Origin of the sequence: Paracoccus onubensis (assembly GCF_003591515.1) — a bacterium.
Taxonomy (GTDB): Bacteria; Pseudomonadota; Alphaproteobacteria; order Rhodobacterales; family Rhodobacteraceae; genus Paracoccus; species Paracoccus onubensis.
Genome location: NZ_QZCG01000007.1, coordinates 229,967 through 272,503, shown reverse-complemented (window position 1 = coordinate 272,503; position 42,537 = coordinate 229,967). Strand labels below are relative to the sequence as shown.

The following is a 42,537-nucleotide window of genomic DNA, read 5'->3' as shown; positions in this document are numbered from 1 at the left end:
ATAGAGCCGTCCAATTGGACGCCCATTTTGCCGTCTCTCTCCAAATCCAAAACCTCCGCCGCACATGTGCGTGGAGAATGAAGGCATCAACTCAAAAATGGCAGGAGGGGATCGGCGTCGCGCTTACACTCTGCAGTGCGGGACCATCGGATGGCCAGTGGGTTGATCAGCTCCTTCTGATTGGGCCAATTTGACAGTATCGCATGACCAGCCCAAGGTCTATTGGAGCAATGATTTCAGAAGATTTTTTCCACGCGAGCGCGCCACAGTCCCGCGGCAGTACAAGGTTGGTTGTTGCAGAACCATGAAGTTCCCGAAGAGGCGGCGCTGCCCAGTAAATTGATCCAGTAACCAGAATTCCAACTCTGATGGTGAGCTCGGGACAAGATCCTGAAACATTGCGAGAACCAATGAATGACATGGGCTGTCAGGATAGGATGTTATTCAGCTGCAGTCCGTTGTTCCACATCCGTCCAATGCTTGTTGATCGGCAACTTCCGGGCGCGGCGCTCGATATCGGCCAGCGTCACGGGCATGTAGTCCCAGACATCGACACCGGCATTGACGGCATTACGCGATCCGAACCAGTTGTTGTGGACATGCCCAAAGATCTGGAGTGCGCCCTTGCGTGCCCCGCTCCATGTGATCATCGGGTAATGGCACAGGACGTTGCACTTTCCATTGTCTTCGACCTCGGTCAGTTGCGAAACTGAATCCCAGGGCAAGAGCTGTGACAGTTCGCCGTCATGATTGCCGACGACAAGATGCTTCTCCGCTCCCGGGAGTTGGCCGAATATCATCTCGAGCCAGTTCATATCTTTCGCCGCGGGCCCGAAGGCGAAATCGCCGACGATCCAGAGTGTGTCCTCGGGTTTCACCACCTTCCACATATTCTCGATCAATGCGGAATCCATATGACTGGCCGAACGAAACGGACGGCCACTGAATGGGATGATGTTTTCATGGCCGAAATGCGTGTCAGCAGTGTACCAGATGGCCATTCCTGTCTCTCATTTTTTTTCCGTCACAACTTCATAGCTGTTCGGGTTTCGAAACAGTACCCGTCCGAAATCTTGAAAGCCCAAGCTATCCGCCCCGACATTGCCGCACTGGCAATAGGCCATGCCGATGATGGCGCCCTTCGGCGTTGGGGAATCCCGATGCCAACTCTCAGCGATTGTGTTACAGTGTAGACATCTTACACGAAACGGGCCGAGCGCCCTGTCTTTCGCGGAGCGCAAAGTTCCCTTTCCTGTGTCGTCGTCATCGACCCTCCCCATGTCGCCTTGTCCTCTGAATGTTTTGTCAAATATTCGAATTCTTCCGTCGACATCATGACAAATCGCGACTTCTCAACGTCCAGGTGGCTAACCATCGGACGATACCTTAGTTACCCAAGTCGTTATGGAACCGAAATGAGCAACATTTTCCCCAAGCGTTGCTACAACGAAATACGGGGGCGCCAACGCCGGATAATCGATTTCGGTAACACGCGCTTCCCGCTACTGCGCCATTTCTGAAGATAAGATTGCGAAACCACCCATTTTCGCTTGCCGCGAGTGGGCAGACTATCAGGTTGGGGCATCAAGGAGGCCCCTCCCGGGTCTGCAGGAAGATCCTCCTTTACCTTCGCAACGAAGTTTATGGCGTCTTGGGTCGGAATAAAGGCCTCAATGGTTTTCTGTCCGTGGGCCGTATCAGCTTTCTCCTCTCGAACTTCGATCAGGCCATGGATTAAGAGTAGCTCGGCGCTGTCCAGCGGAATGTAATCGAAATCTACTGCGACCATTGTCAGAAGGCCGAGCACGTTGTCGGCTTCATCCGGATTGGCTTGAGTCTGCAATTGCATTCCGGGGGCCTAAAGGTTCATATCGGAAGGCTCGACGTTTTCCCCTGAAATCTGCTCAAGGATTTGTCGATCCGTTTCCTCCAAATCTTGCCGTGCCAGTTCGAAATCAACGAGACTGAAGCGAATGGTCGATTGACCTGCCTCGGTTTCGTAGCTCGCCGTGAAAACGGCGGAACATTCAGGCGGTGCCACTCGCCGTCGTTCGGAATCAAACGCATAGCCTTGGTAGGACAGGCGTGCGCATGGCTCTTCCTCTTGGAGGCCAAGTTGGCCGGATGGTGTCCAAACATATTTGACCATCCGACCACCAAGCGCATCGGTGCCACTCCAGCTGGGTGGACCATACAACTCTTCGAGCTGGGCAGCCAATGCGGCCGGATCAGGCAACTCGGCGTTAGGCTTTCGCATGGTGCGCCAGATACCTACGATACGCCCTTCGAGCACCGGTGTCGCATTTCTCAGAGTCATTTGTTCGTAGGGTTCATTTCCCATCCGAGTGCGCAAGCCGATACCTGCAGTGTTGTAGCCAATGGTTATATCCGCTTCGAAGCGCAGCCCCTCGGGCGAGGTGACGACCTGCTGGATAATCTTGGGATTGAGCGATCCACCCAAATGCTCTTCGAGCTCCGGCACGATTTCTGTCGCGATCTGGCCGGGCTGGAGATCGAGGATTTTATAGGGGTAAGGGCGTGGCTCAGGCGCAGATAGCGGAGTCAGTTCGTCAGCGAAAGCCGTAGTTACCAGCTGGCTGAAAATCAAAGCATGGACGAATAGATTGCGCATAGAGAACCTCGCGATGAATTCTGGTAAGTTCACGTACGGCGACAAGGGGTCGATTGTATGTGAACTTACTCTACAATTTACGAATGTATCTTAAAACAGGTAGAGCCAAAAGCGTCAATGCTCAATAGCATTGCCTGTGAAAACGACACCGAAGAGCCCACTTCGAGACATTCTTGCGCGCAACATGCGACTCCTGCGCGCCGAGCGCGGCTGGTCGCAGGAGCGACTCGCGGCGGAGGCGGGACTGAACAGAACCTATCTAAGCGCAGTGGAGCGGTCCGAACAAAACATGTCAGTTGACAACCTCTATCGTGTAGCAGTTGGCTTCGGTATTGACGCTGCTGATTTGCTACGAGAGCAAGGATAATAAATTGGCTTCGGTGGGTGAGCCGACGTGGAGGAGCGCAGCATCCCTATTCTGACCATCTCTTCGTCCTTCGAGGCCGACGGTCACGCACGGACAATCAATCCGGACCGATCAGATGGGGCAGGTCAGTTCGAACCTTGGGACAAATGCGCATACAGTTCGTCAGCTTGGAATCAACGCGCGCTCCACTCTTGCGTATAACCAAGGACGGTTCGAAAGTACTGGGCGGAGTGACAGATGCAACTCACCATTCTAAGTCGATCCGCTTTCGCACCTCTTCATCGATCTCAGGGCTATCATAGTCGAAAATGCCGCAAGCATCCAATTTGGATTTTGTTACGCGGCTATTTCCCAAACGTTGAAGAGCAATTGGTATTTGGAAAATCTTACGTGATCCAATATCAGATACTGACATCACGCGGCCATGCAGGAAATCGAATGTCGGAATAGTCTCAGGATAGAATATCATCATAATGAAACGGGTTTCCGGCGCTGCATTCAGAAAATAAATACGACCACCACAATACGAGACAAAATAAGTTTGCCTGCGGATATAGCGCCCGCCAAGAAATTGGTGTTCAGACGTTCGATAAACCTCGAGCGTTGTTGCGAAAGTGAGTCCGTCTCGTTGATACACCTGCGTCAAGGCACGAATAACCTTGTGCGGCATCGCGGCCATTGTGCTTATCCGATAGTACAATCCACAATAGGGCGCCAGTTGATTGTCCGTCGTCAGAACATTATGCTCAGATGGTTGCGTAAATTAGCGGAGTATAGGCCTCGTCATTGGGTTAATGTTAGGCGGCGAGCTTGCGGTGTTGCAAGCGCCGGTGTTGGATGGTCCTTCGCTTGATCCTTTCGCGTTGTTTGATGATGGTGTCGGCCTTGCCAAAGTAGGCGTCGGCGGGTGTCACGTTGTTCAGGCTCTCATGGTATCGCCGGTGATTGTAGTGTTCGACGAAGGCCTCGATTTGGGCTTCGAGATCGCCCGGCAGGAAGTAGTTTTCCAGCAAGATGCGATTTTTGAGAGTCTGGTGCCAGCGCTCGATCTTGCCCTGGGTCTGGGGATGCAATGGAGCGCCGCGCACATGGCTCATGCCTTGCGCCTCGATCCATTCAGCCAGTTCGCCGGCGATATAGCTCGGACCATTATCGCTGAGCAACCGAGGCTTGTGGCGCGCATGGGCCTGATCACAGCCTGAAGCACAGAGCGCCAGTTCCAGCGTATCGGTCACATCCTCGGCACGCATGGTGGTGCAGAGTTTCCAGGAGATGATGTAGCGAGAGTAATCGTCGAGCACGGTCGACAGATACACCCAGCCCCAACCGATGATCTTGAAATAGGTGAAATCGGTTTGCCACATCTCGTTGGGGCGGCTGGTCTTGCGTTTGAACTCATCAGCTGCTTTGACCACCACGAAGGCTGGACTGGTGATGAGGTCGTGGGCCTTGAGGAGCCGGTAAACGCTGGCTTCGGACACGAAGTAGCGCTTTTCGTCGGTGAACCGCACTGCCAACTCTCGGGGGGACAGCTCGGACTGCTCCAGCGCCATCTCGATGATCTGGTCATGGATCGCAGTGGGGATTCGGTTCCAGACCCGGCCTGGCGCGGATGGACGGTCCTCCAGCGCTTCAGGGCCGCCTGCCAGATATAGATCATACCAGCGGTAAAAGGTTCGGCGTGCGATGCCCAACTGCTCCAGCGTGCGCTTTGTCGGCAGGTGGGATTGCTCGACGATCCGGATAATCTCGAGCTTCTCAGCTGCGGGATACCTCATTCGTCGACCTCCCCATCCGCGATCATGCTTTTTTTAAGCAGCCGGTTTTCCAGCGTCAGATCGGCGACGCATTCCTTCAGGTCATGTGCCTCACGGCGCAAGCCCTTCACCTCGTCGGTGGTTGCTGCCCGGACCGTGTCACCAGCCAGCCGACGCTTGCCGGCCTCCATGAACTCCTTCGACCAAGTGTAATACAGGCTTTGGGCGATTCCTTCGCGGCGGCATAGCTCCGCAATGCTGTCATCGCCACGTAAGCCTTCCAGCACGATCCGGTTTCGCGGGTTCTCTCGAACCAGTGGCGTTCACCCGCTCAATGTCCTCCGCGGAAAAGTGGCGCCGCGTCTTGCGGCGGATATCTTTCACCACCTGTTCGGCGGGGGCTTTGGAGGGTGATTTCGATTTTGAGGATTTGGGTCTCATCTGCGTTCCTTCGTCACTCCGACGAGACCCAAATCCTCCTTAAATCACAACCTCAAATCTGTGCCATGGGTGCTGACGGCCAACAGACAACAACTTCTTCATCAGTTCTCCACGTGCCATAGAGCCTCTCCGTTTTTCTTCAAACCTTAGCGAAACATGGCAACAGGCGCTACTGATTATGATGCTTGTTTTGAATCTAGACCAGCTTCAAAAGCAGGATCGGGCAAAAAAGCTCATTTTCCGCAAAGCAGACGTAACATCACGAAAATGTTACTTTTTGGATTCTGGACATTCTCGACCCAAAAAGAATGGCAACGGCTAAATCTGAGCATTGCCAATGTACCCCCAACAATAAATACGAAACGCTCACTGAGGGGAAAGGAAACAGCTCAACTCATTGCATTTTATATAGAAACTTACGATATCGCAGCTTGACAACACAAATGATAGCAATGACTGCAATCACACTAGATATGCTATCATCTGTCAGATTGCAGCTATCTGATTGCATTTAATCCAGTAGACAGACTCAATTTATATCATTTAATAACAAGTGATTATGAGATTTAGAGCCGGCACCCGCCCTCGCACAACCCAATATGTTGAATTCTGATTCGGTTAGTGAGATTGCTGAGGTGCGAATCAGTGGAGACCCCAAATGTGGCAAGTCGCAAATCGACACGAACTCTTGAAGGCTCGTCTGCATGAGCGTGGATCGTCGTTTGCTGTGGTCGCGCGAGAACTAGGCGTGCACCCGTCGGCTGTGACTCATGTCGCAAAGCAGAAGCACAAATCTGCTCGAATCATGTCTGCGCTGGCGCGGCACGCTGGCGTCGAAATACACGATTTATTGCCGCCCAATGAAGTAACCGAATCATCCACTGATGTTTGAACAGGAGAACAGCATGTCAGCATAAACGAGAAAAGCTCGGGAGTTCCACCACCCGAGCCCTTCCGTGAGGATCAGTGACCCACAATACCTACTGTCATTGATCCTCTCTTTTAACGTCCATGTCAACATAAAACGCGGGTCGTGAAGCGCCTGCGCATGGAAGAATTTATCTAGGAGAGGCACAATGGATGCCAATCAATGCGCGGAGAAAATCTCCGGCGTTACCCTACCCCTCATGTCTCGCGCGACGCGCAAAGTCGCGATGCGCTCCCGGTTCAGCTGCCGAGGTTGGACCTGGATCACGCGGAAATCCGATGGACGCAGGATTCGTGTCCAGTTCGAGAGCCTGCTGGAACTGCTGACGATCCAGATGACTGCCACGCTAGCCAATTTCGTCGATCTGATCGAGCAGCCCTTCGAAGTTCCATTCGTCGATGCCATGGGCAAATCTGGAAAACACCATGTCGACATGCTGGCCATACTCGAGGATGGTAGAAAGCTGGCCATCGCCGTGAAGCCAGCCGAAAGGGTTACTGCGAAGTTCCGGGAAACCCTAGCGGCCGTGAAACGACATCTTCCGGATGAGTTGGCCGACGATCTGATCCTCATCACCGATCAGGATTTCACGCGCGCTCAAGCTCAAAATGCCCTGCGATACGTCGAGTTCAGCAAACATCTCGACCGAGAAGCAGACAACGCACTTGAGCGTGTACTCGGGTCAATCCATGGCATCATTAAAATGAATGATCTGGCCCGCCTGACCGGACTGGCTGGGCGCGGCTATCGCGCCGCCTTCCGTGCCGCCTTTCACGGCCAATTGCAGGTTATAAGCGAGGGCATCATCAGCCAAAATTCGCTGGTGAAAGCGAGGGCAGCATGACTTTTCACTCCATGCCGACCTCCCGTCCGATCATGCGATCCCTGCAACCAGGTTCGACCGTCAAGATCGACGAAATCGCCTATTCGCCGGAGGCAACAGATTATCGCGGAACTATACTACGGCGCCTCGACCTGCCTGAAACCGTGGAACATTTCAGTTGGGAGGATATCGCGCTTCTCCGTCAGCACGGCCGCTGGCGGTACGCCCCACCCCCAGCAGTCGGTACAGGCATATCGACATATCCTCCTGATCTGACGCTACAAACACCGAAAGCTCGTGCGAAAATCACATTCACGGGACGTGTGCTCTGCGCCCTCCATGAATTGGAGGCCAAGGGAGAACTGACATTCACCGATAAAGGGCTTGAGGAAGCCCTCGCCAAGATACTGCCGAGTCTCGCCGAAGCGTTCACAAATCAGCAGTTTCCCGGACGCCACCCGAGATTTGGGGATTACGTTACCCTTCCCTTGGCGCCATCCACCCGCTCGATACGCCGCGTTTATCGAAAGTTTGTTCGCGCAAATTTCGATCTGCGTGTTCTCATGCACAATAAGCTGCCTGGCAAAGCCAGCAGCCACTTCGAACCCGAGGTCGAGGAGTTGCTGCAACAGGGAATCCGGGAGTTCGGGAAAGAGGGTGGCAGCAATGTCAGGACCGTGGCCGATAACACTCGGAAAATGATCAAACGAGTTAGCAAGGCTCGACTCGAGAAAGGGCTGTCAGCGCTGACAATCCCATGCCTGCGTACCATCGAACGGCGCATCGCCGGGTTAGACCAGTTCGAAATGACGGCCTTACGAGAGGGTGTCGACGCGGCGCGGAAAAAATTTTCGTGCAGCGGGCTCGGCATTCGGGAAATGGCGCAGTTTCCGGGAGAGCGTATAGAGATAGATGAGTGGTGGGTCGATCTATGGACTTATTTCTCTCGCCTAGGCCTGATGAAGGCACTCCCACCAGAAATGCGCGCGAGAATTCCCAAAGGTCGAAGATATCTTTACGCAATCATTGATTGTGCCACCCGCTGCATCTTGGCGCTTCTCGTGGTGGAACGGCCGAGCGCCGAGGCTGCCATGAAGGCCCTCCGCATGGCGTCGGTCGACAAGACCGACTATGCGCGGGCTATTGGCGCACGAAGCAGTTGGTCTTTCTGTTCAGGTTTCTCTATCGTTTGTGCAGATACAGGATCAGCGTTTGTTTCCGGCGATTTCATGGCGGGGGTCAACAGTATCGGCGCCACGATGCTGTTCCCGCCCGTCGCGATCCCGGAACTTCGGGCTCACGAAGAGAGATTCTTCGGCAACCTCAGCCAGAACCTGACGCCCTATCTTTCCGGGCGAACGTTCCCAAATCCCGTAGCACGGGGCGACTATCCGACCGAGGACCGGGCGGCGCTGGATGACGAAGACCTGGCGCGCATCCTGTCGCTCTATGTTATTGATTACTATCACAATCGCCCGCATCGCGGTCTCAATGGCCAGTCGCCGGCTAATCGCTGGCGCGAACTCGAGGACCAGTTCGCGGTGACGGAACCTGCCGATATCCACACTTTGCGAGCAGCTTTGGGTGTCGAATTCACGCGCACGCCCTCGAAAAAAGGTATCGAGTTGTTTTCGCATCATTATTCTTGCAATGCACTTCGCCAACTCTGGTCCCAGGGCCGAAAGGCACCGGTTCGCGTCAAGGCTGATCCAGCCGATATCGGTGCAATCTCCATCGAGATCAACGGCCGATGGGAGACCGCGGAGGCCGTCTCCGCGACGCCACTCTACGGTGTTTCGCTCAGCGAGTGGACCGAAAAGTTCCGAGCGATCATGCAGCATTATGCCCACCAGGCAGAGCTGACAGAGCCGATCCGGACACAGGCGATCGAGGAAATCTGCGCCATGGATAAAGCTTCCCGCATACGCGCTGGCGTCCTGCCGGGAGAGCCGTCCTATAAGCAGATCAAGGCTATCCAGGCAAATTTATTCAATGGCACCAGCTTCAGAACTGGACCCGCGATCATGGAAACCCCCGCCGAGGGGTTCTTCGGACACCGGATCACACTTCCGGAAGTAGACGCAACTCCGGCAGCGGAGTCCACAAAATGCACAGCATCGGATGCTGAGACATACACCGAGATCAACACCGAAAACGATGCCAGTGAATGGGGATTTGACGATGAGTAACAAGATCGCCGCAACGGCCGCCACAGGCGTAGACGATATTGATCGCGCCCTTGCGCAACTCCGAGCGCGTTTTTTCGCACATCGCTATTATCGGAAACTACAAGAGAGCTTCACGACATTGCTGAATCATCGACGCGCCGATCTGGAGATCGGAAGCCAGAACGAGGCGCACGGGATCGCGGTCATCGGTGATTCAGGATCCGGCAAGACGACGGCTGTAAGGCGGCTATTCGCGACGCACCCGGATCTGCAAACCTTGCAGCCGGGGGTCGAGAAAGCCGAAGCGGTCAGTCTCAGCCTGCCGTCACCGGCCAGCGTCAAATTCGTGGGTCTGGCCTGCCTGAATGTGCTAGGCTATCCCCTTCGCCGGGACCGGACGTCTGCCGTCATCTGGGATCTGGTCCACAATAACCTGCAACTCAGGCAAACACTCGTCCTACATTTCGACGAAGCCCAGGACTTTTATATCAATCAGAATACCCGCGAAATGCAGGCAATGATAAACACGCTCAAAGCGTTGACGCAGAATCCCAAATGGCCGGTTAGCATCATTCTGAGCGGCATGCCGCAGCTTCGAGACTTGATCAACATGGACACGCAACTGACTCGGCGGTTCACGCCCGTTCATTTTTCAAAACTTGACCCAGCATTGGACGCATTACCGATCATGAAGATGGTAGCTGGCTACGCTAAAACAACCGATCTCGACATCGCGCCCGATCTGAAAGACAAAGCATTCATCCGACGGTTGGTCCATGCTGCGGCCGGAGAATTTGGGCTGACTGTCGAGTTGCTTCTATCTGCTGTTGAAAATGCTCTGCGTAACGGCAAGCAGAAGCTGGATCACACATGTTTTGTTCAGGCATTCGCCCGACGGTCTGGTTGCATGCCGGATTTCAACCCCTTCCTTCGCGAGGACTATACCTCAATCAACGCGCGTCTGCTTCTGCTGGGTCAAATTCCGGACGATGAAGACCCGGAACCCAAAAAGAAGGGCCGCAAGCGATGACCAATCTCGCTCTCTCATTGGCACCACAGCCGTCTGAGCCGGCAATCGGCGTCGCTTCACGTATTGCCATGAAGCTTGGCATCTCCAACGTGTCAGACTGCTTACTCGACTTAGGAATCAACTGGCCTCTCTTTCGTCGGGGGCGACCAACAGAAATCGAACAATTCGCCGATATCATTGACGCGGATGGGGCCATCCTGTTGCACGAATCCTTTGCGCCTCGCCCGGAAGGTCGGTTCAGCTTTCGTGGTCATCTTTTGGATCGCCCGATGGTAAATCGGTGCGAAATACGTCTCTGTCCGCTTTGTGTCCTGGAAGACCATGATCGCGGTGGTACTCTTGAACGATACTGCAGGGCCCATTGGCAGTTGAATCAGCTTCGGACCTGCCCACATCATAGCGTGCCGATCATGACACTACCGAGCCCTCCTGCGCCGCACTATGCGCTGGATTTTGCGCGGATTGTTGAAAGAAACTTCGAAATCATCCAGCAGGCGGCGGCTACCACGGTCGTCCGATCGCACCGTTTCGAATCCTGGCTATTGCATCGCCTGGCGTATCAGAGGCCGAGACATTGGTTTGATGAGTTGGAGGTCAGCGTGGTCACCCAGCTCTGCGAAAAGGCTGGCACCGCATTGTGTTTCGGTGCGGCGGCAGCGCCTCGTCAACTCGACAGCGAGCAGCTGGCCACTGCTACAGAGGTCGCGTTTCAGCGTCTTGCGGCAACAAACGCACGGCTCGAACCTCTAATCAGAGAGATATGGGAAGCCTGTCCGTCCCAGCGGCCCGGCTACTACACTGCCTTCGGGAATCTCTGGCGTTGGTTGGACAAGGCCAAAGGCGATCATCGATACAAACGGGTTTTGCAGGAGATGGCTGATTTCGTTTTTACCCATCAGTCGATTCCTGCGGGGACAAGTCTGCTAGGGCAGATCTGCAAAGAGCGTCGATACCATTCCGTGAAAAGTGCAGCTGCCGCCTATGGGTTAAACACGTCTCGCACGGATCGTTTGCTCAAGACGTTGATCAAAGACGGCCAGGGCCTCGGCGTCGAGGCCATTGACCCGCTGCTCTCCAGGATCACGTCCTGCCTCCCCAGGGTAAAGGCGGCGAAGCGGATGGGGGTTTCTCCAGACATGTTCGATCGGCTCAAACATATCGGTCGCCTGCTTCCGGCGTTCAGCGGTGAGAACGTGGCGGATCTGTTTGACATTAAGGAGCTTGATCACCTACGGCACACGATATTTAGTCACGCACAAATTGTGCATCAACGGCCACCGAATTGCTCTCGTATCACCGCTGCCGCTGGCATCGTTTCCGTCCCATGTGAAGAAATTCTGGCAATGGTTGCCGAAGGCAAGATCGCATTCGTCGGGCAAGAAGCGGGCAATCATCGGATGTGCGATCTTTATGTCAATCGCGACGAGCTCCGCGATCTCGTGCACGGCCCCGAAGAACCCATCCCCCCAAACCAACTGACCATCGATCAAACCAGACGAGTGCTTCACCTCAACACCCAAACAATCGCGTGGCTCATACGCCAAGGATATTTGCCAACTCGCCGATACTGGAACGAGCGCCGACGGCGGCATAGCAGGTTGATCGCAAAGGCTGATGTCAATGCCTTTGCAAACCGATACGTTTCACTCGGCGCTCTTGCAGCCGAAGCTCGCATCCAGGCCAACCATGTTGCACGCAGGCTGGAACGAAAAGGGATCATTCCGATTGATTTCCCGCCGAACCTCAACAAGATTTTCCTGCGGGAGGTGGTGCGCCCGTCCGAGCATGTGGGAAGGCTGGTGCTCCCATCTTCACACAAATGAACTAAAACTTAGGTCGTATAGAGATGAGTGAAAATTACTGGAACGCCTTGGAGACTGGTGCGCAATCGCTCCGAAAAATCATTGATGAACTTTGGAAAATTTGGCGTTGGTTCGGTATCGGTGTTCTTGGCCTTCGAGCCTATGACGCCACCGATTCTACCCAGGCGCTTATTTTTGGTATTGGCGTGACCGCGATTGGTGTGGCTGCACTCGCGAGCTGGATATTTGGCGGTATAGTTCCAGGTGTGACCAAGAAGGGTCGGACATCGGGAATGATAATAGGTGTCGCGCTCGGATTTGGCATATTCGTCATATCAATTTACTTAGCCGTCCAATTGTGGACCATGGTAGCCATACTAGCGCTGCCTGTTTTTCCATCGCAGTAACCTGCGACCGTCAAATTTCAAAACCGCATTGGCACCGCTTCACCGGCGGTGCCTTTTTATATGCAGTCAGACATTGTAACCCGTCAAAAATGGACAAAAATATTGTCGCCAATGGCCAAAATGGTGTCACTAAAAAGGTGCGCTGTTGAATGATTACAATGGCTTATCAACTCGCCAATGGACAACTTATGTGTCACCTAACAGAGGCTTAGGCAAAACTGCCTGAGCCTTTTTCTTTGCGTGGCTACCACGGGTCTACCACGAAGAACGCAACCAAACGAAGCAGGAAAACAGGGTGCCGCACATGACCGGGAAGCTGTAAAAAGCGATGCAACCGTTGTTACCTTGTTACTACATAGATATATCTTTGTTTTTATTATACATTTCCTTCTGAACCTAATTACAAAAAGGTAACAAGCGCCTCTTCCCGCATCACCATCAAGATACTGATATTATTTATAAATATTTCCTATCTGCTATAAAGCGAAGGAAATCGGATCTAAACGCACTCGGAAAACGCCCGATTTTCAGAAATCCGCGCCGCTCAGTCTGTCACGTTGAAGACGGTATCCGCCCAACAAAGTGGTGGAGAAGATGCAAGCGGCAGGTTTCCCGAAATTCCGCATGCATGACCATACGCAGCTATGGAAACAGCTCGATGCGAAAAACCCGGGCAAGGGTTCCGGGTGCATCGGTGACTATGGGAATTGGGTTTGGTTCGATCGTTGGATCGATCAGATGCGCCAGCACTGCGAAGCTGAAGGTGAGAAATTTCGTTAATGTCCGACATTCATGTCAGTCGGCTATCCTTTACTTGGTTTCAACGGCTTCGGGCAAGAACTCCACAGGGGAGTTCCGGCTGCTGGCATTTTTCGCAGGGAATAGCGCGCGCCCCGGGTTTAATCCAAAGTAATGGCTGCGATAATCTGACCCGGGATTTCCTGTCCCCCAAGATCCTCCTGCACCAGGATGACATGCCTGGTATCTTTAGGATTGCTTCTTTCGGGTTGCTTCTCCTGGCGTATATTCAGCCGAAGCGGCGTTCTGCCGTCCCAGTCGGCAAGCTTGTCAATCGACAGAACTACATTGACATAATTCATGCTGCGCCCGCGATTCTCGCCGGCCTTGATCTCGACGGTCCGGCTGGGAACATAGCTGACCAGCAGAACATCAACCGGATTCGCCAGTTCCGACAGCGGCACGATCTCGATACTGTCGCCCTGTTGCGTGGTTTCGCGGTTCAGGCTGACGAGCGCCGGTGTAACCCGATGCGCGTCGATCAGCCCGGCAAGCTGCGCCGGACCGGGCGCGACGGCGGTATCCTGTCCATCAATGATGAGTTGCGGCGTGTAGACCGAACGTTCGCCTGCGGCACGGGCATATGCCTCTTGCCGGCTGGTGAATTCGGGGCTCGCGAAACTGTCTTCCCAGCCAAGATAGTCCCAGTAATCCACGTGCAGCGACAATGGCAGCACGCCCGGGTCATCCGCCAATGCGCTCAGCATATTGTCGGCGGCGGGGCAAGAGGAACAGCCTTGCGACGTGAACAGTTCAACGACGATTGGCGATGTCGAGGGATTGAAATTGTCCAGAGGCGGCGGGGGCGCATCTCCGCTGGCGAAACTGTTGAACCCTGCCGATTCGGGCATTTCATATTGCCTGTCGGATGATGGCGCGGACCGGCCCGGATCAGTCGGCGCCGTGATCAGCGGCGCCTCCGGGTCATCGGGCACGGTCGGTTGCTGGGCGGACAGGGGCAGTACACCTATCGTCCCGGCAAACAGGACGGCCAGAAACATTCTGCTGGTGCCTATGCGCATCTTCGGGTCCGCTTGATCAGATCTCATCTCCATGCATAGACCCATGTGGCGGCCAACACCAAATCAATGCTTTGTTAGCCCAGTCACCTGATTATGGACAAGTGCATGCTTCAGGGCTATTGAGCAAGCCGTCAGATTATGGCATGCCATTGCATACAATTGAGGTGCATTACCCTTGCAGAACCTTTTTGCTTCAGGCAAAGCAGGGTGAGACTCATGCCCGACCCATCCATTTCGCAGACAGGGAGGCCCTGATGCCCATCCAGACCGGAACCGATACCTCCAAGACCCGCCGCAAGCTGAAAGCTGGCGGGAAAGAGGTTTCCTATTACTCCATTACAGCCGCGTCCGACGCCGGACTTGGCGATTTTTCCAAACTTCCGGCATCGCTCAGGGTGGTGCTGGAGAACATGCTCCGGTTCGAAGATGGCGGGCGCACCGTCAGTCAGGACGATATCCGGGCCTTTGCCGAATGGGCCGCAAAGGGTGGTCAGAACCCGCGAGAGATCGCCTATCGCCCTGCCCGTGTGCTGATGCAGGATTTCACCGGTGTTCCGGCGGTTGTCGACCTTGCCGCGATGCGCGACGGCATCAAGGCGCTTGGCGGTGATGCGCAGAAAATCAATCCGCTGAACCCGGTCGATCTGGTCATTGACCACTCGGTCATGATCGATGAATTCGGCACCCCCCGCGCTTTCCAGTTCAATGTCGAACGCGAATACGAACGCAATATCGAACGATATCAGTTCCTGAAATGGGGTCAGAAGGCGTTTCAGAACTTCCGCGTGGTCCCACCCGGAACCGGCATCTGCCATCAGGTAAATCTTGAGTATCTGGCGCAGACCGTCTGGACCGATACCGACCAGAACGACGAAGAAGTCGCCTATCCCGATACTCTGGTCGGCACCGACTCTCATACGACCATGGTCAACGGCCTTGCCGTGCTGGGCTGGGGCGTCGGCGGGATCGAGGCCGAAGCGGCGATGCTGGGGCAACCGATCTCGATGCTGATCCCGGAGGTCGTGGGCTTCAAGATCACCGGTTCCCTGCGCGAAGGCGTTACGGCAACCGACCTTGTGCTGAAAGTCGTGCAGATGCTGCGCGAACATGGCGTAGTCGGCAAATTCGTGGAATTCTATGGCGACGGATTGGACAATATGCCCCTGCCCGACCGCGCCACCATCGCCAATATGGCACCGGAATACGGCGCGACCTGTGGCTTCTTCCCGATTGACGATGAAACCCTGCGTTACCTGCGCCAGACCGGCCGCGACGAGGATCGTATTGCGCTGGTCGAAGCATATGCCAAGGAGAACGGCTTCTGGCGCGGCAAGGATTACGATCCGGTCTATTCCTCGACGCTGGAACTTGATCAGGGCGATGTCGTGCCCGCGATCTCGGGGCCGAAGCGCCCGCAAGACCATGTTCCGCTGACCGCTTCCGCTTCTGCGTTCCGCAAATATATCTGCGACACCCGCAAATTGCCCGAACCCACCGGTACCGCCACCGGCAGATGGAATGCCGAAGGTGGCGCACCCACCCCCAACGATCTGCCGGGCCATCACGATGGCTATAAGGACGGCACGGTAGAGGGTGAGGATTACAGGCTTCACGACGGTTCAATCGTGATCGCGTCGATCACCTCCTGCACCAATACATCGAACCCCTATGTGCTCATGGCCGCCGGACTGGTTGCCCGTAAGGCGCGGGAATTGGGACTGAACCGGAAGCCCTGGGTGAAAACCTCGCTGGCGCCGGGTTCGCAGGTCGTTCAGGAATATCTTGAGGCCGCCGGGCTGCAAGAGGATCTGGATGCCATCGGCTTCAACCTTGTCGGATTCGGCTGCACCACCTGCATCGGCAATTCGGGCCCGCTTCAGCCGGAAATCTCGAAATCGATCAACGACAACGATCTTGTCGCCGTCTCGGTCTTGTCCGGTAACCGCAATTTCGAGGGCCGGATTTCGCCGGATGTGCGCGCCAACTATCTGGCCTCGCCGCCGCTGGTCGTGGCCTATGCGCTTGCAGGAGACATGAATATCGACCTGACGACGGAACCGCTTGGCACGTCGAAAGACGGCAACCCGGTTTATCTGAAAGACATCTGGCCGACCACGAAAGAGGTTGCCGAACTGGTCGAGTCCATCGTTACCCGTGAGATGTTCCAGGAAAAATATGCCGATGTCTTCAAGGGCGATGAACGGTGGCAGGCTGTCGAAGTCACCGACAGCGAAACTTACGACTGGCCGCCGACATCGACCTATATCCAGAACCCGCCCTATTTCCAGGGCATGTCGAAAGATCCCGGAACCATCAGCAATATCAGTGGCGCCCGCATCCTCGCGCTGCTGGGTGACATGATCACCACCGACCACATCTCGCCCGCCGGCTCCTTCAAGCCTGATACGCCGGCCGGGAAATACCTGACCGAACGTCAGGTTCCCGCACGGGAATTCAACTCCTATGGCTCGCGCCGCGGCAATCACGAGGTGATGATGCGCGGCACATTTGCCAATATCCGCATCAGGAACGAGATGCTGGATGGCGTCGAAGGCGGCTATTCCAAGGGGCCGGACGGTCAGCAGGCCGCAATTTACGACGCTGCCATGAGCTATGCCGAACAAGGCACTCCGCTGGTGGTGATCGGTGGCGCGGAATATGGCGCCGGTTCATCGCGTGACTGGGCTGCCAAGGGCACCAATCTGCTGGGCGTGACAGCCGTGATCGCGGAAAGCTTCGAGCGTATTCACCGTTCGAATCTGGTCGGAATGGGCGTCGTTCCATTCGAATTCACCAATGGCGACACCCGCAAGACGCTGAAACTGACCGGCGACGAAACGGTGACGATCACCGGGTTGGAAGGTGATTTCAAACCTCTGTCACTGGTTCCGGCAACGATCACCTATGCCGACGGCACCACGAAAGAGATCCAGCTCAAGGCTCGCGTGGATACCGAGGTCGAGATCGAATATCTCAAGAATGGTGGCGTGCTGCATTACGTGCTGCGCAATCTCGCCGCGTCCTGACCTGCCGGAAATTTGTAATGGCGGCCTCCGATACAGATATCGGAGGCCGCTTTTTCTTGTGGTAAACCACAATTGTTACCCCGCTCACTTCCATGTGATCCTTGTGGCGCAAATGGGAAGAGGGGAAGAAAATGATCCAACAGCGCAACCTGTCGATACTGGTCCGGTCGCTCGCAATGGGGAGCGCGTTGGCCGGCGGCGTTTCTATCGCACAGGCCGAGGAACGCGATGAGTTCTTCTGGCTGGGAGAAATCAACAAGGCCAGCATAATCATCAACAGTAATGAAGGTCTGCTGCCGAAAGAGGACACGCCCGGAATAGCCAGCGCGTTGCAAGAGGTCATCGACGCGGGCAATCAACCCGATGGAGAACGCCCCAGCGCGGTCATCAAATTCGAGCCGCTCTGGATCGAGGCGGGCGGGCTCGAGGTCACACTGGTTCACGCCGGACGCTCCAGTCAGGACATGCACGCCACTTACCGCGCGGCGATTCAGCGCGACAAGTTGCTGGAACTCGCGGATCAGTTAAACAAGACGTCCGCCACGATAATCGGGCTTGCGGCCGAGCACAAAGACACCATCGTTCCGAATTACACCAATGGCGTCGCGGCGCAGCCCAACAGTTTTGCGCATTACCTTCTGGGACATGCCGCCGGGCTTGACCGCGATGCCCAGCGCATCCGTGAAGCCTATGCACGAATCGACCGCTCGGCTATGGGCACAACGGTTCTGAATGGCACAAGCTGGCCTTTGAACCGGCAGCGCATGGCGGATTATCTGGGCTTTGCCGCATTGGTGGACAACGCCTATGACGCCTCGCAGATTTCGTCGATGGACCAGCCGGTCGAGGTGGCGCAGATCGTCACCTCCATCGCGCTTCATACCGGCAATTTCATTGAAGACATAATGACGCAATATGCCCAGACGCGCCCGTGGATCCTGCTCGAGGAAGGCGACGGGAATACCTATGTTTCCTCCGCAATGCCGCAGAAACGGAATCCGGGCCTGCTGAACGGTACCCGCAGCGCGGCCTCGCGGACGATTGCCCTCGCGACCGGACCGGTCTTTCAGACCCATAATCTGACGCCCGGGATGCCCGATCCCAAGGAGGTGGAAGACAATTCCGAAATCGTCGATGCCGCAATCGCCACGCTGGGGGAGTTCGAAAAGGTACTGAACGCATTGGTCATCAATTCCGAGCGGGCGCTGGAAGAGGTGAACAGCGACTGGACAGCCTCGCAGGAGGTTGCCGATATCCTGATGCGGGAACATGGCCTGCCCTTCCGCGAAGGCCATCATGTCGCCTCGGAAATCGTCACCCATGCCCGGAACGAGGGCATCGGCCCGTTGGATTTTCCTTATAGCGACGCGCAACGCATCTATGCGGAAACGGTCAAGGACACGGATTATCCACAGGAACTCCCCCTGAGCGAAGAAGAATTCCGCGCTGCACTGGACCCTGTCGCGATCATTGGGAACCGCGCGACCATAGGCGGACCACAGCCCAGCGAGATCGAACGGATGCTCAAGGACGCGCAAGACCGCATCGCCGCACAGGATACATGGATTGCGGACAGGCGCGGACATATCGACGCCGCACTTGCGAAACTGGATCAGGAATTCTCGGCCCTGCTCTCCAAGTGATCCAGGGATGCCGGCGGGAAATGCCGCCGGTTCCCCCTTGGGATTGCTGCAAAAACGCATATATTAGCGCCAACCCGGCCCGCAATCGCGGGCCAAATGCAATTTCAAGGATCTGTCATGAACACAATCAACCAGATCGCCTGGGACGACACCGTTCTGCCCTTCCAGTTCGACCGCTCGGATATCCGCGGCCGCATTGCGCGACTGGACGGCGTGCTGGATCATATCCTGTCGCGCCACAATTACCCGGCACAGGTCAGTACCCTTGTCGCGGAACTGGCCTTGCTTGCAGCCCTGATAGGCCCGACGATCAAGCTGCGCTGGAAGCTAAGCCTGCAGGTGCGCGGCAACGGCGCGGTCCGAACGATCGCGGCAGATTACTATGCCCCCGAAGGTGAGGACGAATCCGCCCGGATCCGCGCCTGGGCGAGTTTCGACGAAGACAGACTGGATGACGGCCCGGCATTCGGACAGATCGGCGACGGATATTTCGCGATCCTGATCCATCAGGGACAGGATATGCAGCCCTATCAGGGCATCACCCCCCTGACCGGAGGATCGCTTTCGGCCTGCGCGCAAACCTATTTCGCCCAGTCCGAACAATTGCCCTCGCGGTTTTCACTGGCCTATGGGCGCTCGCAGCTTTCCGGTCAGCCCGAGCATTGGCGCGCCGGAGGCATCATGCTGCAAACCTTGCCGACGCAACCGATGGAGGAATCCGACGGCGGGAGCGGTGAACAAGGGCTGATCGAGGCGGCAGATATTCTGCAAGGCGAAGAATCCGAGGATTGGAACCGGGCCAACTTGCTTCTGGATACGGTCGAGCAACTGGAACTCATCGGTCCCAATGTCGGGCCCACCGATCTGCTGTTGCGGCTGTTCCACGAAGAAACCCCGCGCGTCTACGATCCTCAGCGGATCGAATTCGGCTGTTCCTGTACAGCCGACAGGGTTCGCGACACATTGGCAATCTATTCGGCCAAGGATATCGCCCATATGACCACCAAAGAGGGCATCGTGACCGCCGATTGTCAGTTTTGCGGCGCACATTACGAACTGGACCCGAACAGCCTTGGTTTTGAGGCCACGGTCGATGCCAATGGTGATCCGATCGACCCCGGAAGCGATGGAACCGGCACGTGAAGCCCAACTGGTCAGAAGAACTGCTGCACAGGGCTTTGACAGGAAATGCAAAGCCAAGTTCGGATTACGAACTGAACGATGTCACGCCTCCGGACGTGCCTTTGCGGCCTGCCGGCGTGCTGGCAGCGTTTCACGAGGATGACGGGCGGCTGGTGCTGACCAAGCGGGCATCGGGGCTGCGTCACCATCCCGGACAGATCGCCTTGCCGGGCGGCAAAGTCGATCCGGGCGACCGCGACGAGATTGCCGCCGCCTTGCGCGAGGCGCAGGAAGAAGTCGGTCTTGACCCGGCACAAGTTGATCTGCTGGGTACCCTGCCCTCTCACCGGACCGTGACGGGTTTTTCCGTGACTCCGGTCCTGGGGATCATCCGTGGCACGTTCACCCCCATCGCCGAGCCGGGCGAAGTCGAAGAGGTGTTCACTCTTCCCTTCGCGCATATCAGCGATCCGACCAGCTACCGCGTCGAGCAACGCCGCTGGCGGGAAGGGTGGCGCAGTTATCCCATAGCGCCCTATGGCCCCTATTACCTGTGGGGGGCGACGGCACGTATCCTGCTGGGATTGGCCAGAAGGCTGCAATCATGACCCGTCTTCCCGCGGATATCCTGAGCGATCCGACGCTGCTCGCGGTTCTGGATGCGATCGAGGCGCGGGGAAATCGTGCCTATCTGGTGGGCGGAGCAGTGCGCAACGCGCTGCTTGGCCAGCCGGTTGACGATATCGATATCGCCACGGATGCCCTGCCCGATCAGGTCGCGCAATTGGCGGCCGATGCGGGGCTGAAACCGGTCCCGACGGGCATCGAGCATGGTACGATTACGGTCATTGCGGATGGGCTGGGCTTCGAGGTCACGACATTCCGCCGCGATATCGAAACCGACGGGCGTCATGCGGTCGTGACATTCTCGGATAGTCTGGAAGAAGATGCCCGTCGCCGCGATTTCACCATGAACGCGCTTTATGCCGACCGGGATGGACATGTCATCGATCCGGTTGGCGGATTGCCGGATCTGACCGCGAAAAGGCTGCGTTTTGTCGGCCAAGCCGAGCAGCGAATTCAAGAGGATTATCTGCGAATTCTGCGATTCTTTCGCTTTCTTGCATGGTACGGAGAAGAGGCCTCGCCCGAAGCGGTTGCCGCCTGCGCCGCACTGAAACACGGACTGGCGCGTATCGCCCGCGAACGTATCGGCAGCGAAATCAGGAAACTGCTGGCAGCGCCCGATCCCGTCGCGTCAATCAGGCTGATGAAGCAGACCGGCGTGCTTGATCAGATCCTGGTTGATGCACAGCCGGACGCCATTGCCGCTCTGGTCGAAATTGAAACGCGCGAACGGGTTCCGCCATCCTGGCCCCGCCGCCTTGCCGCGCTGAGCAATGGCAGGGAGTGCAGCGCCGAATTGCGGTTATCGAAGGATGAGATGCGGGCACAGGAAGCATTGGCGCGGGCTTTGGGCGCGGATTGGACGCCGGAGGAGGCGGGATATCGTCTTGGCGTATCTGCCGCGACGGATTACATTCTTCTGGTCGGAGCAAAAGGAGTGAAACTGCCCGCCGACTGGCAGGATCAGCTTATCCGCGCCTCGAAGGCGAAACTTCCGATCAGTGCCCGTGATCTGCAACCGAAACTTGAAGGCCCCGCATTGGGACGCGCATTGCAGGCCGCCGAGACCCGGTGGATCGCCAGCGGCTTCGCCCTGACCAAATCCGAACTGGTCGCGGCAGCATTGAGTGCAGGAGCAGGCGAATGAAACCGTATTACCGTCTTGGTCAGTTGATCGATGCCTTCAAGCCCGCCGATGGCCCGCCTCCGCAGCGCCTGCTTGCCTTTTTCGGCTGGTGCCTTGCAGGCGCATGGCCGGGACTGGCGCTGGCGGCGGTAGCCTCGGCGCTTGCGGGGGTGGCAGATGTTTTCGCAGCGGTCCTGCTGGGCTGGGTGATCGACGCGGTCGCCATCGGCAACCCTGCCTCGCTCTGGAGCGATAACGGCCTGCTGATCGTGGCGTTCCTTGGTTTCTACCTGCTGTTGAGGCCGATGATTTTCGGCATATCCTCGGCGAGTTCTGGCGTGGTCGTCGGGCCCAATGTCCTGCCGCTTGTCCTGTCGCGGCTGCACCGCTGGACGATGGGGCATTCCGTCACCTTCTTCGATAACGATTTCGCAGGCAGGCTGGCGCAAAAACAGATGCAGACGGCGCGTGCCGTGACCGATGTCACTGTCGAACTGATCAATGCGGTGACATTCGGGCTGGCCACGGTCCTGGGCTCGGCCGTGTTCCTGATTTCGGTCGATGGCTGGGGGGCGGTGACGCTGATTATCTGGCTAGGGGCCTATCTCGGGCTGATCCGGTTCTTTCTGCCCCGCATCCGCTCGAAATCCAGCGCTCGGGCATCCGCCCGGGCAATGATCACCGGTCAGGTCGTGGATACGATCACCAATATCAAGACCGTCAAATTATTCGCGCATGACGAATACGAAGATCGTGCTGCATTAGGTGCAATGTCGGGATTTCGCGAGCGTGCGCTGGATTTCGGCGTCGTCAGCAGTTCATTTCGCGTTTCGCTGATGTTCATCGCCGGACTTTTACCGGTGATCCTGATCGGCGGCTCCATCATCCTGTGGCGGCAGGGACTGGCCACACCGGGCGATATCGCCGCAGCGGGCGCCATTGCCATGAGGCTTAGCCAGATGACCGGCTGGATCAGTATGGCAATGATGGGAATCTGGGGCAGTATCGGCGAGGTCGAGGATGGGATGCACACGCTTTCGTCTCCGCACGGCCTGACAGACGATCCCGAGGCCTTACCCAAAGTTCTGACCGAAGGCAGGATCGAGTTCCGCGATGTCAGTTTTTCCTATGGGCGCGGATCGGGTGGATTGCAGGGGATCAACCTGCATATCGCGCCGGGCGAAAAGGTTGGGATTGTCGGCGCATCAGGCGCGGGAAAATCGACCCTGGTCGCGCTTTTGCTCCGGCTGTACGATGTCGAGTCCGGCAGTATCCGCATCGACTCGACCGACCTGCGGAAAATCACCCAGGAAAGCCTGCGCCGTCAGATCGGCATGGTTACGCAGGAAACCGCAATGTTCAACCGGTCGGCGCGCGACAATATCCTTTATGGCCGCCCCGATGCGACACAGGCGGAAGTCGAGGCCGCAGCCCGTGCCGCAGAGGCGCATGATTTCATCCTTGAACTTCAGGACCATGCCGGGCGGAAAGGATACGATGCCCATCTGGGCGAACGCGGCGTCAAACTTTCCGGCGGGCAGCGTCAGCGGATCGCCATCGCCCGCGCCTTTCTGAAAGATGCGCCCATACTGGTTCTGGACGAAGCCACAAGCGCCCTGGACAGCGAGATCGAAGCACAGATTCAGGAGGCACTGGTCCGCGCCATGCATGGCAAGACCGTTCTCGCGATCGCTCACAGGCTTTCGACCATTGCCGAGCTTGACCGGATCGTCGTTCTGGATGCCGGACAGATCATCGAGCAAGGCACGCATGAACAGCTTCTGGCAAATTCCGGCCTTTATGCACTCTATTGGAACCGGCAGTCAGGCGGTTTTCTGGGCACTGAAGAGGCCGCCGAATGAGCCTTTGGCATATCGACCGGCTTGGCCATCGCGGCGATGGCATCGCAATAAGCGAAGGTCGACGTGCTCTTGCCGCCCTGACCCTGCCCGGCGAAGATGTCGAGGGGGACGCGCGGGACGGCCGGATCGTCTCTCCGCGCATCCTGACACCCTCACCCGATCGCGTGAAGCCCGCTTGCCGGCATTATCGTTCCTGCGGTGGTTGCTTGCTCATGCATGCGTCGGAAGAGTTCACCTCCCGCTGGAAAACCGGCATCGTCGAAGCCGCATTGACAGCACAAGGGCTTGAGGCGCCGGTTAAACTGACGCATGTCTCGCCACCACGATCACGACGTCGGGCGGTTCTGTCCGGACGCAGGACAAGAAAAGGGGCGCTGCTTGGCTTTCATGCGCGCGCATCCGGTGTCATCGTCGATCTGCAGGAATGTCAGGTTCTGCATCCCGCCATCATGCAGGCATTGCCCATCCTGCGCCGGATCGTCACGGCAGGCGCCTCGCGCTCGGCAGAGCTTGGCATGACCGTCATTCACGGACCCGAAGGGTTGGATGTCGCCATCGCCGGCGGCAAGCCACTGGATTCCGTGCTGTTTCATCATCTTGCGCAGCTTGGCGAAGCCGGGGATTTGGCAAGGCTCGACTGGGATGGTCAAGCCATCACACGCCGTCCTCCTGCCCTGCCCATAGGGCGTAGCCGGCTGATCCCGCCACCCGGCGCGTTCCTTCAGGCGACAGCGGAAGCGGAAGCCGCTCTTCTCGCCGCGGTATGCAGGATGACAGCGGGTGCCCGGAAGATCGTCGATCTGTTCGCAGGCTGCGGAACCTTCACCTTGCCGCTGGCCGAGACCGCGCAGGTTCATGCGGTCGAGGGCCTAGCGGCACCGCTTGAGGCATTGGATGCCGCCTGGCGAAGCGCCAAGGGGTTGCAGCGGGTCACTACCGAGATTCGCGATCTCGCCCGTCGCCCGCTTCAGGCCGGTGAGTTGCGCGGATTTGACGCGATTGTGATCGATCCGCCACGCAATGGAGCCGAAGCCCAGGCCCGGGAAATCGCGAATTCGGGGGTTTCCAGAATTGCCTTCATCGCCTGTGATCCGGTGAATTTCGCAAGGGATGCGAAAATTTTAACTTCCGGCGGCTATATCTTGTCCAGGGTCGAGGTCGTCGATCAGTTCCGCTGGTCGCCTCATGTCGAAACGGTGGCCGAGTTTCAACTTCGCTAGTCAAATCACCTCCGAGTATGATATTAAGTTCATATAAAACATAAAAGAATCCAGAGGCAGTGATGTATCGAGCAACCCGTCGCACAGTTGCGCTATCTGTGCTGGCTTTCATGGCAGCATGTGGCAAGCCAAAAAGCAGATTCAAAACCTATTCCGGTCCGCCGGTTACACAGATCGTCGTGAACAAGGGAAAGCGCAGGCTTTACCTGTTAAGCGGTACAACCGTTCTCAAGGCCTATGATGTCGGGTTGGGCTTCGCCCCTGTGGGCACCAAGCAGTTCGAGGGTGACGGCAAGACGCCGGAAGGCCTCTATTTCATTGACCGCTTCAACCCGCGGAGCCGCTATCACCTGTCGGTCGGCGTCTCCTATCCGCGGCCGGAGCAGGTTGCATTAGCTGAAAGTCTGGGCAGAAAAGCCGGCGGTGACATTTTCATTCACGGTTGGGGTCCCGAGGGCCGGCAACTCGCCGATCAGAAGCAAGATTGGACAGCCGGCTGTATTGCCGTGAATGACGAAGAGATCGAAGAGATCTTCGCAATGGTCACGACCGGCGTTCCGATCATCATCAATCCCTGACATCATCGTCGGGTTCTCGGCAACGGAATACCAATGCCCCGGCAGAACGACCGGGGCATTCTGATTGCTGTACCGGTGATCAGTTTCCACCGGTCAGCAGAGTCCACCAGATCTTGCCCGAGGTTTCCTGATACCACGCGATCCCCAATTGGACCGCATCAGGATGCATGATCACGTCGCGGGTGTCGCGCGTGGCCATCCACGCATTCAAGGTCTGAATATCGTTCTCGTAGGTTTCCGAGATATTTTCGCCGATCAGATTTCCCTGAAAGCCCTGTCGCCGCGCACGCTCCAGTGGCGAAGAACCATCCGATCCCCAATGCCATGCCCGGTTCTGGGCCGACATGTCACGCGAATGCGCCAATGCCGCCGCATTCAGTTGCGGGTCGAGCGTCATCGGGCTTAACGAAACATTGGCCCGTAAAGTGTTGATCTGCTGCAACACTCGATTGGGAATTTCCGCCTCTTCACGCGCATCAATCTTATAGGCAACAGGCATCGGTTGCCCGTCCGGACCAAGCTGCGGCGCCAAGCGCGGCTGACAGGCAGCCAGCGCAATTAGCGCAACTATTGGAATTAACTTGATATTTTTCATTTATGCTGTCCCTTGTCTGCTCTGGGTCCAAGATCTACCGAATGGCCGGGCTTGGTTCAAACGCAAGAATCCGTGAACGCGGCGGGTAAACTGCATGGGAATTATCGCATCTGTTTGATTTGGCAGAAATCTGCCGGAGCGTTATATACTCGATCACCAGTTTGGGCAAAGTAGTAACGAGATCGCCGAAAAGAGCGGTCAGAGGAACGAGGATATTTGCTGATGAGCAGTACAGCCTTAAACCGCCGGGCTTTTCTTGGTTCGGCCGCCGCGATTGGAGTCGCCGGTCTGGCATTGCCGGGCCGCGCCCAGGAATTCGACCCGAATACCGGTCAGCCGAGTTATGACGCGGCAAACGGTGCCACCCCCGATGCCGGTATGGTTCAATACGACAACGAAGGAGACCAGCGGCACAATATCTCAAGCTTCCGCACTCAGGACTGGCGTCCGTATTTCACCAACCTGACCAATGGTGCGATCCTGTGTGACATCACCTCGCGCGCGGTGCATTTCTGGTCCGAGGATGGCAACACCTACCGCGTTTACCCGTCATCGATTCCGGTCAGCAAGGATCTGACGCGGCTGGGCAGGACAGAGATCATCAAAAAGGTCGAGGGACCGTCCTGGGCACCGACACCTGCCATGAAGAAAAGCAATCCCGCATGGCCCGACTTCGTGCCGCCGGGACCAGACAACCCGCTTGGCACCCACGCCCTGTGGCTAAGCTGGCAATATTATCGAATCCACGGCACCCACGACACCCGTAAGATCGGGCGCAAATCGTCGAATGGCTGCATCGGGCTGTATAACGAACATATCAAGGAATTGTTCGGCTTTGCCAATATCGGCACACAGGTTCTGCTGATCTGACGCAAGCAGCCAACGAATACCATGCGGGGGCCGACCGGCTCCCGTTTCGGTTTTCAGACCCAGCCGGCAATATTTTCACGAATGACGTTCATCATCACATCGATATGTTCCGGATCGGCATTAAGGCAGGGAATATATGTGAAACGCTCACCGCCCGCATGTTCGAATGCCTCGCGGATTTCGCCTTGGATTTCCTCAAGCGTTTCTATGCAATCCGAAGCGAAGGCGGGTGAGATGACCGCAATATCCCGGTATCCCTGCCGCGCCAGATCGGCGACATGCTCGACGGTATAGGGGCGCAGCCATTCCTCGCGTCCGAAGACCGACTGAAAGCTGGTATCGATGATACCGTCTTCCCATCCCAGCCGCTCCTGCAACAGTCGGGAGGTTTTCTGACACTGACAGTAATAAGGATCGCCCTGCATCAGGTAGCGCCGGGGCATACCGTGATAGGAAGCAACCAGCTTGACCGGCTTTTGCCCGTCAAGCGCCCGCTCGACCGACGCCGCAAGCGCGCCGATATAATCCGGCCGGTCGAAATAGGGCTCGCAGGTGCGGACCGCAGGTTGCCGCCTCTGTTCCATCAGGGCGCGGAAAAGCTGGTCATTCGCCGTGGCAGATGTCGCGCCTGCATATTGCGGATAAAGCGGCAGAAATACGATCCGGCGACAACCGGCTTCCACCATACCCCCGACAACCTCCTGCGTTGAAGGATTGCCATAGCGCATGCAGAATTCGACCATCACATCGTTGCCCCATTCCGCGACCGCCCGGGCCCGCAGCGCCTCGGTCTGGTCACGGGTGATCGTCATCAACGGGCTTTCGTCCTTTTCCTCGTTCCAGATGGTTTTGTAATTCGCGCCGGAACTGAACGGACGTCTGGTCAGAATGATGCCTTGCAGGATCGGTTGCCATTTCCAGCGCGGCAGATCGATCACCCGGCTATCCGAAAGAAATTCGTTCAGATATCGCCGCATCGACCAGTAATCATACCCGTCCGGCGTTCCAAGATTGGCGATCAGAATTCCCGTCTTTGCCGGAGGAATCCGGGGATGATCGGCGGGCGAATCTGCTGGCGTCATGAGTTTTTCCTGATCTCGTCAAGTGCATCTGCAAGGCTTTTCTGCGCCGAACCGGGGCGCAAGGGTTTCTGCTGGGTTTCGGATGGCGCCCATCCGGTCAGAAAAACCAGATCGAAGCTTGCTTGTATACGGGTCGGATCGTCGCGGTCCGGGAAGCTTTCGGCATAAATCGCCGCTGCCCGCGCAAAGATCTCGCGTCTTGTCGGCCGTCTGAGCCTGTTGGTCATCGCATTGGACTCGCCCATGTCCCGCAAATCACGGGCGAGATGAACAAGATCACGATAACTCGCACGTTGCCCGACAAGGTCGGCCACCGGAAGCGCCAGCCCGGCCCGCGACAACAATGCGCCCAGATCGCGGATCTCACCCATTGGAAGAACACGCGGAGAAAGCCCGCCCGTCACCTCGGTTTCGGCGGCAGCCATGACGGCTCGAAGCTCATGCAGGGTTTGGCCCCCGAAGCAAACAGCGATAAACAGCCCGTCTTTTACAAGCGCCCGCGCAGATTGCACGATCTGCCCGACCGGATCGTCAGCCCAATGTAGGGACATGGCATGAATGATCAGATCATGGCTGTCAGGGGTGAGATTCAACACCGGATCGTCAGGGATCACGCGGAAATGCGGGAACGCGGCTGACCAGAATTCAGGAAAGCCCGTCACGATCGCGGGCCTTTGAAACGTTCGGTTAATCTCACCCATCCTATCCTTCAGTTCCGCTGCAGCGATTCGATGCAGCAGATCGACATGTCCCCTGCCTGCCGCTCGCCTGCGTTGCCGCAGCAGGGCGTCGCGGTCGGTCAGGGTTGGCTGCTGGACGACGGGATTGGGTCTTGGACTGTTCATGGATAGTATAGATAGGCTTCTTCATCGGCCGGTAAAAGCCGTGTTGGGCCTATTATATCCGGCGCAATGCCCCGCTTGTGGCCGAATCGTCGAAAACAGCCTGGATTCCCGGGCGCATGCCGCGCTTTGCCCGGAATGCTGGCAGGACGCACATTTCATCGCCGATCCCGCCTGCCTGAAATGTGGCGCACCATTGCCCGAAAACAATCAGGAAGACGCGACGGAATGTCTTTGCGACGATTGCCTGCGCATTGTCCGCCCCTGGCATCGGGGCCGGGCCGCGCTGGTCTATTCCGGCACCGGACGCATATTGCTGCTTGCCCTGAAACATCGGGATCGCCCGGATCTTGCACCGGTACTTGGCGCATGGTTATCCGAGGCCGCACGCCCCATCATCACGCCGGACATGATCGTCGCGCCGGTGCCTCTGCATTTTCGCCGCCTGTTCAAGCGCCGCTATAATCAATCCGCATTGCTTGCCCGCCACCTGGCCGCATTACAAGGATTGTCTGTCATTCCCGATCTGCTTCTGCGCAAACGCCACACACCGATGCAGGACCACCGCAATATTCCCGATCGTTTCGCCAATATTGCCAATGCGATAACGGTCAATCCTCGATGGATATCTAATCTCGCCGGGCGGCGGGTGCTGCTGATCGACGATGTGATGACCTCGGGCGCGACGCTTGCCGCCGCTGCCGAAGCGCTGCATGACGCGGGTTCCGGCACGATCTCCGTTGCGTCTCTGGCACGCGCGCTTAAGGATGATTAAATGAGTAGAATTACTCGGAAAGGGATAAAGCATGACCGATCTGGCCAAGATTGAGATCTATACCACCAGAACCTGCCCCTATTGCATTGCGGCCAAATCACTGCTTCAGCGCAAGGGTGCCTCGTTCACGGAAATCGACGTCGGCGCACAGCCCGAATTGCGCAGCGAGATGACGCAACGCGCCATGGGTCGCCGCACCGTCCCGCAGATCTTCATCGACGGCAGGCATATCGGCGGCAGCGACGAATTGCATGCGCTGGAACGTGACGGAAAACTTGATCCTCTGCTTGCCGGGTCAGTGGCATGACTGCCGATGTCCTGAAGGTTGCGATGCTGCAACTGACATCAGGCGACGATCCCTATGCCAATCTTGCCGAGACGATTCCACTTCTGCGCAAGGCCGCTGCCGGAGGGGCGGAGTTGGTGCTGACCCCCGAAGTCACCAATCTTCTGTCGCCCGACCGCGCGAGACAGACGGAAATGCTGAAACCGGAATCCGAGGATCCGACCCTGGCGGCCCTGCGGACCGAAGCGCGAGCGGCCGGGATCTGGCTGCTGATCGGCTCGCTGGCATTGAAAGGCGACAATCCGGAAGATGAGCGCTTTGCCAATCGCAGCTTTCTGATCGACCCCGAGGGCGAGATCACGGCGCGCTATGACAAGCTGCACATGTTCGATGTCACCATTTCCGAAACCGAGCGATACCGCGAAAGCGCTGCCTATCGGCCCGGTGATCGTGCCGTCCTGGCGCAGGCTGCCGGGCAACCGCTTGGCATGACGATCTGTTATGATCTGCGGTTTCCCGAATTGTATCTGCGTCTTGCGCAGGCCGGCGCACGGCTTATCACGGTTCCTTCGGCTTTCAGCACCATCACCGGCAAGGCCCATTGGGAGGTGCTGCTGCGTGCCCGCGCGATCGAAACCGGTTGTTTCATTCTGGCACCGGCGCAATGCGGCACGCATCCCGCTCCCCATTCGCCGGATCGTCAGCCCCGCCAGAGCTTCGGCCACAGTCTTGCGGTCGATCCGTGGGGGAAAGTGCTGGCAAATGGCGGCACTGTTCCGGGCGTGAGTTTTGTTTCCCTTGACCTGCAAGCTGTTGACAGGGCACGATCCCGTATCCCCTCCCTCAGGCATGGCCGGCCTTTCGAAGGCCCATGAGACATGGAAACGACAAAGAACGATATCGAGAGCCAAAAGGGCAATGACAGACTGGCGGCCAGCCTGTTCGCCGAAGTTCTGATCGCGGATCAGCTATCGCGGAACCTGATCAGTCAGGCTCTGCCGCGGGGGATGCAGATTTCCCATTTCTCGGTCCTGAACCTGCTTTCCCATGTCAATGAGGAACGCACCCCGGCCCAATTGGCCGAGGCGTTTCATATTACCCGCGGCGCCATGACCAACACCTTGTCGCGTCTGGAATGGGCGGGGCATATCCATATTCGTCCCGACTGGGACGATGCGCGCCGAAAATTCGTGTCGATCAGTCCGGCGGGTCGGGCGGCGCGCGATGCGGCAATCGCCTCATTCATGCCGCTCATCACCGAGGTCGTGCAGGATATCGGCGCCGAGCGGGTCCGCCTTGCGCTGCCCGTCCTTCGGGAACTTCGCCGCAGACTGGATGTCGGCAACCAATAGCGCCGTTATTCCGGACGACGGGCGGCGATTGCGTAGTTGACCGACAGATCACGCCCCGAAAGGCTCCAGCCCCAGGTCAGCGGATTGAAAACCATTCCGCGCGCATCGACCGGCTGCAATTTCGAATCACCCATCATGCCCGACAATTCCTCTGGCGTAATGAAACGGTTCCAGTCATGAGTGCCCTTTGGCAGCCAGCGCATGATCCACTCGGCACCAATGATCGCGGCGCCAAAACTTTTCGCGGTGCGGTTCAGGGTCGAGATCACTGCCAGCCCACCCGGGCGCAGCAAATCACGACAGGTCGAAACGAACGCAGCCGGATCGGCCACATGTTCGACAATTTCCAATGCGAGCACGACATCGAATTCCTCACCCATCCCGGCAAGAGCTTCGGCCGTCGTGGCGCGATAATCGATGTCCAGCCCCTGTTGTTCCGCATGAAGCGAAGCAACGGCGATATTCCCTTCGGCGGCGTCCGCGCCAACAACCTTCGCGCCAAGCCGGGCCATGGGCTCTGCGATCAGCCCGCCACCGCAACCTATATCGAGAATACGCAGCCCCTCGAATGGCCGGAGGCTGCGCCGCTCCAGTCCGAATTCCGCCGCAATCTGCGATAAGATATAGTCGAGACGAACCGGATTCATCATGTGAAGCGGCTTGAACTTGCCCTTCGGATCCCACCATTCCTGTGCCATCGCCTCGAACTTGACGATCTCGGCAGGGTCGATGCTTGTCATGTTGGCTCCTTCTGGCGAGTTCCGGCAGTTGGGCTTATAATCCGTTCATGGACAGATTGTCAGAACAAATCGCTTACTCATCGGGGCGCCTTTATCCCGCGACCGAACCATATGAACGGCGAATCGTCGATACCGGCGACGGACACCGTCTGTATGTCGAGGAATGCGGCAAACCCGATGGCCAGCCGGTCATCGTTCTCCATGGCGGGCCGGGCGGCGGATGCAGCCCCTATATGCGCCGTTTCTTCGATCCGGATCATTACCGCGTCATATTGTTCGATCAACGCGGTTGCGGCCGCTCGCGTCCTGCGGCCTCGGTGCAGGACAATACGACCGCACATCTGATCCGGGACATCGAACAGATTCGCAGTTTGCTGGGAATCGGTTCAGCCCTGCTGTTCGGGGGAAGCTGGGGGGCAACCCTTGCGCTGGCATATGCGCAGGCCCATCCCAAACGGGTATCTGGGTTGATTTTGCGCGGCGTGTTCCTTGGCCGGCAGACCGAGCTGGATTGGTTCTATGGCGGCGGTGCCGGACGGTTCTTTCCCGATCTCTGGGCGCGCTTTTGCGATCCGATTCCGGAAACCGAACGCAATGACATGATCGCCGCATATCATCGCCGCCTTTTCTCTGACGATCTGGGGCAACAATCGCGCTATGCGCTCCCGTGGCTTATGTGGGAAAACGCGCTGGCCGGATTGCAGAACCAGTCAGGCGGGCACGCGCCAACAGAATATGCGCGGGCCTTTGCCCGGCTGGAGAATCACTATTTCGCCAATGGCTGCTTTCTGGACGAAGGTCAGCTTTTGCGTGACCGCGACCTGATCGCCCATCTGCCCGCGGTGATCGTTCAGGGCCGCTATGACATGGTCTGCCCGCCGCTCTCTGCCTGGGAGCTTGCGCAAGGCTGGGAGCGGTGTGAGCTGCGATTGATTCCCGCCTCGGGCCACGCCCTGTCCGAGCCGCGCATCACGCAGGAACTGATCAGGGTCATGGATGCCATCCGCGAGGGGCTTTTCGCCAATTCGCATTAACGCGGAGCGCTGTAGACAGCTGCCCAGAAATGCGTCTTCCCATCCGATCCGATCGCATGGCCGATACCAAAATCCCGCATCTGGGGAATCAGGACATTGTCCAGATGTTTCGATGATGAGTTCCATTCATGCAGCGCCCGGTTCAGGTCGAACGGGCCGGCGGCGATATTTTCAGCCGTCAGCATCGGCCTGTAACCCAGCGCCTTGACGCGCGCGCCCGGCCCAGAAGATGAACTGCCATTATGGGTCATGCGGCCGCGTTTCGCCATGTCGCAGGCATGTTCGGCCGCTGCCCGAGCCAGAACCGCATTCGGGCGAACCCCGGGCAATCCGGCCCTGGCACGCGCGATATTCGTCGCCTCCGCGCCGACCCGGTTACTGGTTTCGGATGTCACGACACATCGAGCATCGCCCGCCGCCACAGCCTGTACACCATGTGGATCACTGCGATCGACGCCTGAAGATGGAGCTGCACAGGCAGCGGCCAGCAGGCAAAGCGCGAGTATGGTGTGTCTTGCAGTCTGCATCGTGATATCCGTCATTTTTCGGAACCCTATCCCGGATTCGCTTACCAGATACTTAACAATCCCGTATCTATCCGGGCAATAGACAGCGCCCTTGCACATTTGGCCGAACCGGAATATATACCCGTTTGACAGCGGCGCAGGCTTCCACCCCCTGCCCCGACCGGAAGTTTCGCACGGGCCCGCTGAAGGCCCGTTTTTTGTATCCAAAGGGAAGCCATGTCCAACGACCTGATCGCCAAGACCGCCATCGACCGGCGCCTTGCCGAGATCATCGCCCCGGTGATCGAGGATCTTGGCTTCGAATTGATTCGCGTGCGGCTTCAGGGCGGCAAGCAGGCGACCCTGCAGATCATGGCCGACCGGCCGGAGGGCGGTATCAATGTGGATGATTGCGGCGATATCTCTGTCGCGGTAAGCGCCACGCTGGATGTCGAAGACCCGCTTGAGGAAGCCTATCACCTGGAGGTCAGCAGCCCCGGCATCGACCGTCCGTTGACCCGGCTGAAGGATTTCGAGACGTTCGAAGGCTACGAGGTCAGGCTGGAGACCAACCAGCAGATTGACGGCCGCAAACGCTGGAAAGGCGTATTGGCTGGCGTCGAAGGCGACGAGGTCTTGCTGAATATCGAAGAAGGCGGTGAGATTCAGACCATCGGGCTGCATCTCGACTGGTTGTCGGATGCCAAGCTGGTGCTGAGCGACGATCTGATCCGTGAAATGCTGCGTCAGAAGAAGGAAGCCGGTGTCGAGATCGGCAATCTGGACGAATCCGCTTTTGACGAAATCGAAACAGAAGATGATGGCGCAGGCCGCGCCGATGACCCAAGGAGTAAGTGATGGCGATCACCTCTGCCAATCAGTTGGAACTGCTGCAAACCGCCGAGGCCGTGGCACGCGAGAAGATGATCGAGCCCGAACTCGTCATCGAAGCGATGGAGGATAGCCTCGCCCGTGCCGCCAAATCCCGCTATGGCGCCGAGATGGATATCCGGGTGAAGATCGACCGCAAGACGGGCAATGCAAGCTTCACGCGCGTCCGCACCGTGGTCGAGGACGACGCGGTCGAGAATTACCAGGCCGAACTGACCGTCGAGCAGGCCCGCCCCTATCTGGACAACCCGCAGGTTGGCGACGTGATCGTGGATGAAGTTCCGCCGGTGGAACTGGGACGAATCGCCGCTCAGTCTGCCAAGCAGGTGATCCTGCAGCGCGTCCGCGAGGCCGAACGCGACCGTCAGTATGAAGAATTCAAGGATCGCGCCGGCACCATCATCAACGGCGTCGTCAAGCGCGAGGAATACGGCAATATCATCGTCGATGTCGGCCGTGGCGAGGCGGTGCTGCGCCGCAATGAGAAGATCGGCCGCGAAAGCTATCGCCCGAACGACCGGATCCGCGCCTATGTCAAGGATGTGCGCCGCGAAACCCGCGGTCCGCAGATCTTCCTGTCGCGCACCGACCCGCAATTCATGGCGGAACTGTTCAAGATGGAAGTGCCGGAAATCTATGACGGCATCATCGAGATCAAGGCCGTGGCCCGCGATCCCGGCTCGCGTGCGAAGATCGCTGTGATCAGCTATGACAATTCCATCGATCCGGTCGGTGCCTGCGTCGGTATGCGCGGCAGCCGGGTTCAAGCAGTTGTCGGCGAATTGCAGGGCGAAAAGATCGACATCATCCCCTGGAACGAGGATCAGGCAACCTTCCTTGTGAACGCCCTGCAACCGGCCGAGGTCAGCAAGGTCGTGTTCGACGAGGATGGCGGCAGGATCGAGGTCGTGGTGCCGGATGAACAACTTTCCCTTGCCATTGGCCGTCGCGGCCAGAACGTGCGGCTGGCAAGCCAGTTGACGGGACTGGATATCGACATCCTTACCGAGGAAGAAGAATCCAAGCGCCGTCAGGCCGAATTCAACACCCGCACCCAGATGTTCATGGACGCGCTTGATCTGGATGAATTCTTCGCCCAGCTTCTGGTCGCCGAAGGCTTTACCGATCTGGAAGAGGTCGCCTATGTCGAGCAAGGCGAATTGCTGACCATCGACGGTGTCGACGAAAGCACGGCAGAAGAACTTCAGGCCCGTGCCCGCGACGTTCTGGAGGCCCGCAACAAGACTGCTCTTGAAAATGCCCGGGCGCTTGGGGTCGAGGATTCGCTGGTTGAATTCGAGGGCCTCACTCCCCAGATGATCGAGGCATTGGCCAAGGACGGCATCAAGACGCTGGAAGATTTCGCCACCTGCGCCGATTGGGAGCTTGCCGGTGGCTGGACCACGGTTGACGGGCAACGCGTCAAGGATGAAGGGCTGCTGGAGCCATTCGACGTCTCGCTGGAAGAGGCGCAGCATCTGGTCATGACGGCCCGTGTCAGCCTTGGCTGGGTCGATCCTGCCGAGCTTGAAACGGCCGCGGAAGAAACCGAAACCGACGAGGAGGCCGGGGCCTGACCGCCCCGGATCTGGCAAGGCCGTGAGCCGAGGCGGGCGGGATAAATCGCGCGAGCAGCCCGAGCGGCGTTGCATCGTCACCGGCGAGGTACAGCCCAAGCCCGGGCTGATCCGCTTCGTCGTGGGGCCGGACAACATTATTGTGCCGGATCTGGCGGAAAAATTGCCGGGTCGCGGTATCTGGGTTGCAGCCGATCGCGCGGCGCTTGAAAAGGCCGCAACGAAGGGATTGTTCTCCCGCGCCGCCAGGGCGCAGGTGAAAGCCCCCGAGGATCTGGCCGGGTTGGTTGAAACCGCCCTTGCGCGGCGTGTGGTCGAGCTGGTTTCGCTTGCCCGCAAGTCCGGCAATGCGGTAGCGGGGTTTGAAAAGGTAAAGGGTTGGCTGGCGGATGGCAGGGCAAAGGTTCTTCTGCAGGCCAGCGATGGCTCAGAACGCGGAAAGGGCAAGCTGTGGACACCGACAGGCGGTCGATGGTTCGGTTGCCTGACCGCATCAGAATTGGGTTTGTCCTTCGGGCGCGATCATGTCATACACGGCGCGCTTGCGGCGGGTGGCCTGACGGACAAGGTGATCTTGGAAGCCGGCAGACTAACGGGTCTGCGCGGGCATGACGGCGGCAATACGGCGGCCGGGAAGGAATGAAGACGCAGATGAGCGATAACGACGGTAAAAAGACACTTGGCCTTGGCGGCGGCAGTCGTCCGGGACAGGTCAAACAAAGTTTCAGCCATGGCCGCACCAAGAATGTGGTCGTGGAAACCAAGCGCAAGCGCGTCATGGTGCCCAAGCCGGGTGCCACGCAATCCGGTCCCGGCGACAAGGGTAAAGCCGGAGGCGGCAAGTCCGGGGGTACCTCCTCCAAACGACCGGCAGGAATTTCGGATGCCGAAATGGAGCGCCGCCTGAAGGCTCTGGCTGCCGCCAGAGCCCGCGAGGCAGACGAGACAGCCGCCCGCGAAGCCGATGAAAAGGCCCGCGAGGAAGAGCGTGAGCGCCGCCGGGCCGAGATCGAAGAGAAAGCGCGCCAGGAGCGTGAACGCGAAGAAGCCTTGAAGGTCAAGGCCGAAGAAGAAGCGCGTGCCGCCCGCGAAGCGGAAGAACTGGCCAAGCGCAAGGCCGAGCCGAAAAAAGAAACGCCGGCACCGAAGGCGAAACCGGCAGCGGTTGCACCGCCTGCGCCTCCTCAGGATCAGGCTGCCATCGAAGCCGCAGCGTCCCGTGCTGAAACCAAGGGTGTCTCTGCCGCGGGTCCGCGCAAGGGCGATCGCGATCGTCCCGACCGGGGCAATGATCGCGATGTACGCAGCAAGACCGGACGCGACGACAATCGTCGCTCGGGCAAGCTGTCGCTTTCTCAGGCGCTTGAGGGCGAAGGCGGGCGCCAGCGCAGTCTTGCCGCCATGAAGCGCAAGCAGGAACGGGCGCGTCAGAAGGCGATGGGGCAGCAACAGCGGGCCGAAAAGGTCGCGCGTGAAGTGCAGCTTCCCGAAACCATCGTCGTTCAGGAACTGGCGAATCGGATGGCCGAGCGTGCCGCCGATGTCATCAAATCGCTGATGAATATGGGCATGATGGTGTCGATCAACCAATCCATCGACGCCGATACCGCAGAACTTGTGATCGAGGAATTCGGCCACAGGACAGTGCGTGTCAGCGACTCGGATGTTGAACAGGTTATTGATACGGTCGAAGACAAGCCCGAGGATCGGCAGTCGCGTCCGCCGGTCATTACCATCATGGGCCATGTCGATCACGGCAAGACCTCGCTTCTGGACGCGATCCGCAAGGCCAATGTCGTCTCGGCCGAAGCTGGCGGAATCACCCAGCATATCGGCGCCTATCAGGTGAAGACCGATTCGGGCAGCGTGCTGACCTTCCTCGACACGCCCGGTCACGCCGCGTTCACCTCGATGCGGGCACGTGGTGCCAATGTGACGGATATCGTCGTTCTGGTGGTTGCCGCCGATGATGCGGTGATGCCGCAGACCATCGAGGCGATCAATCATGCCAAGGCCGCCAAGGTGCCGATGATCGTTGCCATCAACAAGATCGACAAGCCCGAGGCCGATCCCGACAAGGTGCGTACTTCATTGCTACATCAGGAGGTGATCGTCGAGAAACTCTCTGGTGACGTGCAGGATGTCGAGGTTTCCGCGGCGACCGGTCAGGGTCTGGATGAATTGCTGGAAGCCATTGCGCTGCAGGCGGAAATTCTTGAACTGAAGGCCAATCCCGCGCGCGCTGCTCAGGGTGCGGTGATTGAGGCGCAGCTTGACGTCGGCCGCGGCCCCGTCGCGACGGTTCTGATCCAGAACGGCACCTTGCGGCGCGGCGATATTTTCGTCGTTGGCGAGCAATGGGGCAAGGTCCGTGCCCTTATCAACGATCAGGGTGAACGTGTGGAGGAAGCCGGACCTTCGGTTCCGGTGGAGGTCCTGGGCCTTAACGGCACGCCCGAGGCCGGCGATGTTCTGAACGTCGTCGAAACCGAGGCACAGGCTCGCGAAATTGCGGATTATCGCAGTCAGCAGGCCAAAGACAAACGTGCCGCCGCCGGTGCTGCGACCACGCTTGAGCAGCTTATGGCGAAGGCCAAGGCCGATGAGAGCGTTGCAGAGCTTCCGGTGGTGGTGAAGGCCGATGTGCAGGGCTCTGCCGAAGCCATCGTTCAGGCGCTTGAAAAGATCGGCAATGATGAAGTCCGTGTCCGCGTCATCCATTACGGTGTCGGCGCGATCACCGAATCGGATATTACTCTGGCCGAAGCGTCGCAAACCCCGGTTATCGGTTTCAATGTCCGCGCAAATGCTCCGGCCCGGAATGCGGCCAACCAGAAGGGTGTCGAGATCCGCTATTACTCGATCATCTATGATCTGGTCGATGATATCAAAGCCGCCGCCTCGGGTCTGTTGTCCGCCGAAGTCCGCGAAAACTTCATCGGCTATGCCGAAATCAAGGAAGTGTTCAAGGTCACCGGCGTCGGCAAGGTTGCTGGTTGTCTTGTGACCGAGGGCGTGGCGCGGCGTTCCGCGGGTGTCCGCCTGCTGCGCGACAGCGTTGTGATCCACGAAGGCACGCTGAAGACACTCAAGCGCTTCAAGGATGAAGTGAAAGAGGTTCAGTCCGGCCAGGAATGCGGCATGGCCTTCGAGAATTACGATGATATCCGCACAGGAGATGTCATCGAAATCTTCGAACGCGAAGAGGTCGAACGCAACCTGTAACGCCGTCCTGATACGACAACATTAAAAAAAGGGGCCTGCAGAGGCCCCTTTTTCCGTTCAGAAATCACCCGGTTCCGCCCGCCGAGAGGGGCCTCCGCCCGGTATTTCGCCCCTTACAACCACATCTGTAGAGCCGCGATCAAAGGGATATCTGCGGGTGGCATCGGGTAATCGCGCAATTGCTTCGCCCCCACCCATTTCAATGCCTGCCCTTCCTGCGGGTGGACCACACCTTTCCATTTGCGGCAGGCGAATAGCGGCATCAGAAGATGAAAATCCTCATAGCTGTGGCTGGCGAATGAAAGCGGCGCAAGACAGGATGCCCATGTATCGATGCCCAGCTCTTCCTGCAATTCGCGGATCAGGGCCGCTTCCGGCGTTTCCCCCGGTTCGACCTTGCCGCCGGGAAATTCCCACAGACCGGCCATGGATTTCCCCTCTGGGCGCTGCGCAAGAAGTACGCGCCCATCGGGATCGATCAAAGAGACCGCAGAAACAAGAACCGTCTTCACGAGCGATAATCGGCGTTGATATCGATATAGCCATGGGTCAGATCACAGGTCCACATGGTCTGCGCGCCCTGCCCCATCCCCATATCGACAGCGATCAGGAGTTCCTGGTTCTTCATATAGGCACTGGCTGCCTGTTCGTCATAATCAGGCGCACGCCAGCCGTTCTCGGCAAGCACCATATCGCCAAAACGAATTGTCAGCCTGTCGCGATCCGCAGCCGCACCGGATTTGCCGACCGCCATGACGATACGCCCCCAATTCGCGTCCTCACCGGCGATAGCGGTCTTGACCAGCGGCGAATTGGCAATAGCAGAGGCGACCTTGTGCGCATCCTCATCCGAAGCGGCGCCGGTCACCCGGATCTCGACGAATTTCGTCGCCCCCTCGCCGTCACGCACGACAAGATGCGCAAGTTCCCGCATGACTCCATGCAGCGCCCTGGTGAAGGCCCGTCCCGCCGGATCGTCAAGTGAGAGGATTTCCGCCGCCGGGCTTTGGCCGGTCGCGGCAAGAAGCAGCGCATCCGAGGTGGATGTATCGCTGTCGACGGTAATCGCGTTGAAGCTTGATCCAAGCCCCCCCGTCAAAGCATCCTGCAGCAATGGCGCGGAAATTTTCGCATCGGTGAAGATATAGACCAGCATCGTTGCCATATCGGGCGCGATCATCCCCGAGCCCTTGGCGATACCGGTAATGCGTATCTCGCCCCCTTCTGCGGCAATTACGGCAGATGCCCCCTTGGGGAAGGTGTCCGTGGTCATGATGGCACGCGCCGCGTCGGCGGCACCCGCAGGATCGAGTCTGCCAACCAGATCAGAGATCGAGTCTACGATCCGCTCATGTGGCAGCGGTTCGCCGATTACCCCGGTCGAGGAAGAATAGACATTGGTCGCGGGAAGGCCCAGCGCCAGGGCGACCGCGCCGGTCACCGCATCAACGGATTCCTGCCCGCGCGCGCCCGTAAAGGCATTGGCATTGCCGGAATTCACGATGATCGCCGCGCCGTCGGGGGCGTCGCCGCCCCCGGCCAGCTTGGCCTGATTGTCCAGCACACAGGCCGCGCGGGTGGCCGAGCGAGTAAACACTCCGGCGATCTGCGCCCCCTTGGCGATGCGGATCAGGGTCAGATCGGTGCGACCCTGATATTTCACCCCTGCCGCAGCAGAGGCGAATTCCACACCAGCGATCCGGGGCAGATCAGGGAAAGACGCAGGCGCCAGAGGCGATACGGTAATCCCGGCCTTACCCATGATTATTCGGCCTCCAGCAATTCGACCTTGTTGATCAGGGTCGGATCGATGCCTTCAGTCTTTTCGATATCGGCTTCACTCGTCAGCCGCTCGATCTCGCCTTCGATCTTCTCGCGCTGGACAAGTTGCACAAGCTGATCGCGCACCTCTTCGAGTTTCGGCGCTTCTTTCACGCGCGTGTCGTTCAGCTTGATGACGTGCCAGCCGAAATCGGTCTTGATCGGATCCGAAATCTGGCCCGCTTCCATGGCGGCGACGGCTTCAGAGAAGGCCGGAACCATCTGATCGGCGGTGAACCAGCCCAGATCGCCCTGGTTCGGGCCGCTGGGGCCGGTCGAATATTCCTCGGCCAGTTCGCCGAATTCGCCGCCGTCATCCAGCTTTTTCTTCACTTCAAGCGCTTTTTCCTCGGAATCAACAAGGATATGCGCGGCGGAATATTCTGTCTGCGGTTCGGCGTCGGCAAAAAGCTTGTCATAGGACGCCTGCAATTCCTCATCCGTGGGTTCTGCTTGTGACAGGCCCTCGACAGCCTCGGATGCCAAGGCACTACGGCGTTGCAGTTCAAGCTGCGCGCGAACGCTGGCCGTCTCTTTGCCGCTCGCGGAAACGGCGGCCTGACGGATAAGCTCATCCAGCAGAACGTCCCACATCGCCTGATCCGGCAGATCCTGCATCTGGGGATTATCTTGCACGGATTGCTTCATCACGATCATCTGGCCCAATGTGATCGTCTGATCATTCACGGTCGCCACGACGGTTTCGGCATCGCCATCCTGCGTGGCTGCTGTTTCGCTGTCCTGCGCCGATTCCGCTTCGCTGCTTTCGGCGGGCGCTGCTTCGTTCTGTGCGGGTTCTGCTTCGCTGTTCTGTGCGGGTTCGGCATTGTTGTCCTGCGCAAGCGCGGCAACAGGCAGCGCGGCAGGCGCCGCAATCACGAAAGCGGCCAGAATGGAATGTTTAAGCATAGAACTCCCTTTGTATAATATGCCCTCCTCCCGTGCGGAAAAGGGCCAGCGTTGACAGTCCGGCGGGCTAGGCATACATCCCACCTAACTCAGAAAGGTGCCGCCGCGCTTCAACCAGACCCTGATAGGACAACGCGGCGGGTGCGGGCAAGTGGCCCTACTATCACAGCCTTTCCCAACAATGTGAATGCGAAGGTAACATGCTCGGCATCGGAACTCTGGCGAAAAAGGTCTTTGGCACGCCGAATGACCGCAAGGTGAAATCGACCCGCAGTCTGGTCGCGCAGATCAATGCTCTGGAAGAAGGGTACAAGGCGCTCTCCGACGAGGGACTGGTCGAGAAGACCCATGAATTCCAGGAACGGGTTCGAAACGGGGAAAGCCTTGACGCAATCCTCCCGGAAGCCTTCGCAAACTGTCGAGAAGGCGCACGCCGGGCACTTGGTCTGCGGGCGTTCGATACGCAGCTGATGGGCGGGATTTTCCTGCATCAGGGCAATATCTCGGAAATGAAGACAGGCGAGGGCAAGACGCTGGTCGCCACCTTTCCCGCCTATCTGAACGCGCTTACCGGCCGGGGTGTGCATATCGTCACGGTCAACGACTATCTGGCCAAGCGCGACGCCGAATGGATGGGCAAGGTTTATCGCCAG

At 57.9% G+C, this 42,537-nt stretch carries 38 protein-coding genes and 1 pseudogene (1 of these 39 running past the window's edge); 25 read left to right on the top strand and 14 right to left on the bottom strand.

Annotated features, from left to right (window positions below; genetic code table 11):
* Positions 1–440 precede the first annotated feature (440 nt).
* The 3 genes from D3P04_RS12195 to D3P04_RS12185 form a co-directional block, all read right to left on the bottom strand.
* The gene (locus D3P04_RS12195; RefSeq protein WP_119749199.1) at positions 441–1,001 is read right to left on the bottom strand and encodes a metallophosphoesterase; all 561 of its coding nucleotides are present in this window, start codon (positions 999–1,001) and stop codon (positions 441–443) included.
* A 440-nt stretch (positions 1,002–1,441) separates the two neighbouring features.
* The gene (locus D3P04_RS12190) at positions 1,442–1,849 is read right to left on the bottom strand and encodes a hypothetical protein (protein WP_147391926.1); all 408 of its coding nucleotides are present in this window, start codon (positions 1,847–1,849) and stop codon (positions 1,442–1,444) included.
* A gap of 9 nt (positions 1,850–1,858) precedes the next feature.
* Positions 1,859–2,632, bottom strand: a complete 774-nt coding sequence (locus D3P04_RS12185; protein WP_119749195.1) for a hypothetical protein — start codon at positions 2,630–2,632, stop codon at positions 1,859–1,861.
* 184 nt (positions 2,633–2,816) lie between these two features.
* Here D3P04_RS12185 and D3P04_RS12180 point away from each other — a divergent pair, with 184 nt between their 5' ends.
* A complete protein-coding gene (locus D3P04_RS12180; protein ID WP_232844993.1) occupies positions 2,817–2,999 on the top strand; it encodes a helix-turn-helix domain-containing protein in 183 nt (60 codons plus the stop codon).
* A 244-nt stretch (positions 3,000–3,243) separates the two neighbouring features.
* Here D3P04_RS12180 and D3P04_RS12175 read toward each other — a convergent pair whose 3' ends face one another.
* Together D3P04_RS12175 and D3P04_RS12170 are read right to left on the bottom strand one after the other, a co-directional pair.
* Complete coding sequence (locus D3P04_RS12175) at positions 3,244–3,678, bottom strand: hypothetical protein (RefSeq protein WP_119749193.1); 435 nt, start codon at positions 3,676–3,678, stop codon at positions 3,244–3,246.
* Between the two features lie 118 nt (positions 3,679–3,796).
* Positions 3,797–5,197: pseudogene (locus D3P04_RS12170) on the bottom strand (IS3 family transposase).
* A 1,076-nt stretch (positions 5,198–6,273) separates the two neighbouring features.
* Here D3P04_RS12170 and D3P04_RS12160 point away from each other — a divergent pair.
* From D3P04_RS12160 to D3P04_RS12140, 5 genes are read left to right on the top strand one after another with little or no spacing between them, the layout of a single operon-like run.
* Positions 6,274–6,969: a hypothetical protein gene (locus D3P04_RS12160; RefSeq protein ID WP_119749191.1), complete on the top strand. Its 696-nt coding sequence runs from the start codon at positions 6,274–6,276 to the stop codon at positions 6,967–6,969.
* The gene (locus D3P04_RS12155) at positions 6,966–9,137 is read left to right on the top strand and encodes a Mu transposase C-terminal domain-containing protein (RefSeq protein ID WP_119749189.1); all 2,172 of its coding nucleotides are present in this window, start codon (positions 6,966–6,968) and stop codon (positions 9,135–9,137) included. The genes D3P04_RS12160 and D3P04_RS12155 overlap by 4 nt, the downstream gene beginning before the upstream one ends.
* The gene (locus D3P04_RS12150; protein WP_182912823.1) at positions 9,130–10,146 is read left to right on the top strand and encodes a TniB family NTP-binding protein; all 1,017 of its coding nucleotides are present in this window, start codon (positions 9,130–9,132) and stop codon (positions 10,144–10,146) included. Before D3P04_RS12155 ends, D3P04_RS12150 begins: the two co-directional genes overlap by 8 nt.
* Positions 10,143–11,969, top strand: coding sequence for a TniQ family protein (locus tag D3P04_RS12145; RefSeq protein ID WP_119749185.1), 1,827 nt, complete (start codon positions 10,143–10,145; stop codon positions 11,967–11,969). Before D3P04_RS12150 ends, D3P04_RS12145 begins: the two co-directional genes overlap by 4 nt.
* 23 nt (positions 11,970–11,992) lie before the next feature.
* Entirely contained in the window at positions 11,993–12,355 is a 363-nt protein-coding gene (locus D3P04_RS12140) for a hypothetical protein (protein WP_119749183.1), read from the top strand.
* A gap of 899 nt (positions 12,356–13,254) precedes the next feature.
* Here the strand turns inward: D3P04_RS12140 and D3P04_RS12130 are convergent.
* Positions 13,255–14,154 (bottom strand): DUF1223 domain-containing protein, encoded by a 900-nt coding sequence (locus D3P04_RS12130; protein WP_182912822.1) that lies wholly within the window; start codon positions 14,152–14,154, stop codon positions 13,255–13,257.
* Between the two features lie 275 nt (positions 14,155–14,429).
* Here D3P04_RS12130 and acnA point away from each other — a divergent pair, with 275 nt between their 5' ends.
* From acnA to D3P04_RS12090, 8 genes are all read left to right on the top strand, one after another.
* On the top strand, positions 14,430–17,201 hold the full coding sequence (gene acnA / locus D3P04_RS12125) for an aconitate hydratase AcnA (RefSeq protein ID WP_119749178.1): 2,772 nt from the start codon (positions 14,430–14,432) through the stop codon (positions 17,199–17,201).
* A 131-nt stretch (positions 17,202–17,332) separates the two neighbouring features.
* Positions 17,333–18,844 (top strand): argininosuccinate lyase, encoded by a 1,512-nt coding sequence (locus D3P04_RS12120; RefSeq protein WP_119749176.1) that lies wholly within the window; start codon positions 17,333–17,335, stop codon positions 18,842–18,844.
* Between the two features lie 117 nt (positions 18,845–18,961).
* Complete coding sequence (gene hslO / locus D3P04_RS12115) at positions 18,962–19,987, top strand: Hsp33 family molecular chaperone HslO (RefSeq protein ID WP_119749174.1); 1,026 nt, start codon at positions 18,962–18,964, stop codon at positions 19,985–19,987.
* Positions 19,984–20,574, top strand: a complete 591-nt coding sequence (locus D3P04_RS12110) for an NUDIX hydrolase (protein ID WP_232844987.1) — start codon at positions 19,984–19,986, stop codon at positions 20,572–20,574. The genes hslO and D3P04_RS12110 overlap by 4 nt, the downstream gene beginning before the upstream one ends.
* Positions 20,571–21,740: a CCA tRNA nucleotidyltransferase gene (locus D3P04_RS12105; RefSeq protein WP_119749172.1), complete on the top strand. Its 1,170-nt coding sequence runs from the start codon at positions 20,571–20,573 to the stop codon at positions 21,738–21,740. Before D3P04_RS12110 ends, D3P04_RS12105 begins: the two co-directional genes overlap by 4 nt.
* Positions 21,737–23,581 (top strand): ABC transporter ATP-binding protein, encoded by a 1,845-nt coding sequence (locus D3P04_RS12100; protein ID WP_119749170.1) that lies wholly within the window; start codon positions 21,737–21,739, stop codon positions 23,579–23,581. Before D3P04_RS12105 ends, D3P04_RS12100 begins: the two co-directional genes overlap by 4 nt.
* Positions 23,578–24,801 (top strand): class I SAM-dependent RNA methyltransferase, encoded by a 1,224-nt coding sequence (locus D3P04_RS12095; RefSeq protein ID WP_119749168.1) that lies wholly within the window; start codon positions 23,578–23,580, stop codon positions 24,799–24,801. Before D3P04_RS12100 ends, D3P04_RS12095 begins: the two co-directional genes overlap by 4 nt.
* Before the next feature lie 62 nt (positions 24,802–24,863).
* Positions 24,864–25,379 carry a L,D-transpeptidase family protein gene (locus D3P04_RS12090; protein ID WP_119749166.1) on the top strand — a complete coding sequence of 172 codons (516 nt, stop codon included), beginning with the start codon at positions 24,864–24,866 and terminating at the stop codon, positions 25,377–25,379.
* 79 nt (positions 25,380–25,458) lie between these two features.
* On the opposite strand, the gene dalA is transcribed toward D3P04_RS12090, so the two are convergent.
* Positions 25,459–25,974 (bottom strand): divisome-associated lipoprotein DalA, encoded by a 516-nt coding sequence (dalA, locus tag D3P04_RS12085; RefSeq protein WP_119749164.1) that lies wholly within the window; start codon positions 25,972–25,974, stop codon positions 25,459–25,461.
* A 216-nt stretch (positions 25,975–26,190) separates the two neighbouring features.
* On the opposite strand from dalA, the gene D3P04_RS12080 reads away from it, so the two are divergent.
* Positions 26,191–26,844, top strand: a complete 654-nt coding sequence (locus D3P04_RS12080; RefSeq protein WP_408634375.1) for a L,D-transpeptidase — start codon at positions 26,191–26,193, stop codon at positions 26,842–26,844.
* Between the two features lie 53 nt (positions 26,845–26,897).
* Here D3P04_RS12080 and hemH read toward each other — a convergent pair whose 3' ends face one another.
* The gene (gene hemH / locus D3P04_RS12075; protein ID WP_119749160.1) at positions 26,898–27,926 is read right to left on the bottom strand and encodes a ferrochelatase; all 1,029 of its coding nucleotides are present in this window, start codon (positions 27,924–27,926) and stop codon (positions 26,898–26,900) included.
* Positions 27,923–28,771, bottom strand: coding sequence for a methyltransferase domain-containing protein (locus D3P04_RS12070; RefSeq protein WP_119749158.1), 849 nt, complete (start codon positions 28,769–28,771; stop codon positions 27,923–27,925). The genes hemH and D3P04_RS12070 overlap by 4 nt, the downstream gene beginning before the upstream one ends.
* 40 nt (positions 28,772–28,811) lie before the next feature.
* Between D3P04_RS12070 and D3P04_RS12065 the strand changes: the two genes are divergently transcribed.
* Genes D3P04_RS12065 through D3P04_RS12050 form a run of 4 tightly spaced genes read left to right on the top strand, consistent with a single transcriptional unit; the run spans position 28,812 to position 31,181 of the window.
* Positions 28,812–29,543: a ComF family protein gene (locus D3P04_RS12065; protein ID WP_232844986.1), complete on the top strand. Its 732-nt coding sequence runs from the start codon at positions 28,812–28,814 to the stop codon at positions 29,541–29,543.
* 40 nt (positions 29,544–29,583) lie between these two features.
* Positions 29,584–29,850 carry a glutaredoxin 3 gene (grxC, locus tag D3P04_RS12060; protein ID WP_119749258.1) on the top strand — a complete coding sequence of 89 codons (267 nt, stop codon included), beginning with the start codon at positions 29,584–29,586 and terminating at the stop codon, positions 29,848–29,850.
* An 11-nt stretch (positions 29,851–29,861) separates the two neighbouring features.
* The gene (locus tag D3P04_RS12055; RefSeq protein ID WP_119749257.1) at positions 29,862–30,704 is read left to right on the top strand and encodes a carbon-nitrogen hydrolase family protein; all 843 of its coding nucleotides are present in this window, start codon (positions 29,862–29,864) and stop codon (positions 30,702–30,704) included.
* A gap of 3 nt (positions 30,705–30,707) precedes the next feature.
* Positions 30,708–31,181, top strand: a complete 474-nt coding sequence (locus tag D3P04_RS12050; RefSeq protein WP_119749154.1) for a MarR family winged helix-turn-helix transcriptional regulator — start codon at positions 30,708–30,710, stop codon at positions 31,179–31,181.
* A 5-nt stretch (positions 31,182–31,186) separates the two neighbouring features.
* Here the strand turns inward: D3P04_RS12050 and ubiG are convergent, their stop codons facing one another.
* Positions 31,187–31,921 (bottom strand): bifunctional 2-polyprenyl-6-hydroxyphenol methylase/3-demethylubiquinol 3-O-methyltransferase UbiG, encoded by a 735-nt coding sequence (gene ubiG / locus D3P04_RS12045; protein WP_119749152.1) that lies wholly within the window; start codon positions 31,919–31,921, stop codon positions 31,187–31,189.
* A 47-nt stretch (positions 31,922–31,968) separates the two neighbouring features.
* Here ubiG and pip point away from each other — a divergent pair, with 47 nt between their 5' ends.
* On the top strand, positions 31,969–32,955 hold the full coding sequence (gene pip, locus D3P04_RS12040) for a prolyl aminopeptidase (protein WP_119749150.1): 987 nt from the start codon (positions 31,969–31,971) through the stop codon (positions 32,953–32,955).
* On the opposite strand, the gene D3P04_RS12035 is transcribed toward pip, so the two are convergent.
* Entirely contained in the window at positions 32,952–33,497 is a 546-nt protein-coding gene (locus tag D3P04_RS12035) for a CAP domain-containing protein (protein ID WP_232844985.1), read from the bottom strand. The genes pip and D3P04_RS12035 overlap by 4 nt on opposite strands.
* Before the next feature lie 201 nt (positions 33,498–33,698).
* Between D3P04_RS12035 and rimP the strand changes: the two genes are divergently transcribed.
* Genes rimP through infB form a run of 4 tightly spaced genes read left to right on the top strand, consistent with a single transcriptional unit; the run spans position 33,699 to position 39,154 of the window.
* Positions 33,699–34,319, top strand: a complete 621-nt coding sequence (rimP, locus tag D3P04_RS12030; RefSeq protein ID WP_119749149.1) for a ribosome maturation factor RimP — start codon at positions 33,699–33,701, stop codon at positions 34,317–34,319.
* Positions 34,319–35,929, top strand: coding sequence for a transcription termination factor NusA (nusA, locus tag D3P04_RS12025; RefSeq protein WP_119749147.1), 1,611 nt, complete (start codon positions 34,319–34,321; stop codon positions 35,927–35,929). The genes rimP and nusA overlap by 1 nt, the downstream gene beginning before the upstream one ends.
* 22 nt (positions 35,930–35,951) lie before the next feature.
* Entirely contained in the window at positions 35,952–36,572 is a 621-nt protein-coding gene (locus tag D3P04_RS12020) for an RNA-binding protein (RefSeq protein ID WP_119749145.1), read from the top strand.
* A gap of 8 nt (positions 36,573–36,580) precedes the next feature.
* On the top strand, positions 36,581–39,154 hold the full coding sequence (gene infB, locus D3P04_RS12015) for a translation initiation factor IF-2 (RefSeq protein WP_119749143.1): 2,574 nt from the start codon (positions 36,581–36,583) through the stop codon (positions 39,152–39,154).
* A 113-nt stretch (positions 39,155–39,267) separates the two neighbouring features.
* Here the strand turns inward: infB and mutT are convergent, their stop codons facing one another.
* Genes mutT through D3P04_RS12000 form a run of 3 tightly spaced genes read right to left on the bottom strand, consistent with a single transcriptional unit; the run spans position 39,268 to position 41,884 of the window.
* Positions 39,268–39,666, bottom strand: a complete 399-nt coding sequence (gene mutT, locus D3P04_RS12010) for an 8-oxo-dGTP diphosphatase MutT (RefSeq protein WP_119749141.1) — start codon at positions 39,664–39,666, stop codon at positions 39,268–39,270.
* The gene (gene argJ / locus D3P04_RS12005; RefSeq protein ID WP_119749139.1) at positions 39,663–40,916 is read right to left on the bottom strand and encodes a bifunctional glutamate N-acetyltransferase/amino-acid acetyltransferase ArgJ; all 1,254 of its coding nucleotides are present in this window, start codon (positions 40,914–40,916) and stop codon (positions 39,663–39,665) included. The genes mutT and argJ overlap by 4 nt, the downstream gene beginning before the upstream one ends.
* Positions 40,917–40,918: 2 nt before the next feature.
* The gene (locus tag D3P04_RS12000) at positions 40,919–41,884 is read right to left on the bottom strand and encodes a peptidylprolyl isomerase (protein ID WP_232844984.1); all 966 of its coding nucleotides are present in this window, start codon (positions 41,882–41,884) and stop codon (positions 40,919–40,921) included.
* Positions 41,885–42,084: 200 nt separating this feature from the next.
* Here D3P04_RS12000 and secA point away from each other — a divergent pair, with 200 nt between their 5' ends.
* Positions 42,085–42,537 carry the 5' end (the start) of a preprotein translocase subunit SecA gene (gene secA, locus D3P04_RS11995; protein ID WP_119749137.1) on the top strand. 2,265 nt of this gene lie beyond the right edge of the window, so the window shows 453 of its 2,718 coding nt (coding positions 1–453); the start codon lies at positions 42,085–42,087; its stop codon lies off the right edge, out of view.

What these genes read in the sequence shown, in the direction of transcription:
- D3P04_RS12175 (WP_119749193.1), bottom strand. Translation starts at nt 3,678, where the DNA reads ATGGCCGCGATGCCGCACAAGGTTATTCGTGCCTTGACGCAGGTGTAT.
- hslO (WP_119749174.1), top strand. Translation starts at nt 18,962, where the DNA reads ATGAACACAATCAACCAGATCGCCTGGGACGACACCGTTCTGCCCTTC.
- D3P04_RS12095 (WP_119749168.1), top strand. Translation starts at nt 23,578, where the DNA reads ATGAGCCTTTGGCATATCGACCGGCTTGGCCATCGCGGCGATGGCATC.
- D3P04_RS12150 (WP_182912823.1), top strand. Translation starts at nt 9,130, where the DNA reads ATGAGTAACAAGATCGCCGCAACGGCCGCCACAGGCGTAGACGATATT.
- D3P04_RS12070 (WP_119749158.1), bottom strand. Translation starts at nt 28,771, where the DNA reads ATGAACAGTCCAAGACCCAATCCCGTCGTCCAGCAGCCAACCCTGACC.
- D3P04_RS12155 (WP_119749189.1), top strand. Translation starts at nt 6,966, where the DNA reads ATGACTTTTCACTCCATGCCGACCTCCCGTCCGATCATGCGATCCCTG.
- D3P04_RS12180 (WP_232844993.1), top strand. Translation starts at nt 2,817, where the DNA reads ATGCGACTCCTGCGCGCCGAGCGCGGCTGGTCGCAGGAGCGACTCGCG.
- D3P04_RS12160 (WP_119749191.1), top strand. Translation starts at nt 6,274, where the DNA reads ATGGATGCCAATCAATGCGCGGAGAAAATCTCCGGCGTTACCCTACCC.
- D3P04_RS12035 (WP_232844985.1), bottom strand. Translation starts at nt 33,497, where the DNA reads ATGACGGATATCACGATGCAGACTGCAAGACACACCATACTCGCGCTT.
- D3P04_RS12100 (WP_119749170.1), top strand. Translation starts at nt 21,737, where the DNA reads ATGAAACCGTATTACCGTCTTGGTCAGTTGATCGATGCCTTCAAGCCC.
- nusA (WP_119749147.1), top strand. Translation starts at nt 34,319, where the DNA reads ATGGCGATCACCTCTGCCAATCAGTTGGAACTGCTGCAAACCGCCGAG.
- D3P04_RS12000 (WP_232844984.1), bottom strand. Translation starts at nt 41,884, where the DNA reads ATGCTTAAACATTCCATTCTGGCCGCTTTCGTGATTGCGGCGCCTGCC.
- infB (WP_119749143.1), top strand. Translation starts at nt 36,581, where the DNA reads ATGAGCGATAACGACGGTAAAAAGACACTTGGCCTTGGCGGCGGCAGT.
- D3P04_RS12130 (WP_182912822.1), bottom strand. Translation starts at nt 14,154, where the DNA reads ATGTTTCTGGCCGTCCTGTTTGCCGGGACGATAGGTGTACTGCCCCTG.
- pip (WP_119749150.1), top strand. Translation starts at nt 31,969, where the DNA reads ATGGACAGATTGTCAGAACAAATCGCTTACTCATCGGGGCGCCTTTAT.
- acnA (WP_119749178.1), top strand. Translation starts at nt 14,430, where the DNA reads ATGCCCATCCAGACCGGAACCGATACCTCCAAGACCCGCCGCAAGCTG.
- D3P04_RS12105 (WP_119749172.1), top strand. Translation starts at nt 20,571, where the DNA reads ATGACCCGTCTTCCCGCGGATATCCTGAGCGATCCGACGCTGCTCGCG.
- argJ (WP_119749139.1), bottom strand. Translation starts at nt 40,916, where the DNA reads ATGGGTAAGGCCGGGATTACCGTATCGCCTCTGGCGCCTGCGTCTTTC.
- D3P04_RS12195 (WP_119749199.1), bottom strand. Translation starts at nt 1,001, where the DNA reads ATGGCCATCTGGTACACTGCTGACACGCATTTCGGCCATGAAAACATC.
- dalA (WP_119749164.1), bottom strand. Translation starts at nt 25,974, where the DNA reads ATGAAAAATATCAAGTTAATTCCAATAGTTGCGCTAATTGCGCTGGCT.
- D3P04_RS12140 (WP_119749183.1), top strand. Translation starts at nt 11,993, where the DNA reads ATGAGTGAAAATTACTGGAACGCCTTGGAGACTGGTGCGCAATCGCTC.
- ubiG (WP_119749152.1), bottom strand. Translation starts at nt 31,921, where the DNA reads ATGACAAGCATCGACCCTGCCGAGATCGTCAAGTTCGAGGCGATGGCA.
- D3P04_RS12050 (WP_119749154.1), top strand. Translation starts at nt 30,708, where the DNA reads ATGGAAACGACAAAGAACGATATCGAGAGCCAAAAGGGCAATGACAGA.
- D3P04_RS12145 (WP_119749185.1), top strand. Translation starts at nt 10,143, where the DNA reads ATGACCAATCTCGCTCTCTCATTGGCACCACAGCCGTCTGAGCCGGCA.
- D3P04_RS12120 (WP_119749176.1), top strand. Translation starts at nt 17,333, where the DNA reads ATGATCCAACAGCGCAACCTGTCGATACTGGTCCGGTCGCTCGCAATG.
- hemH (WP_119749160.1), bottom strand. Translation starts at nt 27,926, where the DNA reads ATGACGCCAGCAGATTCGCCCGCCGATCATCCCCGGATTCCTCCGGCA.
- rimP (WP_119749149.1), top strand. Translation starts at nt 33,699, where the DNA reads ATGTCCAACGACCTGATCGCCAAGACCGCCATCGACCGGCGCCTTGCC.
- D3P04_RS12090 (WP_119749166.1), top strand. Translation starts at nt 24,864, where the DNA reads ATGTATCGAGCAACCCGTCGCACAGTTGCGCTATCTGTGCTGGCTTTC.
- D3P04_RS12185 (WP_119749195.1), bottom strand. Translation starts at nt 2,632, where the DNA reads ATGCGCAATCTATTCGTCCATGCTTTGATTTTCAGCCAGCTGGTAACT.
- D3P04_RS12190 (WP_147391926.1), bottom strand. Translation starts at nt 1,849, where the DNA reads ATGCAATTGCAGACTCAAGCCAATCCGGATGAAGCCGACAACGTGCTC.